This is a genomic window from Pseudomonas sp. W2Aug9, assembly GCF_023127755.1.
Taxonomy (GTDB): domain Bacteria; phylum Pseudomonadota; class Gammaproteobacteria; order Pseudomonadales; family Pseudomonadaceae; genus Aquipseudomonas; species Aquipseudomonas synxantha_A.
The window spans coordinates 23,349-81,019 of sequence record NZ_SPKL01000016.1; the positions used below are offsets into that span (position 1 = coordinate 23,349).

Consider the following 57,671-nt stretch of genomic DNA (forward strand, 5'->3'; position numbering starts at 1 on the left):
AACGGGATTTTTGTGGCTCGCACTCCAGCGGCGTCAATTATGGCGGCGTGCGCCGCCAGGGCCGGCCCTTGCATCAGTTACCGTTGTCCCAGCGCGCCCATCAACTGTGGGCCGACTTGCCAGGCTTGATTGGCATTAGTGGCGAGTACGTGCGCTGCGGGCATTTGAAGCTGGCGCGCAGCCCGGCAGATTTTGCTGCGTTGCATGCGTATGCCGAACAAACCCGTGGCTTCGACCTGGGCTTGCAGCTGTTGGATCGCACTGAGTTGCGCGGGCGTTTCCCCTGGGTGGGCGACGTGGCAGTGGGTGCCTCCTTGTGCCCGGAAGACGGACATGCCAACCCGCGACTAGTGGCCCCTGCCTTCGCCCGTGCCGCCCTACGCCACGGCGCCGAGGTGTACGAGCAAGCCGAAGTGATCGGCATCGAGTACAACAGCCAACAGTTCCAGGTGCACTGTGCCAATGGCTTGCATCTGCAAGCCCCCTGGCTGCTCAACTGCGCCGGTGCCTGGGCCGGCAGTGTCGCTGCACAGTTTGACGAGCCGGTACCGATTACCTCGGCGCACCCGGCGATGCTGGTCACCGAACCACTGCCGGTGGTGATGACTGTCAGTACCGGTGTCGAGGGCGGAGGGATCTATGCGCGGCAAGTCGCCAGGGGCAACTGCATCCTCGGCGGCGGTCGCGGCTTTGCCCTCGGCCCACAGCAAGCCAGGCCAGGTCAGGCCGCGCTGCTGGAAATTCTGCGCAATGCCAGCGAACTCTATCCATTTCTCAAGGGTGCCCAGGCGATCCGGACCTGGAGCGGCACCGAAGGTTACTTGCCCGATCACGAACCGGTGATCGGCCCCAGCAGCACCCAACCTGGCCTGCTCCACGGTTTCGGCTTCGCCGGCGCCGGGTTCCAGCTCGGCCCCGCAGTCGGCGAAGCCCTGGCAGAGATTGTCTGCGCAGGGGCCAGCCGCCAACCCATCGAAGCGTTTTCCATCCGTCGTTTCCAAGCCTGAGAGGAAAAACATCCATGCACTCACGCATCGCTTTATCCTGCTTGTCCCTCGCCTTGCTCACCGGCACCGCCCATGCCGCCCCCACGCTGTATCTGGGCATGAACGGCGGTACCATGGAACGGGTGTACGCCGACAAGGTGCTGCCCGCCTTCGAGAAAGCCAACAACGTCAAGGTGGTGATCGTACCCGGCACCTCCTCGGACATCCTTGCCAAGGTCCAGGCCAACAAGGCCAACCCGCAGATGCACGTCATGTTCCTCGACGACGGCATCATGTACCGCGCGATCTCCATGGGCCTGTGCGACAAGCTCGCGCCAAGCCCGACCCTGGAGCAGATCCCGGCCAAGGCCAGAATCAAGGACGAAGCCGTGGCCGTAACACTGGGCGTCACCGGCCTGGGTTACAACGCCAAGATGTTCAAGGACAAGGGCTGGTCCGCACCCACCTCGTGGATGGACCTGGCCGACCCGCGTTTCAAGGACAAAGTGGTGTTCCAGTCCCTGGCCTCCTCCACCTTTGGCCTGCACGGTTTCCTGATGTTCAACCGCATACAGGGTGGCGATGAAACCAATGTAGAACCGGGCTTCAAAGCCTGGCCTACGAGCGTCGGCCCCAACGTACTGGAATACATCGCCAGCTCCGCGAAGATCTCCGAGATGGTGCAAACCGACGAAGCCGCACTCTTCCCCCTGACGCCGACCCAGGTCGCCACGCAGAAGCTGTTGGGCATCCCCATGGAATATGCGCAGCCCAAGGAAGGCGCGGTGGTTCTCAACGTGGCCGAATGCGTGATCGCCCGCAATGACCAGCCGGAACTGGCGCAGAAACTCGCAGCGTTCTTGCTGACCGCCGAGGCCCAGGCGCCGGCGCTGGAGGACGGCGACCAGATCCCGTCGAACCCGACGACGCCCACCACCGAAAAGACCCGGGCACGGGTGGAAGCCATGCAGGGTTACTTGCAGACGGCGATTTCAATTGACTGGGACCAGGTTAACCAGGCGAGGCCGGAATGGAATGCGCGGTGGAGTCGCTCGATTGAGCGTTGAGGCTTGAGCGCTGCGCAATCGCGGCCAGTTCATCGCGGGTGCTACTGATGACAGCACCCGCCTTGAGCAACTCATTGACCGCCTGCACACCCCCCTCCTCGCTGATGCTGCGGCACGCCGGCAGGTGCAGGACCACTTGCAATCCGGCCTTGAGCAACTGCAACGCAGTGGTCTTGACGCAGTAGTCCAAAGCCAGGCCGCCGACGATCACACGCACCACCCCTCGGGCCTTGAGGTACTCGATGACGCCGGTGGACAGTTTGTCATGCAGGTCGTGGTAGCAGGCGCCATAAGGGTGCAGGTCGGGTTCGACGCCCTTCCAGATGAAGTAGTCATAGTCATAAGGCGCTGGCAGTTCGTCGAGCAACGTGAAGCCTTCGGTACCCGGCACGCAGTGGCTGACCCAGGTGACATCGGCGTGGGCAAGGCCAGTGGGCTGCAACATCTGGCTGTGCTGCGCAACCACCCAAGGGGCATGCGGGGTGTGGGCGTCCTTGCTGCCGATGCGATGACCGGCGAGGCTGGCCATGTAGTTGAGTTCGGCGCCAATGCGGTCGCCACCGACCACCGGCAATTCGTTGGGGCACAAAGGCGTGAAGCTTTTCTGCGCGTCGACGTCGAATGAGGCGATGGCGGTTTTCGCAAGGGTCATGGTGATTCTCCGGTGGCAGGCCCCAGGTGACGGAGTGTCAGTCACTTTATAGATGGCTGGCAACACCACCATGGGGGCAAGTCGAATTGTCGCACCGACCCTCCCATGTTTTTAACGGTGCATGGCTTCAGTTCATCCAGTTGCCGCCATCCACGTTGTAGGTCTGGGCCACCACATAGTCGGCTTCCTTCGACGCCAGGAAGATCGCCATTCCGGTCAAATCTTGCGCCGTGCCCATGCGCCCGAACGGTACCTCATCCCCTACCCGCTTTTTCTTCTCGCCAGGTGCCAGCCCCTCATGCCTGGCAAACAGTGCATCAACTGCGTCCCAGTGCTCGCCGTCCACTACGCCCGGAGCGATGGCATTGACGTTGATGCCCTGCTTGATCAGGTTCAACCCCGCCGATTGCGTCAGGCTGATCACCGCCGCCTTGGTCGCACAATAGACTGCTACCAACGGCTCACCCCGCCGTCCGGCCTGGCTGGCCATGTTGATGATCTTGCCGCCATGGCCCTGGCTGATCATCTGCCGGGCCGCGGCTTGTAGCGTGAACAGGGTGCCGGCGACGTTGATCGAGAACAGCCGCTCAAAGCTGTCGCGGGTAATGTCGATAATAGGTGCCAGGTCGAACAGCGCAGCATTGTTGATCAGGATATCCAGCTTGCCGGCATGGGCCACGACCGCGGCGATGGCGGCGTCGATGCAAGCTTGATCGGTGACGTCCATCGCCACAGCAAAAGCCTGGGGGCCCAATTCGGCAGCGGTGGCCTGGGCGCGTTGCAGGTTGATGTCGGCAATGGCAACGGTAGCGCCTTCAGCAATATAGGCCTGGGCAAATGCTCGGCCGATACCCCGCGCCGATCCGGTGATCAACGCGCTTTTACCTTCGAGTCGTTTCATCGCGGTGTCCTGTAAAAATGAGTTCGGGTCGCCGGCACATTGCACCTGTTGTTTTTGTGGGCGTGCCTCGATTACAGCAGCTCGGCCTGGCCCTCACAAACGACTGGCGACTGCGCGGCTGATACTTTTTTAACCTCAAGCCCAGGATCAAAAAAGTACCAGTGCAAGGCAAAACCGGGGTAGCACACTGATTGCCGGTGCGCGTATTTTGAGTCCATTGCACAACGACAAGAGGCAGCACCGTGCCCATCAGCCGCGCCAGCCCGTTCGAGCACCGCCCTGCGGAGCTTGAAGTGATCCTGCCCGAACCGGAGCATGGTTTTCGCTGGTTCGAACATGACTATCCCTATGAGCTGGCGCGCTGGAACCACCACCCCGAGTTCGAGATTCACCTGATCCGCCAAGGCAGCGGCAAGCTGGTGGCGGGCGACTATATTGGTGCGTTCAGCGCCGGTCATGTCGCGTTGATCGGTCCTGACCTGCCCCACGACTGGATCGGCGACCTGGCGCCGGGCGAATACCTGAGCGGCCGCGACGTGGTGCTGCAGTTCGACGGCGCCGCCCTCCTCGCCCTGCGCACCACCCTGCCTGAGCTCGGCGATCTACAACCGTTGTTTGAACGGGCGCGATGCGGCCTTGAATTCAGCGGCGAAGCAGCAGCGAGTGCGGCACGACTGATGGAGGCCATCGGCAGCGCCCATGGCCTGCAACGCCTGACCCTGTTCCTGCAGCTGCTCGACACCCTGAAGAACGCCTCGCCCACACAGGCCAAGACCCTGGCCAGCCCGTACTACGCACCCACCCTGGATGCGCGCAGTGCCGATCGCATCAACAAAGCCTTTGATTACCTGATGCGCGAACTGACCGGCGACGTGCGCCTATCGGACATTGCGCGGCAATTGGAGATGAGCGAGCCGGGCTTCTCGCGTTTTTTCAAGCGCAACACCGGCCACGGTTTTATCGACCTGATGCGCAAGTTCCGCGTGCAACGTGCCTGCCGGTTGTTGTTGCAAAGCCAGATGTCGGTGGCGGATATCTGCTTTGAAGTGGGCTACGCCAACCTGTCCAATTTCAACCGCCACTTTCGCATCGAAATGCATCAGACGCCGAGCGAATACCGGCGGCAGACTGCACTGCATGTATTCAATCCCATAGCCAGGATCGCTCGCTGATTTCTGACCAAAGCGTCGGCTAATTCGCATTTTTTCCAAACAGTTCAAGCCATTGACACAAGTTGGTACAGCCTGTGCAAACGTTTGCGGAACGAACTTGGCTGCCAAGTTCAGCCCTACCCGATGAATCGGGCTAAACCGTGTACGAATAAGGACTTTCAATGCATCCCACCTCTAAGCCTCGTGCTTGCCTTGGTGTTTCCCTGCTACTGGCCGCCGTTACGGGAGTACTCAGTGGCCCCATTTTGGCGCAACAAAAGCCCGTCGATGATTCAGCCCAGGGCGAAACCCTTAGCCCTGAGGCCAGCCCACCGGCGAAAAAAGGCGTTTACCTGTCGGAGTGGTTCAACCAGGACCTGACGCTGATCGGCAGCAAAGACATCAGCTTCGGCCCCAAGCCTCAGGACGATGTCTACCTGGAGTACGAGTACTTCGGGCGCAAGGGGCCCTTTGAGCTGTACGGCTATATCGACGTGCCGAAGATACTCACCATCGGTAACAGTAATGACAAAGGTGTATGGGACCATGGCTCGCCGGTGTTCATGGAGCATGAACCGCGGATCTCCATCGACTACCTCGCAGGGCGCAGCCTGGCGATCGGCCCGTTCAAGGAGTGGTATGTGGCCTTTGACTGGATCTACGATCACGGCAGCCATAAGGAAAACCGCGCCAACACCCTGTACAGCGGCCTGGGCACCGATATCGACACCCACTCGCGGGTCAACCTGTCGGCCAACTTTTATGGCCGCTACCAGTGGGAAAACTACGGTGCCAGCAATGAATATTCCTGGGATGGCTACCGCGCGCAGATGAAGTACATCGTGCCCATCGGTAAGTTCGACAACGGTGCTTCGCTGACCTATATCGGCTTTACCAACTACGACTTCGGCTCGGACCTGCACAAGGACAACCCGGCGCGCACCGCCAATTCCCTGGTGGCTACCAACGTGTTGCTGTACGCGTTCACCCACCTGCGCTTTACCCTGGTGGGTCGCTACTTTCACAACGGTGGCAACTGGGAAGACGGCAGCGAGTTGAATTTCGGCGAAGGCAACTTCCGCGCCCGCTCTGATGGCTGGGGTTACTACGCCGGCGTGGGTTACCAATTCTGATCAAGGAGCTGTACATGAACGCACTGACTCGTATCTCGCTGGCCGTCGGCCTCGCCCTGCTGCCCCACGTAGTGCTGGCGGATAACCCCGCACCGATCAAGCCCAAGGTGATGTTGATCACCATGTTCGCCCCCGAGGCGCAAACCTGGATCGACCGCCTGGAACTCAAGCAGGAAGTACGCGTGCCGGGGCTGTCTGCCGAGTACCCGGTGATTCGCTGCAACACCCAGGACGTGTGCCTGCTGGTAACCGGCATGGGCCAGACCAACGCCGCTGCGTCGACCCTGGCCCTGGCCTTGTCGCCCAAATTCGACCTGCGCCAGAGCTATTTCCTGATCGCCGGTATCGCCGGTATCAGCCCCAAGCACGGCACCATCGGCACCGCCGCCTGGGCCCATTACCTGGTGGAGTTCGGCACCCAGTGGGAGCTGGATTCACGGGATGCGCCCAAGGACTGGCCGACCGGTTATATCGGCATCAACACCAAGGGGCCCAACGAAAAGCCACCGCTGGACTACAAGACCGAAGTATTCGAGCTCAACCCCAAGCTGCAAGCCAAGGCGTTTGCCTTGTCGCACAAGGTGGAGCTGACCGAGAGCAAAGAATCCGCCGCCTGGCGCAAGCACTATCCCGACGCCCCGGCCAACCAGCCGCCGCAAGTCACGCGCTGCGACACGCTGGCGGGCAATACCTGGTTTTCCGGCACCCGCCTGAGCGAACGCGCCGAAGTCTGGACCAAGTTGCTCACCGACAATAAAGGCGAATACTGCACCACCCAGCAGGAGGACAACTCCACTTATGAAGCCCTGCTACGCGCCAGCCGTGAAGGTCTGGTGGATATCCAGCGCCTGGCCGTAGTGCGCGCAGGCTCCGATTTTGATCGGCCTTATCCGGGTTACAGCGAGGTCGACAACTTGCTCAAGTATGCGGACCAGGGTGGCTTTGTACCGGCACTGGAAAACCTGTACCGCACGGGCAACCCGCTGGTGCAGGCGATTGTGAAGCAGTGGTCGGCGTGGGAAAAAGGCGTACCCGAGGCCGAGTAAAGATCTGAAGTGGGAGGGGCTTACCCCCTCCCACATTTGAGGCGATGTCACGGCAGCAGGATGAATTTGTCCGGGCTGCCGCTGTTCACTTGCTCATAACACTCAACTCCATCAGCCAACGCCACTTCGCGCAGGCCGGTGGGCAACGGCAACAACCCCTCATCAAAGAACCGCCCGAACGCCCCTAACATCACCGCACATTGCTCACAGCTATAGAGCAAAGAGTTGACGCCTACCACCGTCCCCCCCTTGCGATACAGCGCCAGAGCCGGCAGTTGCACGTGGCCGTCGACCGGCGCGGCAATGATTGCGATACGGCCGAAAGGCGCCAACCCCGCCACTGCAGCGGGCAGCCAGAAACCGCTGGTATCGAAGATCACCTCGGCGCCGCCCTTGAACACGGCGTGCACTTGTACGCCCAGTTCCTGCGGTTGGCCCAGGGCAATCGCCTCCACGCCTTGCGCCTGTAAGACATCCACCTGATCAGGGCGACGCACCGCTGCCAGCACCTGCGCACCACGAAGCTTCGCCAGTGCCAACGCCGCGCTGCCAACGGCACCATTGGCGCCGATCACCAGCAACCGCGTGCCCTTGCCCACACCACTGCGTTCCAGCGCATCCCAGGCCGTGGTATACGGCACGCCAAGGCTCGCGGCCTGGGTGAAGCTCAAGTGACCGGGCTTGGGCACCACGCCTGTGGCCAATACCCGAAGGTATTGGGCATGGGAGCCGTCAGCAAAAAAACCCAGGTCGCGACCGGTGCCCCAGACTTCCTGACCGAGCAAGGCTGGCGGACCTTCGACCACCACCCCGGCAAAATCACGCCCGGGAATGCGCGGCAGCGTGGTGTAGGGAAACCGGCCGAGTACGTTTTTCACATCGCTGGGGTTCAGACCGGCGGCTTTAACCTGGACCAGCACTTCATCGGCAGACGGTACGGGCGTGGCAACATCGACCAGGCGCAGGTCGGCGAGGTCGCCACTGGCGCTAAATTGTAGTGCTTTCATTAAAGGCATCCGTCGAAGAAGAAAAGGATCAGGACAACCAACCGCTGACCAACTGCCGCCCCATGGGCCACAACTGTTCGCCGAGCAGCATGCCCATCAGCCCCACCAGAGCAATGGCCGGCGGTGCGGGCGAACGGAAGCCCAGCGCGCCGTAGATCACGCCGACAAACAGGCCGATGGCCAGGGAAATCAGATAGTTCATGGAGGCTAGACCCAGTTGATTGATGGGCTCAGCTTAAAGCGCGCCTGAGGTCGGCATCGGCCAAGTGCTTCAGGATTTCGGCCAACCCGCGTACTGCGAAGGCGATACACCCAGTTCACGGCGGAACATGTCGCTGAAACTGCTGGGCGAATACCCCAGGGCACGAGCAATGCCGCTCACCGACCGGCCCTGGATCAGTTCCGCCGCCGCCGTCGCCAACTGCACTTGGCGCCGCCACTGCGCGAAGCCCATGCCCAGGTGGTTCTGGAACAACCGCGCCAGGGTGCGCACGCTGGCACCGACAGTTTCGGCGTGCTGCTCGAAAGGGATGTCCAGGGACGGCGCAGCCATGACCGCCCGGCATACACTGCTTAGCCGACGATCAGTCGCCACCGGCATGACGATACGGATTTGCGAGCGGCGTGCCCGTTGCAGCTCCAACAGGACCAGGCCAACGAGCGCCTCGTAGTAGCCGGCATCGGCGTGATCGACCTGCTCCACTAACGTCACGATCAATTCACGCAATAACCGGCCCACCTCAATCACCTGCACCTGACTGTCCAGCGTCGCCGCCAACGCCGGGCGCAGGTAGATGTTGCGCATCTGCAAGTCGGAGACAACACGGATGCCGTGTTCGACTCCCGGCGGCAACCACACGGCGCGCTGCGGCGCAACTATCAGGGCTTCACGGGGCGTCTCGACCCACATCACGCCGCTCATCGCATAGAGCAACTGGCCCCATTCATGGCGATGGGGTTCCACATACAACCCACGCGGGTACGTGCGTGCCAGGGGCTGCACTGGGACGGCTTGATCACTGAGGTCGGGGGGCGCGGCCAGGGCCATGGCGGGTATATGTCAATCAAGGGAAAGGCGACCATGGTAAAGACTGGCCGCCGACAAGCGAACTGTTTTTACTCACCCGGCAGGCCCGGGTTGTCCGAGCCTGCAGGTAGATCACGTCAAGTGCGGGCCGACTTGGCGCACTCACAGCCGGTCGCGGCGGCGCAGGGCTCACCGTGGGCATGGTGCTCGGCACAGCCTTGGCAGCAATAACCCTTACCGTCCTTCATGATCGCATCGGCACCCAGTACGCATTTGCAGTGTGGGCAAGCACAGGTTTTATCTGGCATGGTCAGACTCCTTCTTCATGGTCGTCCCGGTGCAGCGAACGCCACACCTTAAGCAGTGACTCCACGCAGAGCGCCAAGGTTCAGCGCCGTCAGTCGGCCGCCCGGGTATTGCTGCGGTACATGAACACCAGTGCCAGCGCCAGGCACAGCATCGCCACGATGCGGCTGCCCGACAATTCGATCGCCGGGTTGCCCAGCCAGCCAAAGTTGTCGATCAGCATGCCCATGCCCAACTGCCCGACAATCACCGCCACCGTGGCGACCGCCGTGCCAACCACAGGCACCGCGCCGACCATCACCAGCATGTACACCACGCCGAACAAGGCGCCGGTCAATTGCCATTTCGGCACATCCAGCAGGCTGACGGCCTGGGCCGGCTCGAAGAAAAATATCAACAACGCCGTGGTGAGCGCACCGACGGCAAAGGTCAGCAGGCTGCTGCGCAATACGCCTACCGTCTGGCCCAGGCGCCCATTGATCGCGGCCTGCACACTCAACACCGCCCCTGCCGCAATCACCACCACCAATAACAGAATCAGATTCATCGTCTTACCCTCGTGCAATCAGAACCAGCGCCGCCACAATCAACGCCAATGCAATCCAGCGCTCGCCATTGACGCGCTTGCGCGCCGTGCCGAACCAGCCGAAGTGGTCGATCAACACACTCTTGCCCACCTGCCCCGACAAAATCGCAATCATGGTCATCGCGATACCGATATGGGGCGTAGCCAGCGTCAACACCACCACGTACATCGGCCCCAGGAACCCGCCAATCAACTGCCAACGCGGCAGTTCGGTGAACGCCGGGCCCTTCTGCGGGCCGCTGAACAGCAGCAGTAGAAGGAGAATCGCGGTGCCGACGCCAAAGATGCTCAAGGTCGCCCACAAATGCCCGACCTGCGCGCCCAACGGCCCGAGCAGGCCAGCCTCCACCGACAGGCCCATGCCCGCCAGGATCACCAACGGCAACAACAGCAACCGCAGAAAATTTTTGTTAGGTCTGGCCTGCGCCACACCTTCGATAGAACGTGCCTGCATGGATCACCTGCGCATCAACAAAGAAAACATGGCGCGCATTATCCGGTGGCCGTCCTGTGCGATAAATGGGAGCATGCAAACAACACCTTTGCGCAACACGCACAGCCAGGAGAGATGATGCAGGGTTTGAATGAGCTGAGTTTCAAGGCGCTGCGCCTGTTCGTCGCCGTGCTCGACCATGGCAGTTTTTCCGAAGTGGCCCGCCGAGAAAGCCTGGCACCCTCCTCCATTTCGCGGCAGATTCAACTGATGGAACAGGCCCTCGGCCAGCAATTGCTGTACCGCCACACCCGCGCCGTAAGCCCCACCGAAGCCGGGCGCCTGCTGGGGCGTCACGCGCGGCTGGTATTGGAGCAGCTGGAAACGGCGAACCAAGCCCTGCAGGAACAAGACAGTGAGCCCAGCGGACTGGTGCGTATCAATGCGCCGATGGTATTCGGCCAGCGCCACCTTTCACCGTGGTTGGGGCAACTGTGCCGGCGTTACCCGAAGCTGCAACTGGATATCCAGCAAACCGATACCTTCGTCGACCCACTGCAAGACGGCACCGACCTGCTGTTTCGCATTGGCGTGCTCAATGATTCGGGTATGCAGGCACGCATCTTCGCGCCCCAGCGCTTTCGCATCGCCGCAAGCCCCGCCTACCTGGCGCAACACGGCACGCCGCGCCACCCCGACGAACTGGTCGACCACCACTGCCTGGCCTACAAAGGCATCACGGGCCAGCAACGCTGGTTCTTCCGGCGCGGCCAAAGTGACTGGACCTCCTACAGCGTCAAGGGCCCGATCACCGGCAACCACGCCGACACCCTGACCCACGCCGCCGAACAGGGCCTGGGCCTGGTGGTGTTTCCGTCCTGGCTGATTGGCGAAAGCCTGCGCGCCGGCAGTTTGCAGGCTGTGCTGACTGAATATGAAGTGGCGACCACCCTGGAGCCCCAGCAGATTGCCGCACTGTGGCCGGGCAGCCGGAGATTGTCGTTGAAAGTGCGTACGGTGATCGACTATTTCGTGGAGTGTTTTGGGACGGTGCCGTATTGGGATCGGCAGATCAAAACAACCACTGCCCAATCAACCACGCATTCGCCCCACTGATCACCGCGAACAGGAACCACGCCAACAGCCGCGTGGGTAATCGATTGACGAAAGGCCCCATCAACTGCTTGTCACCGGTCATGCGAATCAGTGGATACAGCGCGAACGGCAACTGCAGGCTGAGTACCACCTGGCTGAGAATCAGCAGCTTGCCGATGGCATCGTCGCCCATCAGCCATACCCCAAGGAACGCCGGGATCAACGCCAGTCCGCGAGTGATCAGGCGGCGTTGCCAGCAGGGTATGCGCAGGTTCAGGTAGCCCTCCATGATCACTTGCCCGGCAATGGTGCCGGTAAAGGTCGAACTCTGCCCAGACGCCAGCAACGCGATACCGAATAGGATGCTGGCGAAGGCGCCACCTACCAGTGGGTCGAGCAGATGATAGGCGTCCTGGATTTCCACCACATCGGTATGGCCCGTCTTGTAGAACGCCGCAGCGGCCAGCACCAGGATCGCTGCGTTGACCAACAGTGCCAGAGCCAGGGAACCGATGGTGTCGATACGCGCCAGCTTGACCGCGTCCTGCTTGCTCGCCAGGTCCTTGCCGATCAGGCGCGTCTGCACGATGGAGGTGTGCAGGTAGAGGTTATGGGGCATGACCGTGGCGCCAAGGATGCCGATCGCCAGGTACAACGGCGCCGCGTCGCTGATCGCCGACAGTGAAGGCGTGAAACCGCTGAGCACGTCGGGCCAGTAGGGTTTGATCAGCACCAGTTCGATAAAGAAACACACGCCGATGGTCGCCACCAGCGCCAGCATGATCGCTTCAAGGCGGCGGAAACCGCGGTTTTGCAGGGCCAGGATCAACAGCGTGTCGAAGGCGGTGATGACAATGCCGGTGGTCAGCGACACGCCAAGCAGCAGGTGAAACGCCAGGGCGCAACCGAGCACTTCGGCAAGATCGGTGGCGATGATGGAGATTTCCGCCAGCAGCCACTGGGTACGTGAGGAGCGCTTGCTGTAACGCTCGCGGCACAGCTGCGCCAGGTCCTTGCCAGTGGCGATGCCCAGCCGTGAGCACAGGCACTGCACCGCCATCCCCGCAAGGCTGGCCAGCAGCACCACAAATAGCAGGCTGTAGCCGTAGCGTGAACCGGCTTCAATGGCGGTCGCCCAATTGCCCGGGTCCATGTAGCCAATGGAGATCAACAAGCCGGGGCCGGCGAACATCAACATGCGTTTGAAAAAGGACGCCTTGGGGTCAACGGCAACAGAGCCGGCCACTTCCGGCGGGCAGAACGGAGCGGTAGCGATTTTCGGCAGGTTGAATTTCACGCGCAATTCCAGACAATACACTAGACTTGGGCAGCAGCTTATCAGTCGGACGCGACTGTGCGCATCACCGTATCGCGCGGCAAATCAAAGGCCTCTACCACTTGCACAACCAGGTCCAGCTCCTGGTTCAGCGCCTCGCGCTCCATGCGCTGACGAATCACACCGACCACCAATACCGCCAAGGTGGTGATCGAATACGCCGGGCCGGAAAACGCTCGCACGCCGCTGACCAGCAACATCGCCGCAGCCAGCGCCTGGCCCACCACCGGAATCGCCGTGGCTGCACCCCGACGCAGGATAAACCCGGTCAGCCCGGCCAGCGCGGTACCGCTCAAGGCGGTGGTGGCCGAGCGGCCCACATCGAAGCGCGTGAACAGCCCCTGCTCTTTTTGCGCGGCGGCCTTGAGTTCGGCGTCGAACGCCTGACGGTCGGTGCGGCTGAGTTTGTCCTTGTACTGCTCGATCAGTTTTTCAGCGACCTGCGCTTCGATATCCGCCAGCGCCACGCTTTGAAGTGGCTCGTCGAACTTGATGCCCAGGCGTTGCGCCACCTCCTCGGCAATCTGGCGATAGCTCACCCCGTGACCACGGGCCAGGTTCATGAAGCTGTCACCGCCCATGCGCTGCAACTCGATGGCCAGTTTCAGCGGTTCACGCACACTGGCGTCGATCGAGGCACTGCGCTTTTGCGCCATCAGCTCGGCGAGGAACTTCAGCTCTTCAGGACGCGCCTGCACCAGCGCCGGGAACAGTTCGGCATCTTCTTCGGCAAAGCGCACTTCGCTGCTGCGCAGGTCGGCACGGATCAGGCCACGGCGCTCCTGCAACAAGTCGGTGTACTGCACCACCGTCTTCAATTGCGGCCAATAAGCGGCATGATCAAAGCTGGCCAGATGCACATTGGTGACCTTGGTCTTGAGTGCAGGCGTAACGTCAATCGCATAACGGCCGATGCAGCGCTCGCTATCCGGCTTCAAGGCCAGCGCCCAGTCCTTGCTGGGATGGCAGTTGATCAGCCGGCCCTTGAGCGGCGCCGACACGTCATCCCAAGGGCTTGACGTACAGATCGCCCCGCCCATCAGCAACAGGTTATTCAACGGCAGCTCGCGGGCGATATCGGGGCTGGCCAACAGACTCTTGACCAGAATACGTGCGCCCAGGGAATGACCGATCAGGTTGATGCGCCGCACCGGCAGCGCCTCGTCGTGCAGGTAGCCGGCCAGTTCAGGCAACAAGGTCCTGGCCACTTCATCGACCCGCGCCTCGACACTTTTGTAATGGTCAAGAAAATAGGCAATCGCCCTACCGACGCCCACCGTCGCTGCGCCCAGGCCACCACCGCCAAGCATCGAAGCGATCACATCCTTGAACGGCGCGAACAAGTTTTCCAGAAAGTGCCCCGCCGGCCAGAACAGCATCAGGTTGGTCGAGCCTTCGATACCCGCCAGTTGTGCCTTGAAATTGCCCAGTTGCTGGCGGTTGAAGAAGGCCGAATAACCGTGAACATAGAGATTGAGCACATCCCCCTGGGGCTCGCCACATAGAACGAATGTGGGCTTGCGGGTGCGGTGCATTTCATCCCACTGGTGTTGCATGGGCCGGTGACTCCTGTTGGCAAGGGATGGCGATAGTAACAAACAGTGCCCGCAAGGAAGGTGAATCCTGACGGGCGTTAGCCACGTTCAGGACAACGGGAATAACCCGAGTCGAGCACGCCACACCAGCCGCGCTCCGGAAGAAATTGTGTGTACATTCTTCAGCCTGGCGGGTGAGCAATAAACTCTGTGCATTCAGGAACCAGTATTACTTCAAAAAAAACCGCCCTTTCGGGCGGTTGAAAAAACTCGGCCTTGATCAAAAACCGAGGGAGAAACTCACCGTCACTGCATGGTCCTTGTCGTTGCGCGAGAGTTGACCCGAGTAGCCCAGGCCCAGCTTGCCGTTCTGGCTGATCTGGTAGTCCAGGCCCGCCTCCACCACCGCGCTGTCCTTGGCAATCGGCACGCCCTGGGTGCTGAACGAGCCACCGCCATTGATGAAGCTCAGGTCGGCGTCAGGCTTGGTATCGCCGAAGGCATGGCGCCAGCCGATGCTGCCCCGTGGGGTGATTTTCGAGCCGTTGCCCAAGGTAAGGGTCTGGCCGATGCGTACGCCCAAGGTCGAGTAGGTAATACTTTGGTCGGCATCGCCACGCAGGGCTGCCGAGCCGCCTTTTTCCTTGATCGTATCGCTGTCGTAGTTGACGTAGGCCAGGCCGGCGAACGGTTCCAGGGCCACGCTGGCGGTTTGAATGGTGTAGCCGACTTCACCGAACACCTGGGCACTGCGTGCCTTGTAGTCGGCTTTCAGGCGTTGGCCCTCACCGCCGACCGCCACGTTGCGTTTGCTTTCGATGTCATGCCAGCTGTACGCCACGCCCATGCGTGCGGCGAAGGCTTCCTGCTGGTAGGCGGTGTAGGCCATCAAGTGATAACTGTCCACATCGGCGCTGGAATTGCGGCGCTTGGCGTCCAGGTCGCTACGGGTGTAGCCGGCGGCCACACCGACGCGCCAGGCGTCGTCCACTTGCTTGTCGGTGCCCAGCAGGAAGCCGCTGAGATTGCGATCCAGCTTGGCGGTGTTGCTGTCACCGCCCATATGGCCCCAGGTGCCGAGTACGCGCATCCAACCGACCATCTCGCCGTGACAACCGGCGCTGCTCAGGTGGTTTTCGCTCGGCGCCAGGGCATTGCGTGGGTCGTCCTCGCGGTAGCAACCGGGTTGGCGCATACGCTCGTTGACCGCGTCACGTACGTAACGCGAATCTTCGAGCATCGCGCTGGCAGTGCTGGCGTGGATCTCGCCAGACAAGCTGTCGAAGGCTGCACGCGCTCCTGCCACGTCAGAATTGAGCAACGCGTTCTGCACCGCCGCGCCACCGACGGCTGCGCCGCTGCCCAAGGCCGCCGCCACGCCGCGCTGGTTAGCGGTAGCCGCCACACTGGCATAGCTGACGTTGTTGCGGCTGACCGCCAGTGCCACCTGGGTTGGGCTGTAGTTCAACGCAGTAGTCAGGAACGCCAGGTTCTCCAGGTTGGTGGTGGCAAAGGTGCCGTTGACCGCGCCCGCGGTCAGCAGGGTGTAGGTGGTCGCGCCGGCATACGGTGCCAGGTTGATCACATTCAAGGTGCCGCCCAGGTTGGCAGTGCCGCCCACGGCCAGGGAGCCGGTGGTGGATGGGGTGATCACCAGGTTCAGCGCGCCCGTGCTGGCGTTGGTGAAGTTGCCGGCCACGGTTAACTTGCCGCCGTCAGGCGTCACTGAGCCGTTGTTGACCAGCGAACCGACACTGCCGTTGCCGGTCAGGCCCGCACCGCTGGCCACGGTGACCTGACCGCCGAGCACCCCGCCTGGGTTGGCCGCATTACCCACCTGCAGCACGCCCTCTTGCACCGCTACGGTACCGCTGAACGGCTGGTTGCCGGTCAGCAACAGCGCGCCGGTGCCTTGCTTGACCACCGCACCGGTGCCGCTCAAGGTGCCGTTGAATTGGCCATTACTGCTTTGGGCAAATACCAGACTGGCGTTGTCGAGGATGCTGCCTTGCAGGCTGGTGGTATTGCCCACCAGCGTACCGCCACTGACCGTAGTGCCGCCGGTGTAGGTATTGGCGCCGGTCAGCAGCAACGTGCCGGAATCCAACTTGTTGATCCCACCGGTTCCCACCAGCGGTGCATCGATCTGGGCAGTCACGCCGGAGTTGACCCGCACCGCAGCCAGGCTGCCATCCGCCGCATTGGTCGGGCTCAAGCTGCCCCCAGCGCCGGCCGTCAGGGTGTAACCGGCGTCAAGGAATTGCAGACCGGTAAAGCCTTGGTTACCGACAACCGTCACGGTGCCGCCCTGCCCGCCAAATACCGCGAACTGGTTGGTGGACGCCTGCCCTTGGGTACCGGTGGGGTCGGTCCAGTTGGTGCCCGGGCCCCAGGTGCCACTGCCACCGGTGATGGTGCCGTCGGGGTTGGTGGTGCCGCCGTTCCAGAACTGGATCTGCCCTGGGGCATTTTGCACCACCAGGTTGAGCTGGTTGGCCAGCGCGGTTTGCAGGCTCACGTTGCCCAAGGCGACGGGCAAGGTGCCAAAGGTAAGGCCGTTATCGACCAAGCTGCCGCCATAGCGGAACAGCTGATACACGCCCAGACCGAAGCCGCCGGCATCACTGACGTTGAGCGTTCCGTCCAGGGTCAGGTTGCCAGCGACATTCACCGCAGTGCTCGAAGCACCCGGCGCGCCGAGGGCGAAGTCCAGCGTGGTACCCGACGACAAGGCCAGCGAGCCCACCGACAGTGGGGTCGCCGAGCCCGCCTTGAGCACCGAACCGTCCGCCATGCTCACCGCACCGCCCAGGGTGCCGCTGCCACCCAGGGTCGCGCCGCCGGCAACTTGCACCGCAGCGCTGTTCAAGGTGCCGTTGACCAACAGGCTGCCGGTGTTGACGTTGGTAGTGCCGGTAAAGCTGTTGTTACCGGTCAGCAGCAACGCGCCGGTGCCGGTTTTGTTCAGTACGCCGGTGCCGGTGAGGTTGCCGGTGTAGGTGCCGTCGGTGGCTTGCTCAAAGGTCAATGCCGCATTGTTGGCGATGGCGCCTTGCAGGCTGTTGGTGTTGCCGGTGGTGGTGCCACCGTTGAGCGTGGTGCCGCCGCCGTAGGTGTTGGCACCCGCCAGCAGCAAGGCGCCGCTGCCGTTTTTCACCAGGCTGCCGGTGCCGCTGACGACGCCGTTGAGGGCCAGGTCATGGCTGCCGGCCAGGGTCAGCGGGCCGCCCAGATTGACGGCATTGGCCAGTTGCAAGTCAGTGCCACCATCCAGTTGCGCAGCGCCGCCGACAGTCAGGGCACCGCTGCCCAGTGCAGCGTTGTTGCCCAGCACCAGTTGACCGGCGTTGAGGCCGGTGCCGCCGCTGTAGCTGTTGGTGCCATTGAGGGTCAAGGTTGCAGCGCCGTTTTTCACCAGGCTGCCGCTGCCGCTGATGCCACCATTGAGGGTCAACGCGTTGCTGCCGCCAATCGCCAGGGCGCCGTTGAGTACCGCTGCATTGGCCAGGCTCACTGCCGCGTTGCTGTCCAGGGTGGTGCCCGCCGCGGCAGTCAGTACGCCGGTGCCCAGGGCACTGTTGTTGCCGACCACCAGAGTGCCGCCGTTGAGCGCAGTGCCGCCGGTGTAGCCATTGGCGCCGTTGAGCACCAGAGTGCCGCTGTCGAGCTTGGCCAGGGTACCGGCACCATTGAGCGTGACGCCCAGGGTGGCGGTCACGTTCGGATCGACGCGCACCGCGGTGTTGCCGGTGCCGCCATTGACCAGGTTAAGCACACCCGCCGTGCCGGAGGCCAGGTTATAGCCATCGGTGACAAACTGCATGCCGGTGATGTTTTGCGTGCCGTCCACCGTCACATTGCCGGCTGCGCCCTGGAACACTGCGAAACTATTGGTCCAGCCTTGGTTGAGCGTGCCGTCGACATTGGTCCAGTTGGTATTGCCGGTGCTCCAGGTACCATTACCACCGTCGATGGCAGCGTTGCCGATCAGGTTATTGCCATCCCAGAACTGCACAGTAGTGTTAGGTGCAGTCACCAGCAGGTTGACCTTGTTGCTGATGGCGGTCTGCACTTGCAGATCGCCCGGCACCACGCTGCCCGGCAGTATGCCGAGGGTCAGGCCGTTGTCGGTAAGCGCCCCGCCGTAGTTGATGAGGTTGTAGACGCCGCTGCCAAAGCCGCCGATATCGGTGACGTTGAGGTTGCCGTCCAGGGTCAGGTCGCCGCCGACATTCAGCAGCCCGGTACCACCGCCCACAACTGGGGTGCCTAGACCGACATCCAGATTGGAGTTGCCGCCCAGCACCAGCGAGCCCAGCGACAGCGTGCTGCCGGTGTTCAGGCCGATATGACCGCCGTCGGCGACGGTCACGGCACCACCAAGAGCACCGCTGCCAGTCAGGGTCGCGCCGTTGTTGACCGCCACCGTGCCACTGGCCAGCGAGCCTGTGACATTCAAGGTGCCACCGTTGACGTTGGCGGCGCCGCTGATGCCATTGGTGCCGCTCAGGTTGAGCACACCGCTGCCGTTTTTATCCAGGCCACCGGTGCCGCCCAGCGAACCGCCAAAGGTGTTGTCCAGGTTGCTGCCGCCCACCGCCAGCGTGCTACCGCCCGCCACCTGCACCTCGCCTTTGCCGGCCAGCGTGTTGAGGCTGGCATTGCCGCCCAGGTTGAGGCTGGCGCCGCTGCCGACGGTAACGCCGGAAGTGCTGCCCAGTGCGCCGTTACCCAACGTAGTCACGCTGCCGCCGGCCACAGTCAGCGGGCCGCTGAAGCTGTTATTGCCAGTGAGCAACAGGTCCGCCGCGCCATTTTTGATCAGCGCCGCATTACCGGCCAGTACCCCAGCCAGGGTCAGGTTATTGCTGCCTGCGACGGTCAGGTCGCCATTCAGATTGACCGCGTTGGCCAGAACCAGCGGCGTGCTGTTGGCCAGGGTCGCCGCACCGCCGACGGTCAAGGCGCCCGAACCCAGAGCCGTGGCGTTGCCCAAGATCAACGTACCGGCGTTGAGGGTTGTGCCACCGCTGTAGGTGTTGGCGCCGTTGAGCGTCAGGTTGGCGCCGCCGGCCTTGGTCAGGGAACCGCTGCCATCGACTACGCCATCAAGGCTCAGATCATTGCTGCCGCCGACTGTCAGCGCAGCATTCAGGCTGGTGTTATTGGCCAGGGCCAGTGCAGCGCTGGTATCCAGGGTCGCGACGCCATTGACTGCCAGGGCACCGCTGCCCAGGGCCGATGCGTTGCCCAGGGTCAACGACCCCGCGTTCAGTTGGGTGCCACCGAGGTAGGCATTGGCGCCATTAAGGGTCAGGTTGCCCGCACCGGTTTTGGTCAGGCCGCCGGCACCACTGACCACACCGTTCAAGCTCAGGTCGCCAGTCCCCAGAATGTCCAGGTTACCGGCCAGGTTCAGGGTATTGGCCAAAGCCACCGCGGTGCTGCTGTCGAGGCTGGTACCGGCTGCCGCGTTCAACGCGCCACTGCCCAGTGCGCTATTGGAGCCCAGGATCAAGGCGCCGGCGTTGAGTGCGGTTGGCCCGGCGTAGGTGTTGTTACCACTGAGGGTCAGGTTGGCGATGCCATTTTTGATCAGGCTGCCGGTGCCGGCCACGGTGCCGGCCAGGGTCAAGGCGTTGCTGCCGCCAACAGTCAACGTACCGTTGACGTTCACATTGTTGGCCAGGTTGACCGCAGCGTTGCTGTCCAAAGTGGTGCCATTGGCGGTGGTCAACACGCCACTGCCCAGGGCACTGTCATTGCCGACCACCAGCGTGCCGCCATTGAGCTCGGTGCCACCGGTGTAGCTGTTGGCCCCGTTGAGTACCAGGGTGCCGGTGTCCAGCTTGGCCAGGGTACCGCCGCCATTGAGCGTGACGCCTAGGGTCGCGGTGACGCCAGGGTCGACCCGCACGGCGGTGTTGCCGCCGGTGCCATTGAACAGGGTCAAGGCCCCCGCCGTGCCACCCGCCAGGTTGTAGCCATCCGTGACGAACTGCAACCCAGTGATAGCTTGCGCGCCGTCAACGGTGACGGTGCCCGCTGTGCCCTGGAATACCGCAAAGCTGTTCGGCGCCCAGGTTGTATTGAACGCGCCGTTGACGCCGGTCCAGTTGCCGGTGCCTGCGCTCCAGGTGCCGCTGCCGCCTTCGATGGCACCGTTGCCGGTGACTTGACTGCCGTCCCAGAACTGCACGTTGGTACTGCCGTTGACCAACAGGTTGACCTGGTTGCCGATGGCGGTTTGCAGGTCCAGATCAGCGGCTGGGATATTCACCGGCAGGCTGCCCAGTTGCAGGCCGTTGTTGGTCAGGCCGCCGGTGTAGTCGATCAGGCGATAGATACCGGTGCCGAAGCCGCCGATATCACTCACGTTGAGCGTACCGTCCAGGGTCAGGTTGCCGTTGACCTGTACCAGTGCCGTACCGCCGGTGGATGGCGCGCCAAGGCCGGCATCCAGGTTGGAGTTGGCATTGAGCAACAACGAGCCGGTGGTCAGGGTAGCGCCCGAGTTGACCGCCAGGTGGCCGCCATCGGCGATGACCACATTGCCCAGCAAGGTACCGGTGCCGCCCAGGGTTGCGCCGCTGCCCACGCTCACATTGGCGCTGGCCAATGAGCCGTTGACGAGCAGGCTGCCACCATTGACCAGCGTATCGCCGGTGAGCGCGCTGAGGCCACCAAGGGTCAGGGCGCCCGTGCCGTCCTTGGCAAAGTTGCCGAGCCCGGCCAATACGCCGTCGAACGTGCTGTCGAGGTTATTACCGCCAACGCTCAATGTGCTGCCCGCCCCGACTGTCGCCAGCCCTGTGCCGGTGAGCGCGCCCAGGCTGGCGGTACCGCCCAGGTTCAGGGAGGTACCGCCCGCCAGATTGACGCCGGCACCGACACCCAATGCCCCATTGCCCACGGTGGTAAGGCTGCCCGATTGCACATCGAACAAGCCGTTGAAGGTGTTGTTGCCAGTCAGGCTCAAATCAGCCGTGCCGGTTTTGATCAGGTCACCACTGCCTGCCAGTACACCCGCAAGGGTCAGGTTGTTATTGAGACCGCCCACTGTCAGGCCTGCATTGAGGTTGACCGCGTTGGCCAGCACCAGCGGTGTGCTGTTGGCCAAGGTGGCCGCACCGCCGACCGTCAAAGCGCCGGTACCCAGCGCCGCTGCCGTACCGAGGGTCAAGGTGCCCGCATTGAGGGTGGTACCGCCTTGATAAGTGTTGACGCCGTTGAGCGTCAGGTCGGCGGCGCCGTTCTTGACCAGCTCGCCAGTGCCACTGAGCAGGCCAGCCAAGGTCAGGTCATTGCTGCCGGCTACGGTCAGCGCCGCGTTCAGGACGGCATTGTTACCGATGGTCAAGGCTGCATTGTTATCCAGGGTTGCGGCGCCACCAACGATCAGATTGCCCAGCCCCAGCGCCGCCGCATTGCCCAGGGTCAGCGTCCCGGCGTTCAGTGTGGTACCGCCGAGAAAGGCATTGGCACCCGTCAGGGTAAGGTTGGCAGCGCCGTCTTTAGTCAGGCTGCCGGCGCCATTGATCGCCCCCGTCAGGGCCAGGTCGGCGGTGCCGCCGATGCCCAGATTGCCCGCCAGGTTGATTGCATTGTTGACGCTCAGCGCAGTGCTTGCATCCAGGGTTGTACCGCCTGCCGCATTGAGCACGCCAGCGCCCAACGCGCTATTGGCCGCCAGCACCAGACCACCCGCATTCAAGGCCACCGGGCCAAGGAAGGTATTGCTGCCACCCAGGGTCACAGTGGCCGCGCCATTTTTGATCAAGCCGCCCGTGCCGCCAATCACGCCGTTGAGCGCCAACGCGTTGCTGCCCGCCAGGTTCAGGTCGCCGTTGAGGGTGACGTCATTGCCAAGCGCTGCCGCGGTATTGCTGTCCAGCGTAGTGCCCGCCGCAGCGGTCAGGGCGCCAGTGCCCAGCGCGGTGTTACTGCCGACCACCAACGTACCGCCATTGAGCAAGGTGCCACCGGTGTAGCTGTTGGCGCCACCGAGTACCAGTGTGCCGGTATCGAGTTTATTCAGGGCACCTGCCCCGGTGATATCGACGCCAATGGTCGCGGTTGCCAGCGGGTCGACACGCACCGCGAAGTTGCCACTGCCGGTGCTCAATTGCCCCCCGGTGCCATTGACCAGATTGTAGCCATCGGTGACGAATTGCATGCCAGTAAGGGTCTGCGCACCCTCCACGCTGACGGTACCCGCCGCGCCCTGGAACACCGCAAAACCGCCGCCCCAGGTCTGGTTGAGAATGCCGTCGGCCGAGGTCCAGTTGGTGCCGCCCGCCGTCCAGGTGCCGCTGCCACCGTCAACACTGCCGTTGGGCACGGTGTTGCTGCCGTCCCAGAAGCGGATGTTCGGTGCCGACACCACCAGGTTGACCTGGTTGCCCACCGAGGTTTGTACCAACAGGTCACCCAGGCCATAGCCCAACGGCACGCTGTTGACGTTCAATGCGCCGGCCAGGCTGCCGGTGTAGTTGATCAACCGATACACACCGGCACCGAAACCACCGGCATCGCTGACGTTCAGGTTACCGGCCAGGTTCACATTGCCACCGACATTCAGCAACGAAGTCAGCGAAGGTGCACCGAGGGCCACATCCAGATTGCCGCCGGCGCTCATGTTCAAGCTGCCGGCGGATAAGGTCGCTCCGCTACCCAGGGCCAAGTGCCCGCCGTTGTTGATATTCACCGCACCCAACAGCGAACCGCTGCCGGTCAGCGTGCCGCCACTATTCACGTCAACCACCGCACTGCCCAGGGAACCGGTGAGGTTCAAGGTGCCTGCGTTGATCGCCGTGTTACCACTGATGCCGTTGATCCCGGTGAGGTCCAGCGTGCCGGTGCCAACCTTGATCAAGCCACCCGCGCCACTGAGGCTACCGTCAAAGGTACTGCTGGTGCTCAGGCCGCCTACGGTGAGATTGAAACCACCGCCCACCGCCACGTCGCCCGTGCCGCTGAGGCCGGCCAGGCTGGAATCGACATTCAGGTTCAGCGCCGCACCGGCTGCCACGTTGGCGCCGGAACTGCCCGCCAGGGCATCGGCGCTCAACAGCGTGACGCTGCCAGACAGGATATCCACGGCGCCAGTGAAGGTGTTGCTGCCCGACAGGGCCAGATCGGCCAGGCCATTTTTGATCAGCGCACCCGCGCCGCTGATCACGCCGTTCAGGGCCAGGTCGTTATTGCCCGCGAGGCTCAAGTCGGCATTCAGTGCAATGTCGTTGCCGATCCCGAAGGCCGCGCTATTGTCCAGGGTGGCTGCGCCGCCGACCGTCAAGGCGCCGCTGCCCAGCGCGCCCGATGTGCCCAGGGTCAAGGTACCGGCATTGAGGGTGGCGCCACCGCTGAAGGTGTTGGTGCCGTTGAGGGTCAGATTGGCCAGGCCGTCCTTGATCAGCGGGCCCGCGCCGCTGATCGTATTGCCCAGGGTCAGCGCATTGGTGCCGCCAACGGTCAGCCCGGCATTGAGGACAATGCCATTGCTCAGCGCAACCGCCGCGCTGCTGTCCAGAGTCGCCGCGCCGCCGACAGTCAGGTCGCCAAGGCCTAGCGCCGAGTTGCTGCCGACGGTCAGTGTGCCTGCATTCAAGGTGGTGCCACCCAGGAAGCCATTGGCGCCACTGAGAATCAGGTTGGCCGCGCCGGCTTTGGTCAGGCTACCGGCACCATTGATGCCACCGCTCAGGGTCAGATCGGCGGTGCCGCCGATGCCCAGGTTGCCCGCCAGGTTGACCGCATTGGTCAAGGTGACGGCCGTGCTGGCGTCCAGGGTCGTGCCCGCCGCCGCATTTAATGCTCCGGAACCCAACGCGGTAGCGGAACCTACCACCAGCCCACCGGCATTCAGCGCGGTAATCCCGGTGCGCGTATTGTTGCCAGTCAAGGTCAACAGGCCCGCACCGGTTTTGATCAAGCTGCCGGCGCCGGACATCACCCCGCCCAACGTCAGCGGGTTGGTGCCGGTCAGCGTCAGGTTGGCGCCCAGCGCCACGTTGTTGGTGAGTAACGACGCACCGCCAGCATCAAGGTTCGCGGCACCCGTCACACTCAAGCCACCGCTGCCCAATGCGGTGTTATTGCCCAGCACCAGTGTGCCGGCGCCCAGGCTGGTGGTGCCGCTGTAGCCGCTGTTGACGCCATTGAGAGTCAGGCTGCCCGCACCGCTGTGGGTGATCCCACTGGCGCCGGAAATCGCACCGCCCAAGGTCAGCGCGCCGGCGACGTCGGTGGTCAGGTTGCCGTTCAGGGTCAGCGCATTACCCAGGCTCACAGTACCGGGGGCCTGCAAGGTGGTGGCTGCACTGACCGTCACTGCGCTGCTGCTCAAGGCCAGGTTATTGCCCAGTTGCACCGAACCGCCGGCCAGGTTCGTCGCACCTGTGTAAGTATTGGCGCCGCTGAGGATCAGTTGCCCGGTACCGGCCTTGGTCAAGCCGCCCGCGCCCGAGAGCACGCCGCTGAGGGTCAGCCCGGTCGAGGCACCCTGCACCGTCAAGCCGCCAGTGCCCAGGGTCAACAAATTGGACAGGGTCAAGCCATTGCCGGTGGCCTCGATGGTCCCGCCGTTGGCGGTCAACACACCGGTGCCGAAGGTGGTGTTGTTATTGAACTGCGAAATGCCGCCATTGAGGGTCGTGCTGCCGCTGACCAAAGGCCCTTGCAGGGTCCAGGTGCCGCTGTTGATGGTCAGGTTGTTGAAGTTGACATAGTTGGCGCTCGACGCTGTGCCAGTCCCCGTGATACCGCCGCCGACACCCGTGGTGTTCTGCAAGATCAAGGTGTTGCTGCCCAGCGCGCCACCATCCACTTGGCCGGTGGGCGCGAATGTCAGGTTCACACCGAGCAGTCCGCCCAGGCTCGCGCCGATGCCGCCGCCGTTCGTTACGCTTGAACCGGTGACAGCGGTGAAGGTGTTGGTGCTACCGGCCCCCATCGACACACCGCCGGATATAGTCCCGGTGTTGAGGAAAGTGTTACCAGCGGTGGAGCTTTCGAACGCCACGCGCCCGGTCAGGGTGCCGTTGTTGGTCATGTTGACTTGCCCGCCGCCTTGCACCGCCACCACTGGGGTGTCGGAAGTGAACAGGGTCAGGCCGAGCAAGGACGAAGAGCCGATGGTGCCGTTGTTGACGATGGTGGTGATGCCGCCTGCACCGTTGGTGGCGTTCAGGGCCATGCCATCGAGCGAGGCCAGGTTGAGCCCCAGCAGCGCACCGGTACCGCGCATGATGCCGGTGGCGGTGTTGGTGATGTTCAACGCGCTGGCTGCCGTGTTGCCGATCACTACGCCACCGCTCAGCACTGAAACCAATCCCAGGAGTGCCGGGTCAATGGTGCCGGAGTTATTCAACGTCGCGTTGTTACCCGTCAGGGTCAACGCTTTGCCGCCCAGCGTCGCATTGAGTTGCGCTCCGGCGCTGACGTTGACCGTCAGGTCGTTGACCGCGCTGCTGAAGGTGTTGAGGAACAATGGCAATGACGGCACGCCCGTACAGGTCACCGTCGCGCCGGCTGCAGGACTTGCCGGGGTACAGGCAGCGAACACATCCGGGCTCGCCAAGCCCATGACCAAACCGGCCACGCCCAGGCGGATAGCAAGAGAAAGCGCAGAAATACGAGGTACAGCGGCAGTCGCAAGTCTTCTATCCACGTTCTACTCCTTGTGGTGCAAGCGTTTCGTCCATGAATGCGTAAAAAGCCCGGGTTTAACCTTCCACACGCATCGAATTCGAAATACCTGACCGTGTTGACTAACAATCCAGTTTGTCGAAACGTTAGTAGAGCCACGGAAAAGTCATTGAATTAAATGGTATTAATACTTTCGTAAAACCCGTGATCGAATGGGGTAACAACCAACATCCATTGACTGTCGCGACAAAAATACAAGTTTCAAAATGTGAAAAAGCGTTCTAATAGCGCCCTATTTCCCTCTGCGGTTAGCCGTTGATTCAAGTAAACAATGGAGTTCGCAATGCCCCATGAAGGCAACCTGTTACAAGCGGCCGTAGTGTTCCTGCTCGCTGCCGTGCTCACCGTGCCCCTGGCCAAGCGCCTGCAATTGGGCGCGGTGCTGGGCTATCTGTTTGCCGGTGTGATCATCGGCCCGTCGGTACTCGGCCTGATCGGCAACCCGCAAAGCGTGGCGCAGTTCTCTGAATTGGGTGTGGTGCTGCTGCTGTTCATCATCGGCCTGGAGCTGTCGCCCAAACGTCTGTGGGTGATGCGCAAGGCCGTGTTCGGTGTCGGCCTGGCCCAGGTGCTGCTCACTGGGTTGGTCATGGGCGCGGTGGCGCTGTGGCTGTTTGGCCAGCCATGGAACAGTGCCATCGTGCTGGGCCTGGGCCTGGCGCTGTCCTCCACCGCGTTTGGCCTGCAAAGCCTGGCCGAGCGCAAGGAGCTTAACCAGCCCCACGGGCGTCTGGCTTTCGCCATCCTGCTGTTTCAGGACATCGCGGCCATCCCGCTGATCGCCCTCGTACCCTTGCTGGCCGGTGGCAGTCACCCAACCACCGAAGCCGAGGGCCTGCGCCATGGCTTGCAGGTACTGGGCAGCATCGCCGTGGTGATCATCGGCGGGCGCTACCTGTTGCGTCCGGTGTTTCGCATCGTCGCCAAAACCGGTCTGCGCGAAGTATCCACCGCCACCGCGCTGCTGGTGGTGATCGGCACCGCCTGGCTGATGGAGCTGGTGGGCGTGTCCATGGCCCTGGGGGCGTTCCTCGCCGGCCTGCTGCTGGCAGATTCGGAATACCGCCACGAACTGGAATCCCAGATCGAACCCTTCAAGGGCCTGCTGCTGGGGCTGTTCTTTATCAGCGTGGGCATGGGCGCCAACCTCAGCCTGCTGCTCAGTACGCCGCTGGTGGTGATCGGCCTGACCCTGCTGTTGATCGGGTTGAAACTGCCCCTGCTGTACGCCGTTGGCCGCATGGTCGGCGATCTCAATCGCGAAAGCGCCTTGCGCCTCGGCGTGGTACTGGCAGCCGGGGGTGAATTCGCCTTCGTGGTGTTCAAGATCGGCCGCGACCAAGGCCTGTTCGAACCACACCTTTACGATGTGCTGGTGCTGACCATCACCCTGTCCATGGCCTTGACCCCGCTGTTGCTGCTGGTGTGTCCGAAGCTGTTCAAACCCAAGGTCAAGCCGGTGGAAGTGCCGGAGGAATACCGCGCCATCGAAAGCGACGCGCCCCGCGTGGTCATTGCCGGCATGGGGCGCATGGGCCAGATCGTGGCGCGGATCCTGCGGGCGCAGAACATTTCGTTTATCGCCCTCGACACCTCCGTGGAAACCATCGAGCTGACCCGCAGTTTTGGCGGTATGCCGGTGTTCTACGGTGACCCCCAGCGCCCGGAAATTCTCCACGCGGCCAAGGTCGATCAGGCGGAATTCTTCGTCATTGCCATGGACGATCCGGAGATCAACATCAAGACCGCCGCTCTGGTGCGCAGCCTCTACCCGCACATGAAGATCATCGCCCGTGCCCGTAACCGCCAGCACGTACACCGCTTGGTGGACCTGGACGCTTCACCGGTGCGCGAAACCTTCTACTCCAGCCTGGAAATGAGCCGCCGCACCCTGGTCGGCCTTGGCTTGAGCCAGGCTCAGGCCGACGCGCGCATCAACCGCTTCAAGACCCACGACCAGCAAGTGCTCGCCGCGCAACACGCGGTGTACGACGATGCAGCCAAAGTCATGCAAACCGCTCAGGAAGCCCGTACGGAACTGGCGCGCTTGTTTGAGATGGACAGGCTTGAGGAAGAGTCCGACAAGGTGTGACATGGAGAATGAACGAAATTGCGAATTTTCTGACAGAATACGCCGCAATTTCGTTCATCTCTGGAGCGCCACATGGCCACGTTCACCAAGACCGCAGTGCTGCTGGCCCTCGCGCTTACCGCCGGCAGCGTGTTCGCTGCCGCCAAGCCAACCACGCAAAAAATCTCCACCTTGGGTGGCAAGTTCACCTTCAACCTGCCCAAGGCTTACAGCGCTGACACCCTGCCCTCCGGCAAGGCTGAGGACGGCACCGCTGATACCCAGGGCACGCTGTATGCCAACTCGACAACGAAAAGTGTGGTGATCGTCGCCGAAACCGTGCGCAACGATGGGGCAACCATCAAGGATAACGACCCGCAGTTCCTCGATGGTGCCGTGGCCGATTTCGTCAAGGACCAGAGCGCCGCCCTGCCCGACTTCAAGAAGCTGGGCGAGAAGAAACTCACTTACAAGGGCCTGGGCCTGCGCCAGGTTGACAGCAGCGCTACCCAGGGCGGCGGCAAGACCTTGAACTCCACGTTCCTGGGTGGTTCCGGCAACCATCTGCTAGTGATCCAGGCGATTTCCCGGGCCGATGATGTGAAGGGGCATGCGGCATTGGTGAAGCAGATTACGGGCGGCAAGTAACCGCCCCTCCCACATTTTTTACTGCATTTTACTTCAGGCTTTTCTCTAGCCAGGCTTTCAAGTCCTGCACTTCCGCTTCGCTGATGGTGTGATTCATCCCCGGGTATTCATGAAACTCCGGCTTGAGCCCCAACCCCACCAGCACCTTATCTGCCTGCGTGGCCGAGCTGAAGGGCAGCGCCTGGTCCAAAGTGCCATGGCCAATAAAAATCGCCAGTTTGCCCATGGACGCATCAGGCTTCAGCGCAGACCTGAGTACCGGTAGCACGCTGCCACTGAGCGCGGCGATACCGCGTACCAACTCGGGTTCACGCAAGGCCACCTCGTAAGACATGATCGCGCCCTGGCTGAACCCCACCAGGAATACCCGATCGCTTTGGGTGTGGTACTTGGCGGTAGCCTTGACCACAAAGTCCTTGATCAGTCGGGCGCTGCTGAACAGTTCATCGGTCTCGCCGTTGTACTCAGGCTCATCAGTCTTGGTAAACCAACGATAACCGTGCGGTTCCACCGGCAGCGGCGCACGCACTGACAGGTAGGTCCAGGTGGATGGCAACGCGTCCTTGATACCAAACAGATCTTCCTCGTTGCTGCCAAAACCATGCAGGAAGATCACCAGCGGCTGGTTGCGCGCATCGCTCTGGGTTTGTTCCAGGTAGGACAACGGCAAGTCGGTGTGCAAGCCGGTGTCGGCATGAACGGCGCCGGCCACCAGGGCCAATGCGAGGGCAAGCTGTTTGAGCATCGGATTTACCTCAGGGTTTGCGCAACAAATAGGTGTCCATGATCCAGCCGTTTTCCAGGCGCGCCGCCTTGCGTACCCGTTCAATCTCTTCTGCCACGTGAGCCACTTTACCGCTGATCAGGATTTCGTCAGGCGTGCCCAGGTAGGCGCCCCAGTAAATATCCAGGTCCTGATCCGCCACGCTGCGGTAGGAATCTTCTGCGTCGAGCATCACTACCAGGGTATCGGCATCACTGGCCTGCCCCGCCGCCAGGCGACGTCCCGTGGTGATTTCGACGGACTTGCCGATACGGTTCAACGGCACCTTATGCTGGGCCGCCAGCGCCTGCACGCTGGTGATGCCGGGGATCACCTCGAACTCGAACACGCACCGGCCACTGGCCAGGATCGCCTGCAAGATACGAATGGTGCTGTCGTACAGCGCAGGATCCCCCCAGGCCAGGAACGCCCCCACTTCACCGTCAGCCATTTCTTCGTTGATCATGCGCTCGAAGGTGTGCTGCTTATCGCGGTTAAGGTCCTGCACAGCGGTGGTGTAGTCGATTTCACCGCGTACGCGCTCAGGGCAATCGGCCTCGACAAAACGGTAGCCGGGCTCGGTGATGTAGGTCTGGCAGATCTCACGGCGCAGGTCGATCAGCTTGTCCTTGCTCTGGCCCTTGTCCATCAGGAAGAACACGTCGGTACGGTTCAGCGCCTTCACGGCCTGCATCGTGATGTAGTCAGGGTTGCCGGCGCCAATGCCGATGATCAGGATGCGTTTCATGGGGTGCTCTCAGTGCGGGGCGTTGATTTTGCCATGATCTGCACGTCAGGCGTGAGTTTCCAGGCGCAGGCGCCACACGCCATTGAAGCGCAACTCAGTGGCCGACAGGGGCTCGACGTCGATCCGATAGAACATCGAGACCGGGAACTGCATGACGGAGAGTATCGCGGCGCGAATCACGAACGGGTGGGTCACGGCGACTGTATGGCCGGGGTGGGTTTCGAGCGATGCGAGCCATTGGCCCACACGCGCACAGAGCTGATCCACCGACTCGCCGCCATGGGGTGCGCGGGTGCTGTCGGCGCTCCAGGCCTTTAATTCCTGGCTATCGAGTTGGCTGATGTCCTGGCCTTTCCATAAACCGAGATCAACATCGCGCAACGCCACTTCAACCTCGGCGTGGGCGCCGAACAAGCCGGCTGTCTGGCGGGCCCTGGCTTCGGGGCCGCAGAGCAGGCGTGGCTGTTTTTTGTAGCGTCCGGCCAGGGAGCAAGCAGCACTTTGCCAGTCCATCGAGACGGACTCATCGTCGGGAAAACGCCCATGTTTTTGCAGGGGGGTGATGGCGTGGCAGATCAGGGTCAAACGGGTGGCGAGCATCGCACTTCACTCTGTTTTCGGTATGTTACTGCACCCCCAGTGTGAACGACGTACCTGTGGGAGGGGCTTGCCCCCTCCCACATTTAATCAGGCGGATGCACTCTCACTGAGCGGAGCGGCTGCGGCCTGAGCCTGCAACTGCGCGGCTTGCTGGCTGTATTCGCGCAGGTAGACGATAAATTCCTGCAACAGGCGGTCCCAAAGTTCCAACTGGCTACGCAGATGCGAAGCGCCGACACCGGCCACCACCACGTCCATCTCCATCAACAGAAACTCACCCTGCACCGACAACCGCGCAAAGCGCCGCGAGGCATTCCACACCTGAGCCAGGCCCTCGGGCAATTCACCCTGCACCCGCAGGGCGCAGCTGTAGGTAAAGTCCACATAACTGCCCTGCTCGGCCGCCGGGTTGCCAAAGCGCACGGCAAAACCGATGCCCTGACTGGCGCTGAGCAATTGCACAACGCCGTTCTGCTCAGACTGGTTGACCCGATACCCGGCTTCCTGCAACAGCTCGGTGAGGCTTTGAATGGATACGCTGGTGATCAGTTGAACATCGCTCATAGTGGTCTCTTCCTTGTTGATCATTGATTAAGGCGGTGTGCGAGCATCGAACCGATTAAGGTATAGCTCATCGCCAAAACCTTGGGTCAATTCATTGGAAATGACCCATTCTCATCACAACAACGGCTGGCCACCTTTTTTGGATCGTGCTGCATCAGTTGGATAAGCGTCGACTATGAGGCCGTCTTCGGGAGCAAGTCCCCTCCCACATCGGCGGGCACTAGCGCCGAATGACCGCTGGCGACAAAATCCTCCTTGCGCAACACCACCAATGCCACCAACGACACCACTCCGGTGGCCACGTAGAAGTACCACGGCGAAGTAATGTCCCCGGTCACCTTGATCAACCAGGTGGAAATCAACGGCGCACTGCCGCCAAACACCGCCACCGGCACGTTGTATGCCACTGCAATGCCGGTGGAGCGAATCCGCGTCGGCAGCAGCTCACTCATCAACGCGTAGGTCGACGACGCATACAGCCCGAACAGAATCGCCACCGCCATCAACGGTGCGAAGAACGACGCCGGGGTCGCGGTGGGTGCCGACTTGAACAGCCAGAACATCGCCAGGGTCGCCAGCGTGCCGATCACCATCAGGAACGGCTTGCGCCCGTATTTATCGGTAAATGCCCCGCCAAACGGCATCACGAAGGCGGCCGAGAAACTGGCAACGAACACGTAGAGCAAGGTGGTGCCGCTGTCGAACTTGAGGATCTTGGCCATGTAGGTCGAGGCGAAGGTCAGCACCAGGTAGAAGATCGAGCTGTGCAAGGTGATGATAAAGAACACCAGGGCAATCGCGCGCTTCCACTGCCAGACCTCGCGCAGCGGCGCCCGCGAAGTTTGCCCGGCGCGTTGCAGCGCTAAAAACTCGGGGCTGTCTTCAAGCTTGAGGCGGATGTACATGGAGATAAAGCCCAGGGGCGCAGCGATCAGGAACGGTACGCGCCAGGCCCATTCCTGCATGACCTCGGCGCCCAGCACCCAGGTCATGCCATTGGCCACGGCGCCGCCCAGCAACAGGCCGAGCACAGCGGTGACCATCAACCAGCAGGTGGCGAAGCCGCGGCGACCGGGCCCGGCGTATTCGGAGATAAAGCTGGTGACCGTGCCGATTTCGCCGCCCGCCGAGAAGCCCTGCACGCAGCGCACCAGGATCAGCAGGATCGGCGCGGCGATGCCCAGGCTGGCGTAGGTCGGCAACAACCCCAGCATCACCGTGGAACCGGTCATCATCACCAGCGCCATGATCAGGGTTTTGCGCCGGCCGATCTTGTCTGCCAGCGGGCCGAAGAACAGCCCACCCAGAGGGCGGATAAAGAAGCTCAGGGCAAACGCGGCGAAGCTGGCCAGCAGGCTGGTGGTGGGGTCATCGGAGACGAAGAACGCCTGGCCGATATAGACCGCGAGAAACCCATAGACGCCGTAGTCGTACCACTCGATCAAGTGGCCCGAGGTGGCGCCCAGAAACGCTCGGCGGCGCTTGCGGACAGTGTCTTGTGCGGGATTGCCCATCGTGGGGACTCCTTGTCTGATTATCGATCCATGTCAAAGCGCGGCGATACTCGCTGCTTTCAACCACTGCCGCAAGTCGGTCTTGAGAATCTTGCCGTAGCTGTTCTTGGGCAAGTCGCTGCGCCATACATATTTTTTCGGTTTCTTGAACGAGGCCATGCGCGTCAGGAACCAGGCGGTGAGTTCACCCTCATCCAGGGGCTGGCCGCTGCGCGTCACCACAAACGCCACCACCGACTCCCCCCACTGAGCGTCCGGCTCGCCCACCACGCACACCTCAAACACCTGCGGATGCTGGGCCAGCACTTCCTCGACTTCACGCGGGTAGACGTTGCTGCCGCCGCTGATGATCACGTCCTTGGAGCGATCCGTCAGGGTCAGATAGCCGGCTGCGTCTAGATAGCCGATATCACCGGTCAGCAGCCAGCCGTCCACCAAGGTTTGGCCAGTGGCTTGCGGGTTGCGCCAGTAGCCTTGCATCACGGTGGCGCCACGCACCGCGATTTCGCCGCGCTCACCGGTGGGCAAAGGCTGGTGCGCAGTATCGAGAATACGGATTTCCACACAGGACTGCGCGTGGCCCACCGAAGCGGCCAGGCTGGCCCAGTCGGGGCGTTGGCGATCGGCAATCACTGCACGGGGCAACACGCTGATGGTCATGGGGCTCTCGCCCTGACCGTAGATCTGCACCAGGCGCGGCCCGAAGGTGTCGGCGGCTTCACGCAGATCGGCCAGGTACATCGGGCCGCCGCCATACACGATGATCTTGATGCCAGCGCCGTGATAATCCTGGCGCCGTGCCTGCTCGACCATGCGCTTGACCATGGTCGGCGCGGCAAACAGCGACACATTGCCCACCTGCTCGGCCAGCCCGAACAGCTCGGCGGCGTCGAAGCCATGGGAGGCCGGCACCACATGGCGTGCGCCGCAGCGCACATGGATGAAGTTATACAGGCCAGCACCGTGGGACATCGGCGCGGCATACACTGCCGCATCGTCGGCGCTGACCGCATCGACATCTGTGGCGTAGCACAGCGACATGGCGACCAGGTTGCCGTGGGACAGCATCACACCCTTGGAGCGCCCTGTCGTGCCAGAGGTGTAGAACAGCCAGGCGAGGTCCTGGTCGTGGCGTGGCACCGGTTGTTCCAGGGTTGGCCAGCCAGTGTTGGGAGGTAAGAGGTGGCCGTCCAGCTCCTTGCAGCGCGGGGGCAAATCCCGTGATGAGAACACCCGGCCGCCATCGGTAAAGATCAAGCGTGCCTCGGCATTATCGGCAATCCACGCCGCTTCGCTGGGGTGCAGTTTGGCATTGATCGGCACTGCCACGGCGCCCATCCACCAGATGGCATAGAGCAATTCCAGATAGTCGCAGCTGTTTTTCATCAGCAGCGCCACCGCGTCCCCCGGCACCAGGCCGTGCTGGTCCACCAGGTGCGCGGCGCGTTGGCGCACGTGGGCGGCGAAGGTGGCGTAGTCGGCCACTTGGGTGGTGCCGTTGAACAGCGCCGGGCGTTGCGGGGCCCGACGCTGGGTGTCGTGCAGCCAGTTGGCAATGTTCATGGCTCAGCTCCGGCGTGCCTGCAGGACCGATGCATAGTTGGCCACCGCCATGCCGCCCATGTTGAACACCAGGCCGAACTCCGGGTTGGGCACCGCCAGGCCAATCGGTTCGCCGGTCAATTGCCGGAACGCCAAGGCATGCATGGACACCCCCGTTGCACCGACCGGATGCCCCTTGGCCTTGAGCCCGCCGGAAAGGTTGACCGGCAAGCGCCCGCCGGCACGCACCACGCCGCTGTCGAGCACGCGATGCCCTTCGCCTTTGGGCGCCAGGCCCATGGCTTCGTAGATCAGCAGCTCGGCAATGGTGAAACAGTCGTGCACCTCGGCGAAACTCAGGTCTGCCAGGGTCACATTCGCTGCGCGCAGCGCTGCATGGATCGCTCGTTGCGGGCCTTCAAAGGCGAGGATGTCGCGCTGGGCGATGGGCAAGGTGTCATTGACCTGGGTCATAGCCCGGATCTGCACCTCGCGGCGAAACGCTCGCGCACGTTTGGGTGACGCCAGAATAATCGCGGCGGCGCCGTCGCTGATCAGCGAGCAGTCCGTCAGGCGCAGGGAGTCGGCCACGAACGGGTTGCTCTGGGACACGTTGTTGCAGTGCTCGAAATTCATCTCCCGATGCATCTGCGCCAGCGGGTTAGCCATGGCATTGGAGTGGTTTTTGGTGGCGATGGCCGCCATCGAGCCCAGCGGGCAGTGGTAGCGCTCGGCGTATTGGCGGGCGGCGCGGCCGAACAATTGCGGGAAACTCAGGCCGGCTTCGGCCGGGTCGTTCTGATAGCCGGCGCCGGCCAGGGCTTGGGTGACCGCGGCGGTGCTGGTGTGAGTCATCTTTTCGGCGCCCACCACCAGCACCAACTCGGCGCTGCCGGAGAGAATCGCATTGACTCCCGCCTGGATCGCCGCCGAACCCGAAGCGCAGGCGTTTTCGCAGCGGGTGGCAGGTTTGAAGCGCAGCCCGGGGTCGGCCTGCAACAGCAACGAGGCGGCAAAGCCGTCGGGCACCAGCCCAGAGTTGAAATGCCCCAGGAACAGCGCGTCGATTTGCGACGCATCAATCGCAGCGTCACTCAGGGCTTCACGGGTAACCTGGACGATCAGGTCTTCCAGCGTGGTGCCTTCCAGGCGACCAAAGCGGGAGTGACCAGCGGCAACAATGGAGACGCAATCAGCAGGCATAATCAATTTCTTCTGTTCTTGATCCGGACTTTACTTACAATGACCCACCCCTGGTCCCGCGCCAATTCGTGTAACTACTTACATGGGTAAGTAGCGCACCAGGGCATTGAACAACGAGGCAGGATGCCCCATGAACGCGCTTGCACAGCAATTTCCCGACCTCGAACGCCTGGCGTTCAAGCTGTCCCCTGCCCCGCAGATCGTCACCAGCGACCGGGTAATACTCGACTGCAACGATGCCTTCCTGAAGCTGTTCGGCTATACACGCCAGGCACTGGTCAATCAGTTGACCCTGCTGATCTACCCGTCCCAGGCCGACTACCATGCCATCGGCAAGCGCAGCCATGACTGGCTGCTCGACAGCGACAACGGCTTTTATTCCGATGAGCGCTTCATGCAGCACCACAATGGCGAAGTGTTCTGGGCCAAGTCCCACGGCTACACCCTCACCCCCAAAGACCCGTTCAAGCTGATGATCTGGCACTTCGAACGCCTGGACCGTCTGCATCAGGGCACTGGCGACCTCACGCCGCGGGAGCGGGAAATCGCCATGCACATCGTCAATGGTTTCAAGTCCAAGGAAATCGCCCTGCGCCTGGCGATTTCCCACCGCACGGTGGAAGTGCACCGGGCGCGGTTGATGAAGAAATTGCAGGCCAAGACCGTGGTGGAGCTGGTATCGAAGATCATTATGGTGGCGTGACAGGTAACGGCTATTGAGCAGGTTGCCTTCCCACATCATAGGTATCTACACAACTTTGTAGCTGCCGCCACTTTGATGTGGGTAACCACGATGCGAAGCGAGCCGCTCTTGCTCTTGATCTGCTTTTGATCTTAGGCGCCCCGTCAAACCACGCTGGCCGGAATTCGACAGGGATTTGGGGGGTAAACCGGCAGGGATGCCGGTTTAGCCGCCCCGCGCCATGGATGGCGCGTGGCGGCGGCCCCCCAAATCCATGGCGGATTACGGGCACACCGAGCCTGAGCGAGGTGCCGAGTGGTGGGGCAAGAGCGTTTTGCTTACTTTTGCGCTGTTCAAAAGTGAGCCGCCGTAAGGGCGGAACCCATAGCGGCCGTTACCCAAACAACGGATATGTACTCGGTCTGATCCAACATCCTGGTCGGCCCTGAGGCCGCCATCGGGAGCAAGTCGAATCGTCGCACCACTCCTCCCACATTTGGACCTAAGCACATCAGATATAGATTCGGCGACTGACAGGTCGTCACGGGAGCAAGCTCCCTCGCCACAGGTACAGCGCCGTACCAAAAGATGTGTAGATACCTATGCTCCCACATCTGAGCACATTTCAATCCGGCAGCCGATTCAGCTGCCTTATCCACCTTTTCAGCTTTCCCGGCTGAGCCGCCCCGCTGTTTCAGCCGGGATCCTCCCACCCTATGGCACAAAATAGCGTCACAAGATCCCCCATGGACCCGTGCCCCCATGCAAACCACCAACACCGTCCTGATGATTCGCCCGGCGCGCTTTGCCTTCAACCCGGATACCGCGATCAACAACCGTTTTCAACGCCCGCCGCCGGACCCGCTCAGTGCACAGCACAAAGCGCTGAAAGAATTCGACGGCTATGTCGACACCCTGCGCAGCCACGGCGTGGAGGTGCTGGTGGTGCAGGACACTCCGGCCCCTCACACCCCGGACTCGATCTTTCCCAATAATTGGTGGAGCAGCCACGCCGACGGCAGCCTGGTGCTCTACCCCATGCAAGGCCAGAACCGACGACTGGAGCGCAACAAGGGCGTGCTGCAAGTTCTGGAGCAGCGCTTTGCGATCAACACCACCATCGACCTCAGCCACCTGGAACAACAGGATATCTTCCTCGAAGGCACCGGCAGCATGGTGCTCGACCGCCAGCACCGCATCAGCTACGCCTGCCACTCCGGGCGCACCCATCACGCGGCGCTGCACCAGTTTGCCGAACGTCTGGACTACCAACTCTGCGTGTTCCACGCCCTGGACCGCCACCACGCACCGATCTACCACAGCAACGTGATGATGAGCGTCGGTCGCGACCTCGCAGTGGTGTGCCTGCAAGCCCTGCCCGACGAGCGCGAGCGCCTGGCCCTGGAACGCTCACTGCGCGACACCGGCAAGGACATCCTCGCCCTCGACTTCGACCAGTTGGAGGCCTTCGCCGGCAACATGCTCGAAGTCCACGACCGTGACGGCCAGCCATTGCTGGTGATGTCTGCCAGCGCCTGGCGCGCGTTGCAACCGGCGCAGCGCCAGCAGGTGGAGCGCCATACGCGACCAGTGGTGGTGAATATCGACAACATCGAACGCATCGGCGGCGGCAGTGCCCGTTGCATGTTGGCCGAAGTGCATCTGCCGATCCGCCCCTCATTTCAATAAGGAGTCTTGCCATGACCCGTTATATCGACGTCAACGACCTCAGCTACCTGGTTTCGCAAAAAGGTTTGCAAACCTGCATCACCGAGATGGCCGAGTACATCCGTGCCGACTACCTGCGCTGGCAGGACTTCGAGAAATGCGCACGCCTGGCCAACCATTCACCGGATGGCGTGATCGAGTTGATGCCCGTCTCGGACGCCTCGCTGTATGCGTTCAAATACGTCAACGGCCACCCGAAAAACACCCTGGCCGGTATGCTGACCGTGATGGCCTTTGGCGCCTTGGGCGATGTGGATACCGGCAAACCCGTGCTGCTGGCGGAAATGACCATGACTACCGCCATCCGCACCGCTGCCACCTCGGCCCTGGTCGCCCGCTACCTGGCGCGCGACAACAGCCGCAGCATGGCGTTGATCGGCAACGGCTGCCAAAGCGAATTCCAGGCCCTGGCCTTCCACGCCATGCTTGGCATTAACGAAATTCGCCTGTTCGATATCGACGCCAAGGCCACCGCCAAACTCGCCGCCAACCTCAAGGCGTTCCCGGCGATCAAGGTGATCCTGGCTGACAGCGTGGCCGACGCGGTCAAAGGCGCGGATATCGTCACCACCGTCACTGCCGACAAGGCTTATGCAACCATCCTCACCGACGAGATGATCGAACCGGGTATGCACCTCAATGCCGTGGGTGGCGATTGCCCGGGCAAGACCGAGCTGGACCGGCGCATCGTCGAACGTGCCCGGGTGATCGTGGAGTACGAACCGCAAAGCCGCATCGAAGGTGAGATCCAGCACATGCCTGAGGATTCGCCGGTGACCGAGTTGTGGCAAGTGATCAACGGCCAGAAGCCCGGCCGCGAGAATGCGCGCCAGATCACCCTGTTCGACTCGGTGGGTTTTGCCATCGAAGACTACTCGGCCCTGCGTTATGTACTGGACGTCGCCAAGGCGTTGGACGTGGGCAGCGAGCTGGAACTGGTACCCGACCTGGCTGACCCCAAAGACCTGTTTGCCCGCCTGGCCCGGCAACCGGTCGCACAGCACAAAAAGCGCGCCTGAGACCGCTCTGGCCTGCCGCTTTGCGTCGAGGGCAGGCCGGACTTTGCTGGGTTAAAAGCCGATTCGGCGGGTGCAACAGCCGATTGCGCTGCATTGTCGGTTTTAACAGCGCAATTTGCGCTTTGTGCAGGGGGTAAACGACACAAAAAACGCACCATCATGAAGCATTCTCTGCTCCCAGTTATTCACTGCCCTGACATCAATTACAAAATATAGGGACCTCCACATGACTCCACTGCGATCACTCTTCGCTGCGTTGCTGTTGCCTCTGTGCGCCACCGCCGCCCACGCCCAGGACTGGAAAGAAATCCGTTTTGGCGTGTTCCCCGAATACCCACCCTTCGAATCCGTGGCCGCCGACGGCAGCCTGCAAGGCTTCGATATTGAACTGGGCAACGCCATCTGCGCCAAGCTCGAAGTGAAATGCACCTGGGTGCACAATGAATTCGACGGCATGATCCCGGCCCTGCGTGCGCGCAAGTTCGACGCCATCATGTCCTCCATGGCCGTGACCCCGGCTCGCGAAAAAGTCATCGACTTTACCGATCGCCTGTTCCTCAGCCCCACCTCGGTGATCACGCGCAAAGGCGCCGACTTCGGCGATACCCCGGAATCGCTCAAGGGCAAGCAGGTCGGCGTGCTGCAAGGCTCGCTGCAGGAAGCCTACGCCCGAGCGCACCTGGCCAGGCTGGGTGCGCAGATCAAGGCGTACCAGTCTCAAGAGCAGAACTACGCCGACCTGCAAAACGGGCGCCTCGACGCCACCCTGACCGACAAACTCGAAGCCCAGCTCAACTTCCTGTCCAAGCCCGAAGGCGCCGACTTCAAGACCGGCCCGGCCTTCAAGGACCCGACCCTGCCGCTGGACATCGCCATGGGCCTGCGCAAGAACGACCAGGCACTGCGTGAGCTGATCAATAAAGGCATCGCCGCCGTCCAGGCCGATGGCACTTACGCGCAGATCCAGAAGAAATACTTCGGCGATCAAGATATCTACAACGAATAACTAAGCCATCGACCTCCCTGTGGATGCAGCTTTTGTGGGAGGGGGGCTTGCTCCCGATAGCAGTGGTCAGTCATTGAAAATATTGACTGAACCACCGCTATCGGGAGCAAGCCCCCCCTCCCACACAAATCGGTTCCCCACAAAGATGGTGTGTGTGCCTTTTAGAGATCTTCCCATGAACGAACTCCTCAACCTGCAAGGCTACGGCCCGATGCTGGCCCAGGGTGCCTGGATGACGCTCAAGCTGGCCTTCCTCGCCCTGGCCCTGAGCCTAACCCTGGGCCTGGTCGCCGCCGGCGCCAAGCTATCCAGCGCCAGATGGCTGCGCGTACCGGCCACGCTCTACACCACGCTGATCCGCAGCGTGCCGGACCTGGTGTTGATCCTGCTGATCTTCTATAGCCTGCAACTGTGGCTCAACGACCTGACTGAAGTGTTCGGCTGGGAGTACTTTGAAATCGACCCGTTCACCGCCGGGGTGGTCACCCTGGGATTTATCTACGGCGCGTATTTCACCGAGAACTTCCGTGGCGCGATCCTCAGCGTACCGGTGGGCCAGTTGGAAGCCGCGACGGCTTATGGCCTGAGCCCCTGGCAGCGCTTCCACCTGGTGCTGTTCCCACAACTGATGCGTTTTGCCCTGCCGGGCCTGGGCAATAACTGGCTGGTGCTGCTCAAGTCCACGGCGCTGGTGTCGATCATCGGCCTGTCAGACCTGGTCAAGGCCGCGCAAAACGCCGGCAAGTCCACCAGCGAGCCACTGTACTTCCTGATCCTCGCGGGCCTGGTGTACCTGCTGATCACTACCCTCTCCAACCGCATCTTCAAGCGCCTCGAACGGCGCTATAACCTGGGCATCAAGGGGATGGCGCGATGATCGAACTGTTCCAGCAATACGGCCTGGCCTACCTGTTCAGCGATGGCAGCGGCTTGTCCGGCGTCGCCATGACCGTGTGGCTGTTCATCATCTCGGTGGTGCTCGGTTTTTGCCTGTCGATCCCCCTGGCGCTAGCGCGGGTTTCGCAGCACGTCTGGCTGCGCTGGCCGGTGGAGGTCTACACCTACCTGTTCCGCGGCACGCCGCTGTATATCCAGTTGCTGATTTGCTACACCGGGCTGTACAGCCTGGAGGTGGTGCAGGACAACGCCCTGCTCAACCAGTTTTTCCGCAATGCGCTGAACTGCACCTTGTTGGCGTTTGTGCTCAACACCTGTGCCTACACCGTGGAGATCTTCGCCGGGGCGATCCGCAATATTCCCCACGGCGAAATCGAAGCGGCACGCGCCTATGGCCTGCACGGCTGGCGGCTGAATCTGTACGTGGTGGTACCCGCCGCATTGCGCCGCGCATTGCCGGCCTACAGCAATGAAATGATCCTGATGCTGCACGCCACGTCACTGGCGTTTACCGCCACCGTTGCCGACATCCTCAAGGTCGCCCGCGATGCGAATGCCGAAACCTTCCTGACCTTTCAGGCGTTTGGTATCGCCGCCCTGCTCTACATGCTGCTGTCCTTTGCACTGGTGGGCCTGTTTCGGCTGGCCGAACGTCGCTGGATGCGTTTTCTTGTTCCTACCCGAGGCTAACCCATGAATCAGTCCGCGCAGGCCCTGGCCGTTTATCCGGTGGATGTACCGGTTGTCGAAACTGCAACTGCCGCCATCAAGCTTCAAGTCGAAGGCATTCACAAACGCTACGGCGAACACGAAGTGCTCAAAGGTGTGTCCCTCAATGCCCGTCAAGGCGATGTGATCAGCCTGATCGGCGCCAGCGGCTCGGGCAAAAGCACCATGCTGCGTTGCATCAACTTTCTTGAACAGCCGGACGCCGGGGTCATCACCCTGGACGGCATCAGCATCGAAATGCAACAAGGCCGCGCCGGCACCCGCGCGCCGCACCAGGCACAACTGCAAAACCTGCGCACGCGCCTGGCCATGGTGTTCCAGCACTTCAACCTGTGGAGTCACATGACGGTGCTGGAAAACATCACCATGGCCCCGCGCCGGGTGCTGAATGTGAGCGCCGCCGAGGCGGAAAAACGTGCGCGCCTGTACCTGGACAAAGTCGGCTTGCCAGGCCGCGTGGCGGATCAATACCCGGCGTTCCTCTCGGGTGGCCAGCAGCAACGCGTGGCGATTGCGCGGGCATTGGCGATGGAGCCGGAGATTATCCTGTTCGACGAACCGACCTCAGCCCTCGACCCGGAACTTGTAGGCGAAGTGCTCAAAGTCATACAGACGTTGGCCGAGGAAGGCCGTACCATGCTGATGGTCACCCACGAAATGGGCTTTGCCCGCCAGGTGTCCAGCCAAGTGCTGTTCCTGCATCAGGGCCGAGTCGAGGAACACGGCGGCGCCGAGATCCTCGACCACCCCAACAGCGAACGCTTGCAGCAATTTCTTTCCAACCGTTTGAAGTGAACTCATGGATACCAAGGCCAACGGACCCCACTCCTCCCCTGCGCTGGATCGCATCGACGAGGCGATCATCGATGTGCTCAGGCACCAGGGGCGCATCACCTATGAAAAACTCTCGTCGCTGGTGCACCTGACCCCCAGGCCATGCCTGGAGCGGGTGCGCAAGTTGGAGCGACGCGGGGTGATCCGTGGGTATGGGGCGATCATCGATGTGCAGATGGTCTCACCAGGGCTGTCGCTGCTGGTGCTGGTGGCCTTGTCCAACCAGAGCGGGCGCTCGGCGCAAAAGGCCTTCGAAGCCTGCGTCAAAGCCTGCCCGCAGGTGTTCGAATGCCAGTTGATCAGCGGGCCGTTCGACTACAGCCTGCGTATGCGCTGCCGGGATATGGAGCATTACCGGGTGCTGACCGAGATCTGGTTGAACAATGATGAGTTGCACATTGATAAGTTGGTGGCCCATCCAGAGTTGGCAGTAGTCAAGAACACTGCGACCGAACTGGCCTGATACCCACTCCCCCAGGCTGCGAAAACCAAATGTGGGAGCTGGCTTGCCTGCGATAGCGGTGCATCAGTCACCCCACATCTGACTGGTCGACCGCTATCGCAGGCAAGCCAGCTCCCACATTGACCGGGTTTGCAATTCTTTTGCCTGGCTTGGCCCCCACCAGCTTCGCCTGCCCATCCTTCTGCTTGCCCGTACGCGCCTCGCTGATCAGCCCCGGGATCAACTTGCCCTCCGGCAAATTTTTCCAGAACCGACTGGGCAAATGCCCTTTCATGACCTTGGGATTCAGCCGCGCCGGGTTGAAGATGTGACTGTAGTAGGTCAGCCACATCGCACTGTGGGGGTCGTCAACATTCTGCGCCAGTTGCTGCCACGCCTCGGGGCAGCGGCGCTGATGAATCAACTGCTCGCCGTCGTAATACACCCCGTCCAGTGGCGTGGCGATCATCCAGCGATGGCGGCCCATGCGCCCGACAAAGTGCTGGCTGGCACTTTTGAGAATGTCGTGGGCCGGTTCATGCCAGGCCACGTATTCAGGAAGTTCGGGCCCCGCCTCGGCCGGCAGGGCAATAAAGCGCACAAACGCATGCAGGTGATGGGCCTCGCGGCTGACTTGCTTGATGCGTCGCTGCAACTCGCTGCCCAGCTTGTCCCCCGCCAGCATCGCGGTGCGATCACCGTGGCTGACCCGCCACAGCACTTCATACAGCAGGCTCCAGCGTTGATCACCGTGATAACAGGCCGCAGACTCCAGCAACTCCAACAGCGCCTTGGGAATCCGTGCCTGGAAGGGCCCCAACCCTGTCGGGATCGGCTCATCGGTAGCGAACAGGTCAGCTGCTTGTGCCTCGCCCCAGCTCACCTGGCTGGGGTCGACCTGATGGCTGAGCAGCCAGCGCGCCTGTTCGCGCCAGGTGCTGAACAGGTTGTCGCATTCCAGACTGATCATCCCCACAGCCCCATCTGTTGCGGCTGCGGACGGTCGCGCAATTGCTCGCGCAGCAACACGCTGGTGCTGTCGGCCTGTTGCGGGTGGTAGTCACTGGTGATGAAGAACGGTTTGGCCTTGGCCAGTACGCAGCGCATACGCGCCAGGTCTTCGAAGCGGATCTTGCGCTCGCGGCGCAGGTCCACCAGGCGTTGGGTGGTACGCAGGCCAATACCGGGGATGCGCGCAATCAGGGTGGGCTCTGCGCGGTTCAGGTCCAGGGGGAATACTTCGCGATGCTCCAGGGCCCAGGCCAGCTTGGGATCGATATCCAGGGCCAGGTGGCCGGGGCCGGCAAACAGCTCCCTGGCGCTGAAACCGTAGCTGCGCAGCAGGAAGTCGGCCTGGTACAAGCGGTGCTCGCGCATCAACGGCGGCGCGGCCAGGGGCACGCTTTTCGGGCTGTTGGGGATGGGGCTGAACGCCGAGTAGTACACGCGGCGCAGCTTGAAATTGCCATACAACGCCTCGGCACCGTGGAGGATGGTGCTGTCATCGGTGTCGTCGGCACCTACGATCATCTGCGTGCTCTGCCCGGCCGGGGCGAAACGCGGGGCGCGAGGCTCGTTGAACACCGTCTGCTCGCCGGTGTAGATGGTCTGCATCGCCTGCTTGATCGACACAATCTGTTTCTCCGGCGCCAGGGTCTGCAGGCTGGCCTCGGTGGGCAGTTCGATATTCACGCTCAGGCGATCGGCATAACGACCAGCCTCGGCAATCAATGCAGGATCCGCATCGGGAATGGTCTTGAGGTGGATATAGCCGCGAAAGTCATGCTCTTCGCGCAGCAGTTTGGCGACCCGCACCAATTGCTCCATGGTGTAGTCCGACGAACGGATGATTCCGGAGCTGAGAAACAGCCCGCTGACGCAATTGCGCTTGTAGAAATCCAGGGTCAGGGTGACCACCTCTTCCGGGCTGAAACGCGCACGGGGCACGTCGCTGGAACGGCGGTTGACGCAATACTGGCAGTCGTAGAGGCAGAAGTTGGTGAGCAACACCTTGAGCAGCGACACGCAACGGCCATCGGGCGTGTAGCTGTGGCAGATGCCCATGCCGTCGGTGGAACCCAACCCCGCCTTGCCCTCGGAGCTGCGCTTGGGCGCGCCGCTGCTGGCGCACGACGCGTCGTACTTGGCGGCGTCGGCGAGGATGCTGAGTTTTTCGATCAACTGCATGGCGGGCTACCGATACTGGTTTTTTGTACAGTACCAATAGCCGCACGTTGTCACAAGTGCCGTCTGTAGGAGGGGCAGGTCAGCTGGCAGTGGCCAGGAGCAGGTCCTGCACCGAACGGCCCTTGTCACGGTTTCGATCGTTGGCATACAACGATGCCGCAATCTCATCCGCGCGAATCGGCAGCACCGACAGCAAGGTATCGCTCAAGCCATGGCTGGCCTGGCTGAAGCCTTGGATGTAGATACCCGCCTTGCAGCGCTCGTCGGTGACGATGCGGTAGTCGCGGGCCACTTCGAAGTCGCCCATGTAGGCTTGCAGCGGCGCCAACAGTTCGCGGTGCATCTGGCGCTCATAGCCGGTGGCGAGGATCACGGCGTCGTAGTGGTTGACGCTGGTTTCGCCCGTGGCGTTGTTGCGCAATACCAGTTCGATACCCAGCGGCCCGGGCGTGGCCTTCTCCACCACGGTCATGGTGCGGAACGCCTGGCGGGCGATGCCGGAGACTTTCTGACGGTAGAAAATCCCGTAGATGCGCTCGATCAGGTCCAGGTCCACCACCGAATAGTTGGTGTTCTGGTACTCGGCGACCAAACGCTCGCGTTCGGCCCCCACTTGCTGGAACACCAGGTCGGTAAACGCCGGCGAGAACACTTCGTTGACGAACGGGCTGTCATCGGCCGGCTTGAGCGCCGAGCCGCGCAGGATCATATCGACCTGCACCGACGGGAAGCTGTCATTGAGGTCGATAAAGGCTTCTGCCGCGCTCTGGCCGCCGCCGATCACCGCAATGCGCATGGCCTTGCCATCCACGCAGGGCTGACTCGCCATGCGCTCCAGATACTGGGAATGGTGGAACACGCGACTGTCACCCTTGAGCGCCTTGAACGCTTCGGGGATACGCGCAGTGCCGCCGGCGCTGACCACCACCGAGCGGGTGGTACGCACATGCTGCTCGCCCTGGGCATCGCGGGAAATGACGCGCAAGGCCTCCACCTGCTGCTGATGCAGGATCGGTTCGATGGCCAGCACTTCCTCACCGTAGTTGGCCTGGGCCTGGAACTGCCCGGCCACCCAGCGCAGGTAGTCGTTGTACTCCATACGGCAGGGGTAGAAGGTGCCCAGGTTGATGAAGTCCACCAGGCGATCGTGAGCCTTGAGGTAATTGACGAAGGAGTACGGGCTCGTGGGGTTGCGCAGGGTCACCAGGTCCTTGAGGAAAGAGATCTGCAGCTCACTTTGGGTCACCAGCGTATTGCCGTGCCAGCGGTAGTCGGCCTGTTTGTCGAGAAACAGCACGTCCAGCTTGCCCTGGGCCTTTTCACGCTCCTGCAGGGCGATGGCCAGCGCCAGGTTCGAAGGGCCGAAGCCGATACCGATCAGGTCGTGAACCGCGGGCGAAGCAATTGCCTGTGTCATTCCAGTGTCCTCTGGATAAGCCCCTTGGCGGTGGGGCGGGAATACCTTCATGGCCTGAACAACAGGCCGTGTGTTGATAGGAAACGAGGACAGTGAAATAAAATTTAACCAACTGGCGATCAGTGCGCTTCCCACTCACGCATACGCACCCGGCAATGCTTCATGGCGTTGACGATGTGTTTTTCCACCAGGCTGCGGGAAATCCCCAGGCGCTCGGCGATTTGCACATGGGATAGGCCCTCAAGCTTGCGCAGCAGGAAACTGTCGCGACACGCCGCCGGCAACTCGGCCAGGGCGCGCTCAAGCATCTCCAGGCGCTGGTTGTGGTCATGACTGGCGTGGGGTGAACAGGGGGCGAAGCGTTCTTCGCTGTCCAGCACCTCAAGAGGCTCGGACTGACGCAAGGCGTTGCGCCGGTGGCCGTCGATCACCAGGTTCAAGGCCGTGCGGTACAGGAAGGCGCGGGGCTGTTCGATCGGGATGTCGCTGGAACGCTCCAGCACCCGTACATAAGCGTCATGCACCACATCTTCGGCCACCTGACGGTTGCCCAGCTTGGCGTTCAGGAAACACACCAGCTCGCGATAGTAGTTTTCCAACATGACTCCTGGCCCCATGGCCTTGGTGCTAACGATGCCAGCCCGCGTAGGAGCGAGCCCATCGATGATGGCAGTTTGAGTGCGTGCAATTTATAGTAATTCTCATCTACTTTTAAAGGAGTCTTGCACCAACGGTGCATTTTTTTCGTCGCACGGGCTGTTACCGCATGTGTAACAACCTAAATTCCCGAGCATTTTTCTCGTATAACTGTCAACTCCCCGCTCCTGCGGTCAACACCTCCTGGCTGGAACCAAGACATGAAACGCCCTCGACCTGCCCGACGCGCCCTGCTTGTGCTGGCGTGCCTGCTCCCCATCCTTGCGGTGGCTGCCTGGCAAGTGCTGCCGTCGGGCCGCGACAGCCTACCCACGGTCACCGTAACCCGCGGCGACATTGAAAATAGCGTTACGTCACTGGGCACCCTGCAACCGCGCCGTTATGTGGACGTGGGTGCCCAGGCGTCCGGACAGATTCGCAAGATCCATGTGGAGGCTGGTGATCAAGTCAAGGAAGGCGATCTGCTGGTGGAAATCGATCCCGCTACGCAACAGGCCAAGCTCGACGCCAGCCGCTATTCCATTGAAAACCTCAAGGCGCAGTTGCAGGAACAGAAAGCCCAGCACGAACTCGCACGCCAGAAATACCAGCGCCAGCAACGCTTGGTTGCAGGCAACGCCACCCGCGAAGAAGATGTGCAAACCGCCAAAGCCGAACTGAGTGCCACCCAAGCCCGTGTCGATATGTTCCAGGCACAGATCCGCCAAGCCCAGGCCAGCCTGCGCAGTGACGAGGCCGAACTGGGCTATACGCGGATTTACGCGCCCATGAGCGGCACCGTGGTGGCGGTAGATGCGCGAGTCGGCCAAACCCTCAACGCCCAACAACAAACGCCGTTGATCCTGCGCATCGCCAAATTGTCACCAATGACCGTATGGGCCGAAGTGTCCGAAGCCGATATCGGCCACGTCAAACCGGGCATGAGCGCCTATTTCACTACCCTCGCCGGCGGCAACCGGCGCTGGAGCAGCACCGTGCGCCAGATCCTGCCGATACCGCCCAAGCCGCTGAATGAAACCAGCCAGGGCAGCGGCAGCCCCAGTAGCACGAGCAAAACCGGTAGTGGCCGCGTAGTGCTGTACACCGTACTGCTGGATGTGGACAACACTGACAATGCACTGATGGCCGAAATGACCACCCAGGTGTTTTTCGTAGCCAGCCAGGTCAAGGACGCTCTCACCATCCCGGTCGCAGCGCTGCTCGGCAGCCAAGGCACCGACAAGCAGATCGCGCGGGTCGTGACCAAAAACGGTGCCATCCAGAAGCGAGAAGTACAGCTGGGTATCAGTGACCGCCTGCGAGTTGAAGTGTTGGATGGCCTGGACGAAGGTGATCACCTGTTGATCGGCCCCGCCAGCAGCAGCGGGGGTTGACGTGACCACGCCACTGATCGAACTCAAAAACATCCGCAAATCCTACGGCGGCGGCGACAGCCCGCAGGTCGACGTATTGCGCGGGATCGACCTGTCGATCCATGCAGGAGAGTTCGTTGCCATCGTCGGCGCCTCGGGCTCCGGCAAATCCACACTGATGAACATCCTCGGTTGCCTCGACCGCCCCACCGTGGGCGACTACCTGTTCGCCGGGGAAAACGTCGCGCACCTGGACAGCGACGCACTGGCCTGGCTGCGCCGCGAAGCCTTTGGTTTCGTGTTCCAGGGCTACCACCTGATCCCGTCCGGATCGGCCCAGGAAAACGTCGAGATGCCGGCGATCTATGCCGGCATCAGCGCTGCCGAACGCCATGCCCGCGCCAAGGCCCTGCTGACCCGCCTGGGCCTGGCCGACCGCACCAACAACCGCCCGCACCAGCTCTCCGGTGGCCAGCAACAGCGCGTCTCGATTGCCCGTGCGTTGATGAACGGCGGGCATATCATCCTTGCCGACGAACCCACCGGTGCCCTCGACAGCCACAGCGGTGCCGAGGTGATGGTGCTGCTGGATGAATTGGCGAGCCAGGGCCACGTGGTTATCCTGATTACCCACGACCGCGAAGTCGCGGCGCACGCCAACCGCATCATCGAGATCAGCGACGGCCTGATCATCAGCGATTCGGCGTTGAGCCCCCCCCACGTGCCCGTCACGGCCGGCAGCGACGCATTGCAAGCCGTGGACCTGCGCCAGCGCCTGGCCGACGGCGCCGAACACAATGGTGCCTGGAAAGCCGAGCTGCTGGACGCGGTGCAGGCGGCGTGGCGGGTGATGTGGATCAACCGCTTCCGCACCGCGCTGACGCTGCTGGGGATCATCATCGGCGTGGCGTCGGTGGTGGTGATGCTGGCAGTGGGCGAAGGCAGCAAGCGCCAGGTCATGGCGCAGATGGCGGCCTTCGGCTCCAACATCATCTACCTGAGCGGTTTTTCGCCTAACCCGCGCACACCGCCAGGTATCGTGACCCTCAATGATGTGGCCGCATTGGCTACATTGCCCCAGGTCAAGCGCATCATGCCGGTGAACGGCACCTACGCCGGTGTGCGCTTCGGCAACGTCGACTACATGGCCTATGTGGGCGGTAACGACACCAACTTCCCGGACATCTTCAACTGGCCTGTGGCCGAAGGTAGCTACTTTACCGAAGCCGACGAGCGCGCCGGGGCCACGGTGGCGGTGATCGGTCATCGCGTGCGCGAAAAGCTGTTCAAAGGCCAGCTAGACCCCATCGGCCAATACATCCTGATCGAAAACGTGCCCTTCCAGGTGATTGGCGTGTTGGCGGAAAAAGGCTCCAGCTCCGGCATGCAAGACAGCGATGACCGTGTCGCCATTCCCTATACCGCCGCCAGCGTGCGCCTGTTCGGCACCTATAACCCCGAATACGTTGCCATTGCCGCCGCCGATGCGCGCAAGGTGCAAGAGGCCGAGCAAGCCATCAGTCAGCTTATGCAAACGCTGCACGGCGGCAAACGCGACTTCCACCTGACGAACGACGCCGCGATGATCCAGGCCGAAGCGCGGACCCAGAACACCCTGTCGCTGATGCTCGGCTCGATTGCCGCGATTTCCCTGCTGGTGGGCGGTATCGGCGTGATGAATATCATGTTGATGACCGTGCGCGAACGCACCCGCGAAATCGGCATCCGCATGGCCACCGGGGCGCGCCAGAGCGACATCCTGCGCCAATTCCTCACCGAGGCGGTGATGCTCTCGGTGGTCGGCGGTCTGTTCGGAATCGCCCTGGCATTGCTGGTGGGCGGCGTGCTGGTGCTGGCCGAAGTGGCGGTGCAGTTTTCCCTGGTGGCGGTGTTCGGCGCGTTTGGCTGTGCGCTGGTCACCGGCGTCGTATTCGGCTTTATGCCGGCCCGTAAAGCTGCCCGGCTCGATCCGGTTAAGGCATTGACCAGTGAATAAACGATCCATCGCACCGCACCTGTCGACACTCAGCCTGTGCCTGTTGCTCAATGCCTGTGCCGGCACTTCGCCTGCCCTCGACAGCGGCATTGCCGCGCCCGCCGTCTGGCAATATGCCGAGCGCGACGCCGACCAGGCCACCAACCAGCGTTGGTGGACGCAGTTTGGCAGCCCTGTGCTTAACCGCCTGATCGATCAGGCCCGCCGTGACAGCTTTGATGTGGCTGCGGCCATGGCGCGGGTGCGGCAGGCCCAGGCGACAGCGGTGATTGCCGGCGCACCGTTACTGCCCGAGGTGAAGTTCAACCTCAGCGCCAGCCGTCAAAGACTGTTGCGCGGCAGCGGCAACTCGGATCTGGACGCCACCGAGAGCAACAAGACGGTCAATAACTATGACGCCAACCTCACGGCCAGCTACGAAATCGACTTCTGGGGTGGCCGCGCCGCTGCGCGAGACAGCGCTGTGCATAGCCTGCACGCCAGTGAGTTCGATCAGGCCAACGTGGAGTTGACCTTGCTCAGCAATGTCGCCGACCGCTATGCGCAAACCCTGGCCGCGCACCAGCGCCTGCAGATTGCCGAGCTGAACCTGGCCAATGCGCGCAATGTGCTGGACCTGGTGCAAACCCGCTACGATGCCGGTTCCGCCACGGGCCTGGAGTTGGCACAACAGAAGAGCCTGGTGGCCGGCCAGCAACGGCAACTGCCGCTGATCCAGCAATCGGCCGAAGAATCGCGCATCACCCTCGCCGCCTTGCTCGGCCAGCCCGTACAGGCCCTGGCGCTGGGCAGCGAGCCGTTCCAGGCACTGACCTGGCCGAATATCGGCCCCGGTGTGCCTAGCCAGTTGTTGCGTCGCCGCCCTGACATCGCCCAGGCCGAGGCACAGCTGGCGGCGGCCAATGCCGACGTCACAGTGGCCCGTGCGGCCATGCTGCCCACGGTGACATTGGGCGCAACCCTCGGCTCGGGTGCGTACAAGGCTGAAGATGTTCTGCGCAGCCCGTTCTACACCCTGACCTCGGGCCTGATCGCACCGATCTTCAACAACGGTCGGCTGAGTGCCGAGCGCGATAAAGCCCGTGCGCGCCAGGATGAACTGCTGCAGACCTACCGCGGGGCGATCATCAACGGCTTTGCCGATGTGGAAAAAGCCCTCAGCAGCCTGACTCGCCTGGACCAGCAACGCCAATGGCAAACCGAAGAACTGCAGCAGGCGCAAACGGCCTTTGAGATTGCGCAAAGCCGCTACGAGGCCGGCGCCGAAGACCTGCTTACGGTGCTGGAAACCCAACGCACCCTCTATGCCGCCCAGGACCTGAACGTGCAACTGCGCCTGTCGCGGCTGCAAGCCAGTATCGCGCTGTACAAGGCATTAGGGGGTGGATGGAAGACCGATAGCTGATAAGCAAAATCGGTATTTCTTACACAAACTGTTTCTTAGCCTTACATTCTCCACCCCCAGGTCCTTGGTAAAAAAGCTGTTACATACGGCTGCCCGGGACCTCGTGATGACACCCAGCGTTCTTGTAAAAAGCCTGGTCTGCATAAGCTGCTGGCTTATAGCAAACGCAGTGCGCGCTGAGCCCTTGATCGTGCCCACTGCAATCGACTGGCTGTTGGATTGCCCCCTCACTACCACTGCGCGCCTGGACCCTGAGGTGGTCGGGCGCACCCAATGCGGCCTGGTCAGTGTGCCACGGGACCACGCTGCTCCCGGGCGCGGTCGTATACGCCTGAGCGTGACGCGTGTGGGCGCAAGGCAACCGCTCAACCGCGAGGGCGTGGTATTCATCCAGGCCGGCGAACCGCCCCAACCCGCCAACGCGCCTTTCGTGCAGCACCTGGCCAGCCACTGGGAGTCGCTCGCCACCCGCGCTTATCGCACGCTGGTGGACCGTTATGACGTGATCGAACTGAGCACCCGCGACCTGCGCCAGTCAAACGCGGTCGAGCAGGCGGCGCTGGACATGGAATATGTGCGCGGGCAGCTCGGCGAAGCGCGCCTGCACTACCTGGGCAGCGCCGCCGCGACCCGTCTTGGCAGCCGCTACGGCACGCTGTTTCCCGAGCGCATCGCACGCATGGTGCTGATTAATGCGGCGCCGGGCGATCCTATCGCTGTGGGCGTCGAGCAGTTATTGCTCAAGGAGTCCAAGCAGTCGGGCGCCGACGGCTGTGTCACCCGCTGGCTGGGGGATTTCCTCGCCTATGGCAAACAGCCGCCAGCCTCCGCGCGCTGCCTTGACCTTGGTGCCTGGGAGTAACCGGCGCATTTGCGACCTGTTGCCATCGAAAACGACACGCTGCGTTGACGCTCCGATGCAATCGTTATTAAGTGCTATTTATCCGCATTAATACGATAAATCGAACCCATGCTGACTCGCCCGCTACGCCGCAAACGCCAGAAGCTGTCCGATGTGATTGTCGAGTCGGTCAAGCGCTCCATCGTCACCGATGCCTTGAAGCCCGGCGACCGCTTGCCCACCGAACGCGAGCTGATGGAAAGCTTCCAGTGCTCCAAGGGCTCGGCACGCGAAGCGCTCAAGGCATTGGAAGTCGAAGGGTTGGTCAATACGCGCACCGGCCCCAGTGGCGGGGCTTATCTGAACCAGGCCGGCACTGAACCTGCCAGCCGCGCCTTGCGCAACTACCTGCACTTCCAGCATCTGGATGGCGAGCAGGTGTATCAGTTGCGCAAGGTCATCGAAGTGGAACTGGCGCTATCGGTGCTCGGGCGCTTGAGCGAAGACGACTATCAGGCCCTGCAAGCCAATGTGGATTTTTGCAGCGCCCCCGAAGACAGCGAAGCCGGCCAGCGCGAACAGCGCCTGGCGGAACTGGAGTTCCACAACCTGCTGGCCCGGGCGTGCCCCAACCCGCTGCTGAGTTTTATGGCGCAGTTTCTCAACGACCTGCTGCGCGACCTGGTGGTACTGAAGAAAGCCTACAAGCCCAAGCGCAAGCAGTTCGACGCGGCCAACCTCGACTATCACAAACAACTGCTGATCGCCTTTCGTGCCGGGGATGAAAGCGCCGTGCGCAGTTTGATGCATGAGCATATGTGCGATGCCGAACACCATATGACTGCGCTGGAAGGCCAGGTCAGCCCGCACTTCCTTCTGGAGTTTGATCACCGTTAGGAACAAAACCCAATCAATGTGGGAGCTGGCTTGCCTGCGATGGTATCGGCTCGGTCCCCCTGTAACACCGAGGCGCCCGCATCGCAGGCAAGCCAGCTCCCACATTTGACCGTGTCCATCTGTTGAACCGAGTTACCCAATAACAAGCCTGCCCACAGGCCCTTGCACCACCGTATCGCCCTTGCCGCTCCTGCCAATAACTAAACCAGGGAGTCACCCCATGCAGCGTCGTACGTTATTGAAAGCCAGCCTCACCGCAGCCGCCGCCCTCAGCTTGCCGCTGAGCGTGCGTTCGGCCTTCGCCGCCGAGCCTTTTACCTTTTACGGCCTCAAGTCCATGTCTGGCGCGTTTGCCAGCTATGGCAAATTTGCCGACATGGGTTCGCGCCTGGCCGTGCAACAGCATGCCGAGATCCTCGGCCGCCCGCTCACCTACAAGGTTATAGACACCGAAGGCAACGCCGGCAAAGCGGTGCGCAAGGTGCAGGAGGCAATCGCGCAGGACGGCGCACGGTTCTTCCAGGGCTGCACACTGTCGTCTTCCGCCCTGGCGGTGGCCAAGGAAGTCGATAAAGTCGGCGGCGTGTTCATGACCCCGGTGGGTGCTGATGAAGTCACCGGCAAGGATTGCAACAAGGCGACCTTCCGCTGGTCAGTGCCCACCTACGGCGCGATCCGCGAAACCATGGTGCCGCTGATCAAACTGCTGCCGGACGCCAAACGCTGGTACACCATCACGCCGCAATACGTGTTCGGCGAAGCCTTGCTCGAAGGCGCAAAGAACGTGCTCAAGGAACACGGCCTGGAGCATGTCGGCAACAGCTACCACTCGCTGCAGGAGCAGGAATTCTCCGGCTACCTGACCAACGCCATTTCCACCCGGCCCGACGTGCTGGTACTGCTCAACTTCGGCAGCCAGTCGTCCAACACCCTGCGCCAGGCGGTGAACTTCGGCATCAAGGAACGCATGAAGGTGCTGCTGGTATGGTCGGCCGGCCTTGATCAATTCCAGGAACTGGGCAGCGATGTGCTCGAAGGTGTGTACCTCGGCGCGCAGTACTGGCATCAGGTCGATACGCCACTCAACCGCGAACTGGTCAAGCTGACCCAGGCCAAATACGGCATCAACCCCACCTACCCGCTGGCCGCCGACTACATCAGCACCAAGGTCATGCTCGACACCGTCATCGCCACTGGCAGCTTCGACGGCGCAACCGTGGCCAAGGCCATGCAAGGCTTGAGCTATGAAGGCCCGACCGGCAAGGAGTCGATCCGCGCCGGCGACCATCAGGTGATCAAGGATTACTACTTGCTGGTCGGCAAGGACAGCGGCGACATGGCCGACAAGGACGACCTGGCCAAGGTGCTCAGCGCCGGCCAATCGTTCCCACCGGTCGAGGCGACGGGCTGCACGCTCGGCTGACTGCTTACTTTTTGTCGCGCAGGGCCGCGCAAGCGGCCGCCTGCAGAGGGTTCCTGCATGCTCAATTTGTACCTGTTCCAGATTCTCAACGGCCTTGGGCTGGGGATGATCTACTTCCTGATCGCGGTCGGGCTGACGATCATTTTCGGCCTGCTCAACTTCGTCAACTTCGCCCACGGCGCGTTTTTCCTGCTGGGCGCCTACATCTGCTACACCGCCGTGAGCCTCACCGGCAGCTTCTGGCTGGCGCTGCTCGTCGCGCCGCTGGTGGTGGCTGCGCTGGCCTGGGTGATCGAGCGTGTGCTGATCCAGCGGATCTACCACTTGCCGCACATGTTCCAGATTCTGGTAACCCTGGGGATCGCGCTGATTATCCAGGAAGCCAGCGTGATGATCTGGGGCCCGGTGGGCAAAAGTGTCGCCGTACCGGAGTTGCTGCGCGGCGTGCTGGTGGTGGGGGATTTTGTCTATCCCTACTACCGCCTGTTTCTCATCGTGTTTTCCGGGCTGATCGGCCTGGGTCTGTGGCTGCTGCTGGAACGCACGCGCTTCGGCGCCCTGGTGCGCGCCGGCAGTGAGAGCACTGAAACCGTGTCATTGCTGGGCACCAATATTTTCCGCCTGTTCTCCATGACCTTCGCCCTCGGCGTGGCCCTGGCCGGTGTCGCCGGGGTGTTGTTCGCGCCGTTGCGTGGTGCCCAGCCCTTTGTCGGCCCGGAGATTCTCGGGGTGGCGTTCGTGGTGGTGGTGATTGGCGGCATGGGCTCGTTCAGCGGTGCGCTGGTCGGCGGTTTGCTGGTAGGCGTAGTGCAAAGCCTGATGACCACACTCTGGCCCCAGGGTGCGAGCCTGATGATCTACGGCGCGATGGCCGTGGTGATTCTGGTCCGCCCCTACGGCCTGTTCGGGAGAGCCTGAAATGAGCGAGAAAAACCCCCTGCCGTTTGCCAAAACCCAATCCAAAGCGATGCTGCTGTGGGTATTGGCGGTGCTGATCGGCCTGCCGTTGATACTGCCCTCGGCAACCCTGGCCACCGAGATCCTGATCTTTGCCATGGCCGCCCTGGCTTGCAACCTGTTGCTGGGCTACACCGGCTTGCTGTCATTCGGCCAAGGCATCTTCTTCGGGGCCGGCGCCTACTGCGCGGCGTTGCTGATGATCCACCTGCAACTGGGGTTGTTCACCGCACTGCTGGGTGCCGCCATCGCCGGCGGTTTCCTGGCATTGCTGGTGGGCGCCCTGGCGATTCGGCGCACCGGCATTTACTTCGTGATGCTCACGCTGGCGTTCAGCCAGATGGCCTATTTCGTCGCCTACACCCTGAGCGACTGGACCGGCGGCGACAACGGCCTGCTCAGCGTGCCGCGCCCGGAAATCCGTGTGGGTGAAACCGTGCTGTTGTCCTTGGCCGATGCCCGTGCCTTCTATGGATTTGTCGCGGTGCTGTTCCTGCTGATCTTTATCGGCGCTCGCCGGGTGATCGCTTCGCCGTTCGGCAGCACGCTGATGGCGATCCGCGAAAACGAAACCCGGGCCTCGGCCATTGGCTACGACACGCGGCACTTCAAGATCCTGGTGTTCGTGCTGTCCGGGGCAGTCACCGGGATTGCCGGGGCGCTGTACGCCATGCTGCTGCACTTTGTGCCACTGTCCAATATTGACCTGGCGATGTCCGAGAACATTCTGATCATGACCATCGTCGGCGGCACTGGCTCGTTGTTCGGCTCATTGCTGGGCGCCGGTTCCATTGTGCTGCTGGGGGATTTCCTCTCCGACCTGTGGCCGCGCTGGCTGATGCTGCTGGGGGGGATCCTGATCCTGGTGGTGATCTTCATGCGCGGCGGTTTGTGGGGCGGCCTGGCGTCGCTGTTCGAGACGGTGCGCGGTACGCGCAAAAGCGCGGTCGTCGCCAAGGAGCAAGGGCTATGAGCATCCTGCTGGAAACCCAACACCTGGAACTGGCCTATGGCGCGTTCCGTGCGGTCAATGGCGTCAACCTCAAGGTCGAGGCCGGCACTATCCACACCATTATCGGCCCCAATGGCGCTGGCAAGACCAGTCTGTTTCATTGCCTGACAGGCGAGCGCCAGGCCACTGCCGGAGCGATCCATTTCGACGGCAACAACCTGATGCGCAAACCCGCCCATGCCCGCGTCGGCCTGGGCATGGCGCGTTCGTTCCAGCTCACCAGCCTGTTCCAGAACCTCAGCGTGCGCGAAAACCTGCGCCTGGCCGCCCAGGGCCGCGATGGCGCCCGTGCCTTGAACTTCTGGCGCCGAGTGGACAGCAAGCGCGAACACCTGGAGATGGCCGACCAGGTCCTTGAGCGCCTGCAACTCACTGCCCGCGCCGACACCCTGGCCGGCGAGTTGTCCCACGGCCAGCAAAGGGTGCTGGAGGTGGGCATGTCGATCTGCTCCAAACCCAAACTGTTGATGCTCGACGAACCGACCTCGGGCATGGGCATCGACGATATCCCGATCATGACCCAATTGATCAGCGATCTGGGCCGCGACCACACGGTGCTGTTGATCG

Annotated in this window: 47 protein-coding genes (1 of these 47 only partly in view); 25 read left to right on the forward strand and 22 right to left on the reverse strand. The window is 62.1% G+C overall.

Going from position 1 to position 57,671, the window contains the following annotated elements; genetic code table 11:
- Both E3O56_RS12925 and E3O56_RS12930 read left to right on the forward strand, forming a co-directional pair.
- Positions 1–1,007 (forward strand): FAD-dependent oxidoreductase (locus tag E3O56_RS12925; protein ID WP_248128378.1); only part of this gene is annotated, 1,007 nt, incomplete at its 5' end.
- 14 nt (positions 1,008–1,021) lie between these two features.
- Entirely contained in the window at positions 1,022–2,053 is a 1,032-nt protein-coding gene (locus E3O56_RS12930; RefSeq protein WP_032876340.1) for an ABC transporter substrate-binding protein, read from the forward strand.
- Here E3O56_RS12930 and E3O56_RS12935 read toward each other — a convergent pair.
- Complete coding sequence (locus E3O56_RS12935) at positions 1,998–2,705, reverse strand: nicotinamidase (protein WP_228309748.1); 708 nt, start codon at positions 2,703–2,705, stop codon at positions 1,998–2,000. The two genes, E3O56_RS12930 and E3O56_RS12935, sit on opposite strands and share 56 nt — an antisense overlap.
- A gap of 127 nt (positions 2,706–2,832) precedes the next feature.
- Positions 2,833–3,606, reverse strand: coding sequence for an L-iditol 2-dehydrogenase (locus tag E3O56_RS12940; RefSeq protein ID WP_248128379.1), 774 nt, complete (start codon positions 3,604–3,606; stop codon positions 2,833–2,835).
- Between the two features lie 242 nt (positions 3,607–3,848).
- Here E3O56_RS12940 and E3O56_RS12945 point away from each other — a divergent pair, with 242 nt between their 5' ends.
- The 3 genes from E3O56_RS12945 (at position 3,849) to E3O56_RS12955 (ending at position 6,936) form a co-directional block, all read left to right on the forward strand.
- A complete protein-coding gene (locus tag E3O56_RS12945) occupies positions 3,849–4,778 on the forward strand; it encodes an AraC family transcriptional regulator (protein ID WP_248128380.1) in 930 nt (309 codons plus the stop codon).
- Between the two features lie 161 nt (positions 4,779–4,939).
- The gene (locus E3O56_RS12950; protein WP_005787604.1) at positions 4,940–5,890 is read left to right on the forward strand and encodes a nucleoside-specific channel-forming protein Tsx; all 951 of its coding nucleotides are present in this window, start codon (positions 4,940–4,942) and stop codon (positions 5,888–5,890) included.
- Positions 5,891–5,904: 14 nt separating this feature from the next.
- Positions 5,905–6,936 (forward strand): purine nucleoside permease, encoded by a 1,032-nt coding sequence (locus E3O56_RS12955; protein ID WP_228309746.1) that lies wholly within the window; start codon positions 5,905–5,907, stop codon positions 6,934–6,936.
- A 47-nt stretch (positions 6,937–6,983) separates the two neighbouring features.
- Here E3O56_RS12955 and E3O56_RS12960 read toward each other — a convergent pair whose 3' ends face one another.
- The 6 genes from E3O56_RS12960 to E3O56_RS12985 form a co-directional block, all read right to left on the reverse strand.
- Positions 6,984–7,943, reverse strand: coding sequence for a zinc-binding alcohol dehydrogenase family protein (locus E3O56_RS12960; RefSeq protein ID WP_032876348.1), 960 nt, complete (start codon positions 7,941–7,943; stop codon positions 6,984–6,986).
- 28 nt (positions 7,944–7,971) lie between these two features.
- Positions 7,972–8,145: a DUF1427 family protein gene (locus tag E3O56_RS12965; protein WP_005787598.1), complete on the reverse strand. Its 174-nt coding sequence runs from the start codon at positions 8,143–8,145 to the stop codon at positions 7,972–7,974.
- Positions 8,146–8,214: 69 nt separating this feature from the next.
- The gene (locus E3O56_RS12970) at positions 8,215–8,991 is read right to left on the reverse strand and encodes a helix-turn-helix transcriptional regulator (RefSeq protein WP_032876350.1); all 777 of its coding nucleotides are present in this window, start codon (positions 8,989–8,991) and stop codon (positions 8,215–8,217) included.
- Positions 8,992–9,107: 116 nt separating this feature from the next.
- Complete coding sequence (locus tag E3O56_RS12975; protein ID WP_032803483.1) at positions 9,108–9,278, reverse strand: metallothionein; 171 nt, start codon at positions 9,276–9,278, stop codon at positions 9,108–9,110.
- Between the two features lie 89 nt (positions 9,279–9,367).
- On the reverse strand, positions 9,368–9,823 hold the full coding sequence (locus tag E3O56_RS12980) for a DMT family transporter (RefSeq protein WP_032876352.1): 456 nt from the start codon (positions 9,821–9,823) through the stop codon (positions 9,368–9,370).
- A gap of 4 nt (positions 9,824–9,827) precedes the next feature.
- Positions 9,828–10,316 carry a DMT family transporter gene (locus E3O56_RS12985; RefSeq protein WP_078821085.1) on the reverse strand — a complete coding sequence of 163 codons (489 nt, stop codon included), beginning with the start codon at positions 10,314–10,316 and terminating at the stop codon, positions 9,828–9,830.
- A gap of 117 nt (positions 10,317–10,433) precedes the next feature.
- On the opposite strand from E3O56_RS12985, the gene E3O56_RS12990 reads away from it, so the two are divergent.
- Positions 10,434–11,411, forward strand: coding sequence for a LysR family transcriptional regulator (locus tag E3O56_RS12990; protein WP_032876356.1), 978 nt, complete (start codon positions 10,434–10,436; stop codon positions 11,409–11,411).
- Here E3O56_RS12990 and E3O56_RS12995 read toward each other — a convergent pair.
- From E3O56_RS12995 to E3O56_RS13005, 3 genes are all read right to left on the reverse strand, one after another.
- Positions 11,368–12,687 (reverse strand): Nramp family divalent metal transporter, encoded by a 1,320-nt coding sequence (locus E3O56_RS12995; RefSeq protein WP_005787588.1) that lies wholly within the window; start codon positions 12,685–12,687, stop codon positions 11,368–11,370. The two genes, E3O56_RS12990 and E3O56_RS12995, sit on opposite strands and share 44 nt — an antisense overlap.
- A 41-nt stretch (positions 12,688–12,728) precedes the next feature.
- A complete protein-coding gene (locus tag E3O56_RS13000) occupies positions 12,729–14,282 on the reverse strand; it encodes a DUF726 domain-containing protein (RefSeq protein WP_248128381.1) in 1,554 nt (517 codons plus the stop codon).
- A 259-nt stretch (positions 14,283–14,541) separates the two neighbouring features.
- The gene (locus E3O56_RS13005; RefSeq protein WP_248128382.1) at positions 14,542–25,932 is read right to left on the reverse strand and encodes an autotransporter-associated beta strand repeat-containing protein; all 11,391 of its coding nucleotides are present in this window, start codon (positions 25,930–25,932) and stop codon (positions 14,542–14,544) included.
- A 321-nt stretch (positions 25,933–26,253) separates the two neighbouring features.
- Here E3O56_RS13005 and E3O56_RS13010 point away from each other — a divergent pair, with 321 nt between their 5' ends.
- Positions 26,254–28,062, forward strand: a complete 1,809-nt coding sequence (locus E3O56_RS13010; protein ID WP_005787577.1) for a monovalent cation:proton antiporter-2 (CPA2) family protein — start codon at positions 26,254–26,256, stop codon at positions 28,060–28,062.
- Positions 28,063–28,134: 72 nt separating this feature from the next.
- Positions 28,135–28,689, forward strand: coding sequence for a hypothetical protein (locus E3O56_RS13015; protein WP_032876365.1), 555 nt, complete (start codon positions 28,135–28,137; stop codon positions 28,687–28,689).
- A gap of 28 nt (positions 28,690–28,717) precedes the next feature.
- Here the strand turns inward: E3O56_RS13015 and E3O56_RS13020 are convergent, their stop codons facing one another.
- The 7 genes from E3O56_RS13020 to E3O56_RS13050 all read right to left on the reverse strand — a co-directional run bounded on the left by E3O56_RS13020 (position 28,718) and on the right by E3O56_RS13050 (position 35,623).
- Positions 28,718–29,434, reverse strand: coding sequence for an alpha/beta fold hydrolase (locus E3O56_RS13020; protein WP_032876368.1), 717 nt, complete (start codon positions 29,432–29,434; stop codon positions 28,718–28,720).
- A 10-nt stretch (positions 29,435–29,444) separates the two neighbouring features.
- Complete coding sequence (gene cobF / locus E3O56_RS13025; protein ID WP_248128383.1) at positions 29,445–30,200, reverse strand: precorrin-6A synthase (deacetylating); 756 nt, start codon at positions 30,198–30,200, stop codon at positions 29,445–29,447.
- Between the two features lie 45 nt (positions 30,201–30,245).
- Positions 30,246–30,800, reverse strand: coding sequence for a histidine phosphatase family protein (locus E3O56_RS13030; protein ID WP_148854184.1), 555 nt, complete (start codon positions 30,798–30,800; stop codon positions 30,246–30,248).
- An 87-nt stretch (positions 30,801–30,887) separates the two neighbouring features.
- On the reverse strand, positions 30,888–31,364 hold the full coding sequence (locus tag E3O56_RS13035; protein WP_032876374.1) for a YbjN domain-containing protein: 477 nt from the start codon (positions 31,362–31,364) through the stop codon (positions 30,888–30,890).
- Positions 31,365–31,537: 173 nt separating this feature from the next.
- The gene (locus E3O56_RS13040; protein ID WP_032876377.1) at positions 31,538–32,878 is read right to left on the reverse strand and encodes an MFS transporter; all 1,341 of its coding nucleotides are present in this window, start codon (positions 32,876–32,878) and stop codon (positions 31,538–31,540) included.
- A gap of 33 nt (positions 32,879–32,911) precedes the next feature.
- Positions 32,912–34,441 carry an AMP-binding protein gene (locus tag E3O56_RS13045; RefSeq protein WP_248128384.1) on the reverse strand — a complete coding sequence of 510 codons (1,530 nt, stop codon included), beginning with the start codon at positions 34,439–34,441 and terminating at the stop codon, positions 32,912–32,914.
- 3 nt (positions 34,442–34,444) lie between these two features.
- Positions 34,445–35,623: an acetyl-CoA acetyltransferase gene (locus tag E3O56_RS13050; protein ID WP_005787560.1), complete on the reverse strand. Its 1,179-nt coding sequence runs from the start codon at positions 35,621–35,623 to the stop codon at positions 34,445–34,447.
- A gap of 130 nt (positions 35,624–35,753) precedes the next feature.
- Here E3O56_RS13050 and E3O56_RS13055 point away from each other — a divergent pair, with 130 nt between their 5' ends.
- From E3O56_RS13055 to E3O56_RS13090, 8 genes are all read left to right on the forward strand, one after another.
- A complete protein-coding gene (locus E3O56_RS13055) occupies positions 35,754–36,326 on the forward strand; it encodes a LuxR C-terminal-related transcriptional regulator (protein WP_005787559.1) in 573 nt (190 codons plus the stop codon).
- A 741-nt stretch (positions 36,327–37,067) separates the two neighbouring features.
- Complete coding sequence (locus E3O56_RS13060) at positions 37,068–37,994, forward strand: arginine deiminase-related protein (RefSeq protein ID WP_078821074.1); 927 nt, start codon at positions 37,068–37,070, stop codon at positions 37,992–37,994.
- An 11-nt stretch (positions 37,995–38,005) separates the two neighbouring features.
- Complete coding sequence (locus E3O56_RS13065; RefSeq protein ID WP_248128385.1) at positions 38,006–39,052, forward strand: ornithine cyclodeaminase; 1,047 nt, start codon at positions 38,006–38,008, stop codon at positions 39,050–39,052.
- A gap of 226 nt (positions 39,053–39,278) precedes the next feature.
- The gene (locus E3O56_RS13070) at positions 39,279–40,058 is read left to right on the forward strand and encodes an ABC transporter substrate-binding protein (protein ID WP_005787553.1); all 780 of its coding nucleotides are present in this window, start codon (positions 39,279–39,281) and stop codon (positions 40,056–40,058) included.
- A 175-nt stretch (positions 40,059–40,233) separates the two neighbouring features.
- Complete coding sequence (locus tag E3O56_RS13075) at positions 40,234–40,935, forward strand: ABC transporter permease (protein ID WP_216091200.1); 702 nt, start codon at positions 40,234–40,236, stop codon at positions 40,933–40,935.
- Positions 40,932–41,645, forward strand: a complete 714-nt coding sequence (locus E3O56_RS13080) for an ABC transporter permease (protein ID WP_248128386.1) — start codon at positions 40,932–40,934, stop codon at positions 41,643–41,645. The genes E3O56_RS13075 and E3O56_RS13080 overlap by 4 nt, the downstream gene beginning before the upstream one ends.
- Before the next feature lie 3 nt (positions 41,646–41,648).
- A complete protein-coding gene (locus E3O56_RS13085) occupies positions 41,649–42,479 on the forward strand; it encodes an ATP-binding cassette domain-containing protein (RefSeq protein WP_032876400.1) in 831 nt (276 codons plus the stop codon).
- A 4-nt stretch (positions 42,480–42,483) separates the two neighbouring features.
- Entirely contained in the window at positions 42,484–42,981 is a 498-nt protein-coding gene (locus E3O56_RS13090) for an Lrp/AsnC family transcriptional regulator (protein WP_005787545.1), read from the forward strand.
- A 67-nt stretch (positions 42,982–43,048) separates the two neighbouring features.
- On the opposite strand, the gene E3O56_RS13095 is transcribed toward E3O56_RS13090, so the two are convergent.
- From E3O56_RS13095 to E3O56_RS13110, 4 genes are all read right to left on the reverse strand, one after another.
- Entirely contained in the window at positions 43,049–43,930 is an 882-nt protein-coding gene (locus E3O56_RS13095) for a TIGR03915 family putative DNA repair protein (RefSeq protein WP_248128387.1), read from the reverse strand.
- Positions 43,927–45,147, reverse strand: coding sequence for a putative DNA modification/repair radical SAM protein (locus tag E3O56_RS13100; protein ID WP_005787541.1), 1,221 nt, complete (start codon positions 45,145–45,147; stop codon positions 43,927–43,929). The genes E3O56_RS13095 and E3O56_RS13100 overlap by 4 nt, the downstream gene beginning before the upstream one ends.
- Before the next feature lie 79 nt (positions 45,148–45,226).
- The gene (locus E3O56_RS13105; protein ID WP_194440512.1) at positions 45,227–46,564 is read right to left on the reverse strand and encodes a SidA/IucD/PvdA family monooxygenase; all 1,338 of its coding nucleotides are present in this window, start codon (positions 46,562–46,564) and stop codon (positions 45,227–45,229) included.
- Between the two features lie 119 nt (positions 46,565–46,683).
- Positions 46,684–47,166 (reverse strand): sigma-70 family RNA polymerase sigma factor, encoded by a 483-nt coding sequence (locus E3O56_RS13110; RefSeq protein ID WP_005787538.1) that lies wholly within the window; start codon positions 47,164–47,166, stop codon positions 46,684–46,686.
- 255 nt (positions 47,167–47,421) lie between these two features.
- Between E3O56_RS13110 and E3O56_RS13115 the strand changes: the two genes are divergently transcribed.
- The 9 genes from E3O56_RS13115 to E3O56_RS13155 form a co-directional block, all read left to right on the forward strand.
- On the forward strand, positions 47,422–48,594 hold the full coding sequence (locus tag E3O56_RS13115; protein WP_248128388.1) for an efflux RND transporter periplasmic adaptor subunit: 1,173 nt from the start codon (positions 47,422–47,424) through the stop codon (positions 48,592–48,594).
- 1 nt (position 48,595) lies between these two features.
- A complete protein-coding gene (locus E3O56_RS13120; protein ID WP_248128389.1) occupies positions 48,596–50,569 on the forward strand; it encodes a MacB family efflux pump subunit in 1,974 nt (657 codons plus the stop codon).
- A complete protein-coding gene (locus E3O56_RS13125) occupies positions 50,562–51,974 on the forward strand; it encodes an efflux transporter outer membrane subunit (protein WP_248128390.1) in 1,413 nt (470 codons plus the stop codon). The genes E3O56_RS13120 and E3O56_RS13125 overlap by 8 nt, the downstream gene beginning before the upstream one ends.
- A 106-nt stretch (positions 51,975–52,080) precedes the next feature.
- Positions 52,081–52,836: an alpha/beta hydrolase gene (locus E3O56_RS13130; RefSeq protein ID WP_248128391.1), complete on the forward strand. Its 756-nt coding sequence runs from the start codon at positions 52,081–52,083 to the stop codon at positions 52,834–52,836.
- Positions 52,837–52,944: 108 nt separating this feature from the next.
- A complete protein-coding gene (locus tag E3O56_RS13135) occupies positions 52,945–53,712 on the forward strand; it encodes an FCD domain-containing protein (RefSeq protein ID WP_005787529.1) in 768 nt (255 codons plus the stop codon).
- A 220-nt stretch (positions 53,713–53,932) separates the two neighbouring features.
- Positions 53,933–55,135: an ABC transporter substrate-binding protein gene (locus E3O56_RS13140; protein WP_248128392.1), complete on the forward strand. Its 1,203-nt coding sequence runs from the start codon at positions 53,933–53,935 to the stop codon at positions 55,133–55,135.
- Between the two features lie 57 nt (positions 55,136–55,192).
- Positions 55,193–56,053 (forward strand): branched-chain amino acid ABC transporter permease, encoded by an 861-nt coding sequence (locus E3O56_RS13145; RefSeq protein WP_216091195.1) that lies wholly within the window; start codon positions 55,193–55,195, stop codon positions 56,051–56,053.
- A 1-nt stretch (position 56,054) separates the two neighbouring features.
- Complete coding sequence (locus E3O56_RS13150; protein WP_248128393.1) at positions 56,055–57,065, forward strand: branched-chain amino acid ABC transporter permease; 1,011 nt, start codon at positions 56,055–56,057, stop codon at positions 57,063–57,065.
- Positions 57,062–57,671, forward strand: partial view of an ABC transporter ATP-binding protein gene (locus E3O56_RS13155; RefSeq protein WP_078821062.1) — the 5' portion only. 140 nt of this gene lie beyond the right edge of the window; only the first 610 of its 750 coding nucleotides appear in the window; its start codon is at positions 57,062–57,064; the stop codon falls past the right edge of the window. The genes E3O56_RS13150 and E3O56_RS13155 overlap by 4 nt, the downstream gene beginning before the upstream one ends.

What these genes read in the sequence shown, in the direction of transcription:
- E3O56_RS12930 (WP_032876340.1), top strand. Translation starts at nt 1,022, where the DNA reads ATGCACTCACGCATCGCTTTATCCTGCTTGTCCCTCGCCTTGCTCACC.
- E3O56_RS12935 (WP_228309748.1), bottom strand. Translation starts at nt 2,705, where the DNA reads ATGACCCTTGCGAAAACCGCCATCGCCTCATTCGACGTCGACGCGCAG.
- E3O56_RS12940 (WP_248128379.1), bottom strand. Translation starts at nt 3,606, where the DNA reads ATGAAACGACTCGAAGGTAAAAGCGCGTTGATCACCGGATCGGCGCGG.
- E3O56_RS12950 (WP_005787604.1), top strand. Translation starts at nt 4,940, where the DNA reads ATGCATCCCACCTCTAAGCCTCGTGCTTGCCTTGGTGTTTCCCTGCTA.
- E3O56_RS12955 (WP_228309746.1), top strand. Translation starts at nt 5,905, where the DNA reads ATGAACGCACTGACTCGTATCTCGCTGGCCGTCGGCCTCGCCCTGCTG.
- E3O56_RS12960 (WP_032876348.1), bottom strand. Translation starts at nt 7,943, where the DNA reads ATGAAAGCACTACAATTTAGCGCCAGTGGCGACCTCGCCGACCTGCGC.
- E3O56_RS12965 (WP_005787598.1), bottom strand. Translation starts at nt 8,145, where the DNA reads ATGAACTATCTGATTTCCCTGGCCATCGGCCTGTTTGTCGGCGTGATC.
- E3O56_RS12970 (WP_032876350.1), bottom strand. Translation starts at nt 8,991, where the DNA reads ATGGCCCTGGCCGCGCCCCCCGACCTCAGTGATCAAGCCGTCCCAGTG.
- E3O56_RS12975 (WP_032803483.1), bottom strand. Translation starts at nt 9,278, where the DNA reads ATGCCAGATAAAACCTGTGCTTGCCCACACTGCAAATGCGTACTGGGT.
- E3O56_RS12980 (WP_032876352.1), bottom strand. Translation starts at nt 9,823, where the DNA reads ATGAATCTGATTCTGTTATTGGTGGTGGTGATTGCGGCAGGGGCGGTG.
- E3O56_RS12985 (WP_078821085.1), bottom strand. Translation starts at nt 10,316, where the DNA reads ATGCAGGCACGTTCTATCGAAGGTGTGGCGCAGGCCAGACCTAACAAA.
- E3O56_RS12990 (WP_032876356.1), top strand. Translation starts at nt 10,434, where the DNA reads ATGCAGGGTTTGAATGAGCTGAGTTTCAAGGCGCTGCGCCTGTTCGTC.
- E3O56_RS13000 (WP_248128381.1), bottom strand. Translation starts at nt 14,282, where the DNA reads ATGCAACACCAGTGGGATGAAATGCACCGCACCCGCAAGCCCACATTC.
- E3O56_RS13010 (WP_005787577.1), top strand. Translation starts at nt 26,254, where the DNA reads ATGCCCCATGAAGGCAACCTGTTACAAGCGGCCGTAGTGTTCCTGCTC.
- E3O56_RS13015 (WP_032876365.1), top strand. Translation starts at nt 28,135, where the DNA reads ATGGCCACGTTCACCAAGACCGCAGTGCTGCTGGCCCTCGCGCTTACC.
- E3O56_RS13020 (WP_032876368.1), bottom strand. Translation starts at nt 29,434, where the DNA reads ATGCTCAAACAGCTTGCCCTCGCATTGGCCCTGGTGGCCGGCGCCGTT.
- cobF (WP_248128383.1), bottom strand. Translation starts at nt 30,200, where the DNA reads ATGAAACGCATCCTGATCATCGGCATTGGCGCCGGCAACCCTGACTAC.
- E3O56_RS13030 (WP_148854184.1), bottom strand. Translation starts at nt 30,800, where the DNA reads ATGCTCGCCACCCGTTTGACCCTGATCTGCCACGCCATCACCCCCCTG.
- E3O56_RS13035 (WP_032876374.1), bottom strand. Translation starts at nt 31,364, where the DNA reads ATGAGCGATGTTCAACTGATCACCAGCGTATCCATTCAAAGCCTCACC.
- E3O56_RS13040 (WP_032876377.1), bottom strand. Translation starts at nt 32,878, where the DNA reads ATGGGCAATCCCGCACAAGACACTGTCCGCAAGCGCCGCCGAGCGTTT.
- E3O56_RS13045 (WP_248128384.1), bottom strand. Translation starts at nt 34,441, where the DNA reads ATGAACATTGCCAACTGGCTGCACGACACCCAGCGTCGGGCCCCGCAA.
- E3O56_RS13050 (WP_005787560.1), bottom strand. Translation starts at nt 35,623, where the DNA reads ATGCCTGCTGATTGCGTCTCCATTGTTGCCGCTGGTCACTCCCGCTTT.
- E3O56_RS13055 (WP_005787559.1), top strand. Translation starts at nt 35,754, where the DNA reads ATGAACGCGCTTGCACAGCAATTTCCCGACCTCGAACGCCTGGCGTTC.
- E3O56_RS13060 (WP_078821074.1), top strand. Translation starts at nt 37,068, where the DNA reads ATGCAAACCACCAACACCGTCCTGATGATTCGCCCGGCGCGCTTTGCC.
- E3O56_RS13065 (WP_248128385.1), top strand. Translation starts at nt 38,006, where the DNA reads ATGACCCGTTATATCGACGTCAACGACCTCAGCTACCTGGTTTCGCAA.
- E3O56_RS13070 (WP_005787553.1), top strand. Translation starts at nt 39,279, where the DNA reads ATGACTCCACTGCGATCACTCTTCGCTGCGTTGCTGTTGCCTCTGTGC.
- E3O56_RS13075 (WP_216091200.1), top strand. Translation starts at nt 40,234, where the DNA reads ATGAACGAACTCCTCAACCTGCAAGGCTACGGCCCGATGCTGGCCCAG.
- E3O56_RS13080 (WP_248128386.1), top strand. Translation starts at nt 40,932, where the DNA reads ATGATCGAACTGTTCCAGCAATACGGCCTGGCCTACCTGTTCAGCGAT.
- E3O56_RS13085 (WP_032876400.1), top strand. Translation starts at nt 41,649, where the DNA reads ATGAATCAGTCCGCGCAGGCCCTGGCCGTTTATCCGGTGGATGTACCG.
- E3O56_RS13090 (WP_005787545.1), top strand. Translation starts at nt 42,484, where the DNA reads ATGGATACCAAGGCCAACGGACCCCACTCCTCCCCTGCGCTGGATCGC.
- E3O56_RS13095 (WP_248128387.1), bottom strand. Translation starts at nt 43,930, where the DNA reads ATGATCAGTCTGGAATGCGACAACCTGTTCAGCACCTGGCGCGAACAG.
- E3O56_RS13100 (WP_005787541.1), bottom strand. Translation starts at nt 45,147, where the DNA reads ATGCAGTTGATCGAAAAACTCAGCATCCTCGCCGACGCCGCCAAGTAC.
- E3O56_RS13105 (WP_194440512.1), bottom strand. Translation starts at nt 46,564, where the DNA reads ATGACACAGGCAATTGCTTCGCCCGCGGTTCACGACCTGATCGGTATC.
- E3O56_RS13110 (WP_005787538.1), bottom strand. Translation starts at nt 47,166, where the DNA reads ATGTTGGAAAACTACTATCGCGAGCTGGTGTGTTTCCTGAACGCCAAG.
- E3O56_RS13115 (WP_248128388.1), top strand. Translation starts at nt 47,422, where the DNA reads ATGAAACGCCCTCGACCTGCCCGACGCGCCCTGCTTGTGCTGGCGTGC.
- E3O56_RS13130 (WP_248128391.1), top strand. Translation starts at nt 52,081, where the DNA reads ATGACACCCAGCGTTCTTGTAAAAAGCCTGGTCTGCATAAGCTGCTGG.
- E3O56_RS13135 (WP_005787529.1), top strand. Translation starts at nt 52,945, where the DNA reads ATGCTGACTCGCCCGCTACGCCGCAAACGCCAGAAGCTGTCCGATGTG.
- E3O56_RS13140 (WP_248128392.1), top strand. Translation starts at nt 53,933, where the DNA reads ATGCAGCGTCGTACGTTATTGAAAGCCAGCCTCACCGCAGCCGCCGCC.
- E3O56_RS13145 (WP_216091195.1), top strand. Translation starts at nt 55,193, where the DNA reads ATGCTCAATTTGTACCTGTTCCAGATTCTCAACGGCCTTGGGCTGGGG.
- E3O56_RS13150 (WP_248128393.1), top strand. Translation starts at nt 56,055, where the DNA reads ATGAGCGAGAAAAACCCCCTGCCGTTTGCCAAAACCCAATCCAAAGCG.